58 protein-coding genes (2 of these 58 cut by a window edge) are annotated in these 56,166 nt (G+C 56.9%); 5 read left to right on the top strand and 53 right to left on the bottom strand.

Translation table 11 applies throughout. The features are described 5' to 3' along the window. Positions 1 to 23: the beginning of a hypothetical protein gene (locus NFU03_RS08425; protein ID WP_251637794.1), read on the bottom strand. The gene continues 334 nt to the left of window position 1, outside the view; only the first 23 of its 357 coding nucleotides appear in the window; the start codon lies at positions 21 to 23; its stop codon lies off the left edge, out of view. A gap of 227 nt (positions 24 to 250) precedes the next feature. On the opposite strand from NFU03_RS08425, the gene NFU03_RS08420 reads away from it, so the two are divergent. The 3 genes from NFU03_RS08420 to NFU03_RS08410 all read left to right on the top strand — a co-directional run bounded on the left by NFU03_RS08420 (position 251) and on the right by NFU03_RS08410 (position 5,160). After that, positions 251 to 745: a helix-turn-helix domain-containing protein gene (locus NFU03_RS08420; protein ID WP_251637793.1), complete on the top strand. Its 495-nt coding sequence runs from the start codon at positions 251 to 253 to the stop codon at positions 743 to 745. Between the two features lie 90 nt (positions 746 to 835). Continuing rightward, positions 836 to 2,419, top strand: a complete 1,584-nt coding sequence (locus NFU03_RS08415; RefSeq protein ID WP_251637791.1) for a hypothetical protein — start codon at positions 836 to 838, stop codon at positions 2,417 to 2,419. Next, a complete protein-coding gene (locus NFU03_RS08410) occupies positions 2,416 to 5,160 on the top strand; it encodes a DEAD/DEAH box helicase (protein ID WP_251637790.1) in 2,745 nt (914 codons plus the stop codon). Before NFU03_RS08415 ends, NFU03_RS08410 begins: the two co-directional genes overlap by 4 nt. A gap of 68 nt (positions 5,161 to 5,228) precedes the next feature. On the opposite strand, the gene NFU03_RS08405 is transcribed toward NFU03_RS08410, so the two are convergent. Continuing rightward, complete coding sequence (locus tag NFU03_RS08405; protein ID WP_251637788.1) at positions 5,229 to 5,387, bottom strand: hypothetical protein; 159 nt, start codon at positions 5,385 to 5,387, stop codon at positions 5,229 to 5,231. A gap of 355 nt (positions 5,388 to 5,742) precedes the next feature. Then, the gene (locus NFU03_RS08400; protein WP_251637786.1) at positions 5,743 to 6,198 is read right to left on the bottom strand and encodes a single-stranded DNA-binding protein; all 456 of its coding nucleotides are present in this window, start codon (positions 6,196 to 6,198) and stop codon (positions 5,743 to 5,745) included. A gap of 259 nt (positions 6,199 to 6,457) precedes the next feature. On the opposite strand from NFU03_RS08400, the gene NFU03_RS08395 reads away from it, so the two are divergent. Then, positions 6,458 to 6,883: a YwpF-like family protein gene (locus tag NFU03_RS08395; RefSeq protein ID WP_251637784.1), complete on the top strand. Its 426-nt coding sequence runs from the start codon at positions 6,458 to 6,460 to the stop codon at positions 6,881 to 6,883. Positions 6,884 to 6,983: 100 nt separating this feature from the next. Here NFU03_RS08395 and NFU03_RS08390 read toward each other — a convergent pair whose 3' ends face one another. The 41 genes from NFU03_RS08390 to NFU03_RS08190 all read right to left on the bottom strand — a co-directional run bounded on the left by NFU03_RS08390 (position 6,984) and on the right by NFU03_RS08190 (position 42,682). Beyond that, complete coding sequence (locus NFU03_RS08390; RefSeq protein ID WP_251637782.1) at positions 6,984 to 7,415, bottom strand: hypothetical protein; 432 nt, start codon at positions 7,413 to 7,415, stop codon at positions 6,984 to 6,986. A 72-nt stretch (positions 7,416 to 7,487) separates the two neighbouring features. Next, positions 7,488 to 7,874 (bottom strand): hypothetical protein, encoded by a 387-nt coding sequence (locus NFU03_RS08385; protein ID WP_251637780.1) that lies wholly within the window; start codon positions 7,872 to 7,874, stop codon positions 7,488 to 7,490. Positions 7,875 to 8,020: 146 nt separating this feature from the next. After that, positions 8,021 to 8,455: a 3-hydroxyacyl-ACP dehydratase FabZ gene (gene fabZ, locus NFU03_RS08380; protein ID WP_251637779.1), complete on the bottom strand. Its 435-nt coding sequence runs from the start codon at positions 8,453 to 8,455 to the stop codon at positions 8,021 to 8,023. Positions 8,456 to 8,480: 25 nt separating this feature from the next. Further along, positions 8,481 to 8,918, bottom strand: coding sequence for a DNA-directed RNA polymerase subunit beta (locus NFU03_RS08375; protein WP_251637778.1), 438 nt, complete (start codon positions 8,916 to 8,918; stop codon positions 8,481 to 8,483). Positions 8,919 to 8,938: 20 nt separating this feature from the next. Then, positions 8,939 to 9,772, bottom strand: coding sequence for a flagellar hook-basal body protein (locus NFU03_RS08370; protein WP_251637777.1), 834 nt, complete (start codon positions 9,770 to 9,772; stop codon positions 8,939 to 8,941). A gap of 36 nt (positions 9,773 to 9,808) precedes the next feature. After that, positions 9,809 to 10,648 (bottom strand): flagellar hook-basal body protein, encoded by an 840-nt coding sequence (locus NFU03_RS08365; RefSeq protein WP_251637776.1) that lies wholly within the window; start codon positions 10,646 to 10,648, stop codon positions 9,809 to 9,811. A gap of 44 nt (positions 10,649 to 10,692) precedes the next feature. Next, a complete protein-coding gene (gene mreB, locus NFU03_RS08360) occupies positions 10,693 to 11,694 on the bottom strand; it encodes a rod shape-determining protein MreB (RefSeq protein ID WP_251637775.1) in 1,002 nt (333 codons plus the stop codon). 183 nt (positions 11,695 to 11,877) lie between these two features. Beyond that, positions 11,878 to 12,162 carry a sporulation transcriptional regulator SpoIIID gene (locus NFU03_RS08355; protein ID WP_251637774.1) on the bottom strand — a complete coding sequence of 95 codons (285 nt, stop codon included), beginning with the start codon at positions 12,160 to 12,162 and terminating at the stop codon, positions 11,878 to 11,880. A gap of 617 nt (positions 12,163 to 12,779) precedes the next feature. After that, on the bottom strand, positions 12,780 to 13,442 hold the full coding sequence (locus tag NFU03_RS08350; RefSeq protein ID WP_251637771.1) for a M23 family metallopeptidase: 663 nt from the start codon (positions 13,440 to 13,442) through the stop codon (positions 12,780 to 12,782). 31 nt (positions 13,443 to 13,473) lie between these two features. Continuing rightward, positions 13,474 to 14,430 (bottom strand): stage II sporulation protein D, encoded by a 957-nt coding sequence (gene spoIID, locus NFU03_RS08345; protein ID WP_251637769.1) that lies wholly within the window; start codon positions 14,428 to 14,430, stop codon positions 13,474 to 13,476. Positions 14,431 to 14,551: 121 nt separating this feature from the next. Then, positions 14,552 to 15,853 (bottom strand): UDP-N-acetylglucosamine 1-carboxyvinyltransferase, encoded by a 1,302-nt coding sequence (gene murA, locus NFU03_RS08340; RefSeq protein WP_251637768.1) that lies wholly within the window; start codon positions 15,851 to 15,853, stop codon positions 14,552 to 14,554. A 363-nt stretch (positions 15,854 to 16,216) separates the two neighbouring features. Beyond that, positions 16,217 to 16,450 (bottom strand): DUF1146 family protein, encoded by a 234-nt coding sequence (locus tag NFU03_RS08335; RefSeq protein WP_251637766.1) that lies wholly within the window; start codon positions 16,448 to 16,450, stop codon positions 16,217 to 16,219. 105 nt (positions 16,451 to 16,555) lie between these two features. Next, complete coding sequence (locus NFU03_RS08330) at positions 16,556 to 16,951, bottom strand: F0F1 ATP synthase subunit epsilon (protein ID WP_251637764.1); 396 nt, start codon at positions 16,949 to 16,951, stop codon at positions 16,556 to 16,558. 24 nt (positions 16,952 to 16,975) lie between these two features. Next, positions 16,976 to 18,391 (bottom strand): F0F1 ATP synthase subunit beta, encoded by a 1,416-nt coding sequence (gene atpD / locus NFU03_RS08325; protein ID WP_251637762.1) that lies wholly within the window; start codon positions 18,389 to 18,391, stop codon positions 16,976 to 16,978. A gap of 43 nt (positions 18,392 to 18,434) precedes the next feature. Next, positions 18,435 to 19,292: an ATP synthase F1 subunit gamma gene (atpG, locus tag NFU03_RS08320; protein WP_251637760.1), complete on the bottom strand. Its 858-nt coding sequence runs from the start codon at positions 19,290 to 19,292 to the stop codon at positions 18,435 to 18,437. Between the two features lie 49 nt (positions 19,293 to 19,341). Beyond that, a complete protein-coding gene (gene atpA, locus NFU03_RS08315) occupies positions 19,342 to 20,853 on the bottom strand; it encodes a F0F1 ATP synthase subunit alpha (RefSeq protein ID WP_251637758.1) in 1,512 nt (503 codons plus the stop codon). A gap of 27 nt (positions 20,854 to 20,880) precedes the next feature. Next, on the bottom strand, positions 20,881 to 21,417 hold the full coding sequence (locus NFU03_RS08310; protein WP_251637756.1) for a F0F1 ATP synthase subunit delta: 537 nt from the start codon (positions 21,415 to 21,417) through the stop codon (positions 20,881 to 20,883). Continuing rightward, positions 21,414 to 21,965, bottom strand: coding sequence for a F0F1 ATP synthase subunit B (atpF, locus tag NFU03_RS08305; RefSeq protein ID WP_398290041.1), 552 nt, complete (start codon positions 21,963 to 21,965; stop codon positions 21,414 to 21,416). The genes NFU03_RS08310 and atpF overlap by 4 nt, the downstream gene beginning before the upstream one ends. Positions 21,966 to 22,215: 250 nt before the next feature. After that, positions 22,216 to 22,440 (bottom strand): F0F1 ATP synthase subunit C, encoded by a 225-nt coding sequence (gene atpE / locus NFU03_RS08300; RefSeq protein WP_116019578.1) that lies wholly within the window; start codon positions 22,438 to 22,440, stop codon positions 22,216 to 22,218. 66 nt (positions 22,441 to 22,506) lie between these two features. Next, positions 22,507 to 23,217: a F0F1 ATP synthase subunit A gene (gene atpB, locus NFU03_RS08295; protein ID WP_285835433.1), complete on the bottom strand. Its 711-nt coding sequence runs from the start codon at positions 23,215 to 23,217 to the stop codon at positions 22,507 to 22,509. Positions 23,218 to 23,246: 29 nt separating this feature from the next. Continuing rightward, positions 23,247 to 23,618: an ATP synthase subunit I gene (locus NFU03_RS08290; RefSeq protein ID WP_251637754.1), complete on the bottom strand. Its 372-nt coding sequence runs from the start codon at positions 23,616 to 23,618 to the stop codon at positions 23,247 to 23,249. Positions 23,619 to 24,377: 759 nt separating this feature from the next. Next, entirely contained in the window at positions 24,378 to 25,478 is a 1,101-nt protein-coding gene (gene wecB / locus NFU03_RS08285; protein ID WP_398290068.1) for a non-hydrolyzing UDP-N-acetylglucosamine 2-epimerase, read from the bottom strand. A 73-nt stretch (positions 25,479 to 25,551) separates the two neighbouring features. Continuing rightward, the gene (gene upp / locus NFU03_RS08280; protein WP_251637750.1) at positions 25,552 to 26,181 is read right to left on the bottom strand and encodes a uracil phosphoribosyltransferase; all 630 of its coding nucleotides are present in this window, start codon (positions 26,179 to 26,181) and stop codon (positions 25,552 to 25,554) included. Between the two features lie 572 nt (positions 26,182 to 26,753). Next, on the bottom strand, positions 26,754 to 28,007 hold the full coding sequence (gene glyA, locus NFU03_RS08275) for a serine hydroxymethyltransferase (protein WP_285835432.1): 1,254 nt from the start codon (positions 28,005 to 28,007) through the stop codon (positions 26,754 to 26,756). Positions 28,008 to 28,052: 45 nt separating this feature from the next. Further along, positions 28,053 to 28,610: a TIGR01440 family protein gene (locus NFU03_RS08270; RefSeq protein ID WP_251637748.1), complete on the bottom strand. Its 558-nt coding sequence runs from the start codon at positions 28,608 to 28,610 to the stop codon at positions 28,053 to 28,055. A 17-nt stretch (positions 28,611 to 28,627) separates the two neighbouring features. Beyond that, the gene (gene rpiB, locus NFU03_RS08265; protein WP_251637746.1) at positions 28,628 to 29,068 is read right to left on the bottom strand and encodes a ribose 5-phosphate isomerase B; all 441 of its coding nucleotides are present in this window, start codon (positions 29,066 to 29,068) and stop codon (positions 28,628 to 28,630) included. Positions 29,069 to 29,183: 115 nt separating this feature from the next. Next, complete coding sequence (locus NFU03_RS08260) at positions 29,184 to 30,476, bottom strand: methyl-accepting chemotaxis protein (protein WP_251637745.1); 1,293 nt, start codon at positions 30,474 to 30,476, stop codon at positions 29,184 to 29,186. Beyond that, positions 30,473 to 30,916, bottom strand: a complete 444-nt coding sequence (locus NFU03_RS08255; RefSeq protein WP_251637744.1) for a low molecular weight protein arginine phosphatase — start codon at positions 30,914 to 30,916, stop codon at positions 30,473 to 30,475. Before NFU03_RS08255 ends, NFU03_RS08260 begins: the two co-directional genes overlap by 4 nt. A gap of 54 nt (positions 30,917 to 30,970) precedes the next feature. Then, on the bottom strand, positions 30,971 to 31,471 hold the full coding sequence (locus NFU03_RS08250) for a manganese efflux pump MntP (protein WP_251637743.1): 501 nt from the start codon (positions 31,469 to 31,471) through the stop codon (positions 30,971 to 30,973). An 89-nt stretch (positions 31,472 to 31,560) separates the two neighbouring features. Then, positions 31,561 to 32,589 (bottom strand): L-threonylcarbamoyladenylate synthase, encoded by a 1,029-nt coding sequence (locus NFU03_RS08245; RefSeq protein WP_251637742.1) that lies wholly within the window; start codon positions 32,587 to 32,589, stop codon positions 31,561 to 31,563. Positions 32,590 to 32,648: 59 nt separating this feature from the next. Continuing rightward, positions 32,649 to 33,230 carry a stage II sporulation protein R gene (locus NFU03_RS08240; protein ID WP_251637741.1) on the bottom strand — a complete coding sequence of 194 codons (582 nt, stop codon included), beginning with the start codon at positions 33,228 to 33,230 and terminating at the stop codon, positions 32,649 to 32,651. A 46-nt stretch (positions 33,231 to 33,276) separates the two neighbouring features. Then, on the bottom strand, positions 33,277 to 34,128 hold the full coding sequence (prmC, locus tag NFU03_RS08235; protein WP_251637740.1) for a peptide chain release factor N(5)-glutamine methyltransferase: 852 nt from the start codon (positions 34,126 to 34,128) through the stop codon (positions 33,277 to 33,279). Further along, on the bottom strand, positions 34,121 to 35,194 hold the full coding sequence (prfA, locus tag NFU03_RS08230; RefSeq protein WP_251637739.1) for a peptide chain release factor 1: 1,074 nt from the start codon (positions 35,192 to 35,194) through the stop codon (positions 34,121 to 34,123). Before prfA ends, prmC begins: the two co-directional genes overlap by 8 nt. Positions 35,195 to 35,347: 153 nt before the next feature. Next, positions 35,348 to 35,950 carry a thymidine kinase gene (locus tag NFU03_RS08225; RefSeq protein WP_251637737.1) on the bottom strand — a complete coding sequence of 201 codons (603 nt, stop codon included), beginning with the start codon at positions 35,948 to 35,950 and terminating at the stop codon, positions 35,348 to 35,350. Positions 35,951 to 36,060: 110 nt separating this feature from the next. After that, entirely contained in the window at positions 36,061 to 36,273 is a 213-nt protein-coding gene (gene rpmE / locus NFU03_RS08220; protein ID WP_251637735.1) for a 50S ribosomal protein L31, read from the bottom strand. A gap of 532 nt (positions 36,274 to 36,805) precedes the next feature. Next, positions 36,806 to 38,089, bottom strand: coding sequence for a transcription termination factor Rho (gene rho, locus NFU03_RS08215; RefSeq protein WP_251637734.1), 1,284 nt, complete (start codon positions 38,087 to 38,089; stop codon positions 36,806 to 36,808). Positions 38,090 to 38,217: 128 nt separating this feature from the next. Beyond that, positions 38,218 to 39,183, bottom strand: a complete 966-nt coding sequence (glpX, locus tag NFU03_RS08210) for a class II fructose-bisphosphatase (protein WP_251637733.1) — start codon at positions 39,181 to 39,183, stop codon at positions 38,218 to 38,220. Between the two features lie 99 nt (positions 39,184 to 39,282). Next, positions 39,283 to 40,566, bottom strand: coding sequence for a UDP-N-acetylglucosamine 1-carboxyvinyltransferase (locus NFU03_RS08205; protein ID WP_251637732.1), 1,284 nt, complete (start codon positions 40,564 to 40,566; stop codon positions 39,283 to 39,285). A 19-nt stretch (positions 40,567 to 40,585) separates the two neighbouring features. Further along, positions 40,586 to 41,233 carry a fructose-6-phosphate aldolase gene (gene fsa / locus NFU03_RS08200; protein ID WP_251637731.1) on the bottom strand — a complete coding sequence of 216 codons (648 nt, stop codon included), beginning with the start codon at positions 41,231 to 41,233 and terminating at the stop codon, positions 40,586 to 40,588. A gap of 114 nt (positions 41,234 to 41,347) precedes the next feature. Further along, positions 41,348 to 42,205, bottom strand: a complete 858-nt coding sequence (locus tag NFU03_RS08195; protein ID WP_251637730.1) for a class II fructose-bisphosphate aldolase — start codon at positions 42,203 to 42,205, stop codon at positions 41,348 to 41,350. A 105-nt stretch (positions 42,206 to 42,310) separates the two neighbouring features. Further along, a complete protein-coding gene (locus NFU03_RS08190) occupies positions 42,311 to 42,682 on the bottom strand; it encodes a response regulator (protein WP_251637729.1) in 372 nt (123 codons plus the stop codon). Between the two features lie 139 nt (positions 42,683 to 42,821). Between NFU03_RS08190 and NFU03_RS08185 the strand changes: the two genes are divergently transcribed. Then, positions 42,822 to 43,337, top strand: coding sequence for a DUF2529 family protein (locus tag NFU03_RS08185; protein WP_251637728.1), 516 nt, complete (start codon positions 42,822 to 42,824; stop codon positions 43,335 to 43,337). Positions 43,338 to 43,668: 331 nt separating this feature from the next. Here the strand turns inward: NFU03_RS08185 and NFU03_RS08180 are convergent, their stop codons facing one another. The 9 genes from NFU03_RS08180 to NFU03_RS08140 all read right to left on the bottom strand — a co-directional run. Beyond that, complete coding sequence (locus NFU03_RS08180) at positions 43,669 to 45,270, bottom strand: CTP synthase (RefSeq protein ID WP_251637727.1); 1,602 nt, start codon at positions 45,268 to 45,270, stop codon at positions 43,669 to 43,671. Between the two features lie 179 nt (positions 45,271 to 45,449). Next, entirely contained in the window at positions 45,450 to 46,004 is a 555-nt protein-coding gene (gene rpoE, locus NFU03_RS08175; RefSeq protein ID WP_251637726.1) for a DNA-directed RNA polymerase subunit delta, read from the bottom strand. Between the two features lie 352 nt (positions 46,005 to 46,356). Beyond that, entirely contained in the window at positions 46,357 to 49,626 is a 3,270-nt protein-coding gene (gene icmF / locus NFU03_RS08170) for a fused isobutyryl-CoA mutase/GTPase IcmF (RefSeq protein ID WP_251637725.1), read from the bottom strand. 31 nt (positions 49,627 to 49,657) lie between these two features. Beyond that, entirely contained in the window at positions 49,658 to 50,290 is a 633-nt protein-coding gene (locus tag NFU03_RS08165; protein ID WP_251637724.1) for a TetR/AcrR family transcriptional regulator, read from the bottom strand. A gap of 16 nt (positions 50,291 to 50,306) precedes the next feature. Further along, a complete protein-coding gene (locus NFU03_RS08160; RefSeq protein WP_251637723.1) occupies positions 50,307 to 51,446 on the bottom strand; it encodes an acyl-CoA dehydrogenase in 1,140 nt (379 codons plus the stop codon). Between the two features lie 265 nt (positions 51,447 to 51,711). Then, a complete protein-coding gene (locus NFU03_RS08155) occupies positions 51,712 to 52,848 on the bottom strand; it encodes an acyl-CoA dehydrogenase (RefSeq protein WP_251637722.1) in 1,137 nt (378 codons plus the stop codon). 13 nt (positions 52,849 to 52,861) lie between these two features. Then, positions 52,862 to 53,713, bottom strand: coding sequence for a 3-hydroxybutyryl-CoA dehydrogenase (locus NFU03_RS08150; RefSeq protein ID WP_251637721.1), 852 nt, complete (start codon positions 53,711 to 53,713; stop codon positions 52,862 to 52,864). Positions 53,714 to 54,022: 309 nt separating this feature from the next. Beyond that, a complete protein-coding gene (locus NFU03_RS08145) occupies positions 54,023 to 55,219 on the bottom strand; it encodes an acetyl-CoA C-acetyltransferase (RefSeq protein ID WP_251637720.1) in 1,197 nt (398 codons plus the stop codon). Positions 55,220 to 55,412: 193 nt separating this feature from the next. Beyond that, positions 55,413 to 56,166 carry the 3' portion of a (Fe-S)-binding protein gene (locus NFU03_RS08140; protein ID WP_251637719.1) on the bottom strand. The gene runs 1,397 nt beyond the window's last position, so only the last 754 of its 2,151 coding nucleotides appear in the window; the start codon falls outside the window, past its right edge; its stop codon occupies positions 55,413 to 55,415.

Raw genomic sequence — 56,166 nt, 5'->3', positions numbered from 1 at the left:
TAGACGACCATCGACTTCGGCATGTTCTCTTCTCCTTCCCTTCCCTATCCTATTCCAGAGCCTCGCAAAAGATTGATCATCCGGTGACAAATTCTTTTTTAGTTTGCTGCAGGCGGATTTCCGGGAAAAATAAGTTCATCCGACCTGCTGTGAAAACTCACATACTGTGAAAAACAACATCACGATTCGTGGGTTTTGACAAAATGGCCGGCCGGCTCCTTTACGGTATAACAAAAAGTGGAGGACCGCCATGAAACGAAAAATCCGGCACTTCGGGAAACAGTTCAAAGAATACCGTGAAGAATACTTGGGCATCAAACAGCTGGAAGCCGCCGAGCAGCTTTCCATCTCCTCTTCCGCCCTGTCGAACTACGAGCGGGCCGATCGGGACGTGACAGCTGAGATGCTTGCCGAATTCAAGGAGACGTTCGATATACCGGACGATTATTTCGTCGCCATGGTGACCGGACAGCCGCTCCGTGAAGTGCGCGCCGTGCGCTCCGATACGGCCGGGAAGACGACGGAAGTCCAGGAACGCTACCGGGATCATTTCGTCGAGCGCCACCGACAGCTGATCGAAGAGACCGATGAGCTGCGCGAAATCATCGCACTCACCGCTGCGCTCAATAAGAAACAGCGCCGTCTGTATTTGAACTCCCTCAAAAATAACCTGACCGTCTTCCGGAGCCTCGCGGCGAAACACGGTGAAGCCGGCAGCCCCCTCCCCTCCCCTGCAAAGGAATGAGGCGGGGGTTTTCTTTTTGGATAGAGATGATTTACGCTCCCCCCGTCATGGGGTATAATAGAAAGAATGCTTTGTCGAGGGAGTGGGTATATGTTGCGCGTTGCTGCAGAACGTATTTCGTATTTGCATGAACGAGAAATCGAAAAGATGATGAATGATCTCCATAATAGATTCCGTCCGGATGAACCGGATCAGGCCGACGTCGTACGGCGTGCCATCCTCATGGTGCGCCGCGGCGCGATTTCGTCCTACCGGTATTCCCAGGAGGACGGGGAAATCCTGGCCCAGCTCAATGACCGTGCGTCCGAATTCGTGCGGTTTTCGTTCAATGATCAGGCGCTCAGCTGTACATGCGGAGCAAACAACCACTGTGTGCATCAGCTCGCTGTCGTATTCGACCTGTATTCCCAGTTCCATTCACTTACGGAGTGGGTCCAGGATTGGCGTACGTCGGACAATGAAGAGCTTGCTCTGAAGATCACCGCGCGTACGCCGGATGCCTGGGATACCGTTCTCGCGAAAGTGACGGCACCCCTGCGCAAGCTGACGCCATCCGTCAATTCCTCCGTGTTCACATACGAATGCACGGAGATCGAGAACCGGGTCCAGCCGCTCATGCCGTTCGAGTATGAATGGAAGCCGCTGTTCGACCTGTATTACCGTCTCCATCTGCTTGACGCCGCCTGGGAGTATGCGGCGTCCTTGCTCGATGCGAGCCATTCCCAGCATGCCTACGGTACGTGGCAGCTGACGACGTGGCTGAATGATCAGATCGGCGACGTCGAGAAATTAGCCGGTACGTTCGGCAGCAAACCGAAACTGTTCGAGACCGATGCGTTCCTGAAACGGCTGAAAGAGCTCGTCTACACGGTCTGTGTCGGACACACCGGCCAGTTCCCGTACCGTTTCCGGCTGTACGAAGCCGTTTGGGGGCAGCTGTTCGCCGACAGCAAGGACCGCGAACAGGAAAAGAGCAGGCTTGCTGCGGATCCGTCGGACGAAGCGAAGCTGTTCGAGATGTATTTCGCCATCATCGAAGGGCGCGGGGATCTTCTCGAGGAGACACTTGCCGCAGAGACATCACCCGACTTCAGCAGCTGGATGACGCTCGCGAAGTTCGCACGTTCCGAAGCGCTGCAGCCGACTGCCGCGTCTATCGCGCGCGGACTGTATCCGTCCGTCGCCGGCTACTTCAGCCGGATGACGAACCGGAGCGAGCAGCTCGCCGCTGCCCAGGAGATCGATGCGCTGCTGTCGAGCGGGGAGTTTACAGACGAGGAATATGAACGTGTCTACGCCGTCTATGGCAAGATCGGGATTCCGCGGTACTCGCTGTTCCTCATCGAGCGCGAGCGTTTCGAAGAGTGGGCAGCTCTGCTCCACCGTTTCAGCGTGCCATATGACAGCATCGAGTCGTGGGAGCTGAAGGAAGTGCTCACCCGCCAGCCGTCTGCGGCACTCCCGCTGCTGCATGACTATGCCCAGCAGTTCATAGCCGAGAAGAACCGGATGAGCTACCGCCGTGCGGTCAAGCTGTTCAAGCGGATGCGGACCGCCTGCAAGAAAAGCGGGCAGACGGAGTTCTGGAACCGCTACATCGGCACTGTGCGTGAAAAACACCGCCGGCTGCGCGCGCTCGTCGAAGAAATGGAAAGGGGGAACCTCGAATTATGACTTCTGCCAACCCGCTCGTCCGCACGCTCTATTTGACGATCCAGCAGACAGACCATGGACGGATCGCCCTGTCTGCGGCGGATGACTATGGAACACGGATCCCTGCCGACCGTCTCGTCTCGTTCTTCTTCTTCGCGGATGAGGCGTCGCTGTTCGGCCTGTCCGTGCCGGTCGAAGAGAACACCGTCATCCTGCAGCCGTATGAATGGGTGCAGGTGCTCGGCAGCCGCCGCCATCCGTTCGTCTCCTACATCGGCGCGACCGAAGGCGACGGACGGCATCTGGAAGCGGCCGAGGAAGCCGCTACCCTGTGGCAGTCCCCTGACTTGTGGAAATACGTGGAGCCGGATGCCGAACAGGTCATCCATCTTGCTGGCGACGCAGCCGGCCTGTCCGAAGAAGCCGCTGCCCTGACGACACAGGCGGTCATCAGCAAGTTCCGTTCACTCGGCGTCGGCGGGGAATCCGCCGCTGCGCTGCTGCCCCATCTGAAGGTGTACGGCTGGCCGGGCGAGGCGAAGTCCGATCTGCCTGTCCGCTGTGCAATCCGCCTGACGGAGCCCGACGCGGACCGTTCCGAAGACTGGCTTCTTGAGACCGTACTGCTGAATGAACGCGGCACGCAGTGGGTGCCCTCGAAGACGAAACGGAATGCGCCTGTCGAAGACGCACTCCCCGCGAAATGGAAGCCGTATGCGGACCAGCTGCGGGAGCAGCAGTCCGAGATGGTTTCGTTCCTGCGGTCTGTCGGTACGGAGCCCGAGGACCGCTTCCTCCATATCCCGATGAGCGATCCGGAAGTCCGGATGTTCATCCAGCATGATCTGCCGCTGTTCCAGTCGTTCGGGTTTGCGGTCCTGCTGCCGGCCTGGCTGAAGACGGTGACCGAGACGAAGCTGAAGATCCGGACGGACGCGGGCATCCAGTCGTACCGCTCCGCTGCGGGCCTGGACGAAGTGCTTTCCTTCAATTGGAACTTCTCCCTCGGCGGCCAGACGATCGACCGGGATGCGTTCCAGCGGATGGTCGACGAAAACCGCGAGTTCATCCGCACAGGGGACGAGTGGTTCCATATCGATCCCGCCTGGCTGAAGCGCATCAAAGAACTGATGGAGCAGGCGGATGAAGGCGAGTGGACCGTGAAGGACCTGCTGTTCCAGGAACTTCCTGAAGAGATTGTGCCGATGGAAGAGGACTCGGCAGAAGAGGACCCGCTCCTCGCGTTTTCGATGCAGCAGTCTCTCCGCGATTACGTGGACCAGGTCATGGATAAGAAAGGGCTGCCGGAAGTGCAAGTGCCGGCAGGGCTGCAGACAGAGCTGCGCCCGTACCAGCAGGAAGGGTTCAACTGGCTCATGTTCATGCGCCAGAACAAGTTCGGTGCGTGCCTTGCTGACGATATGGGGCTCGGGAAGACCGTCCAGCTCATCAGCTACCTGCTAGCAGTGCACGGCAAGGAAGAGAAAGTGGCCCCGTCGCTCATCATCTGTCCGACGAGCGTGCTCGGCAACTGGCAGAAGGAGCTCGAGCGGTTCGCGCCTTCCTTGAAAGCTTCCGTCCATTACGGACCCGGACGGCTGAAGGAAGAGCAGTTCAGTACGGTGATGGCAGCGGAACAGCCTGACGTCGTCCTGACGACGTACGGGACGGCGACACAGGACAGCGAGTTCCTGACGGAGTTCCCGTTCGCGAGCATCACGCTCGACGAAGCTCAGAATATCAAGAACATGCAGACGAAACAGTCGCGGGCGATCCGTAAACTGCAGGGCGGCCACCATATCGCCCTCACCGGGACGCCGATCGAGAACCGTCTGGCGGAACTGTGGGCGATCTTCGACTTCATCCACCGCGGGTATTTCGGGAGTTTCCGCCGGTTCACGGATGACTACATCATCCCGATCGAACGGGATGATGATGAACGGACGAAACGCAAGCTCCGTTCGAAGATCCACCCGTTCCTGCTGCGGCGGACGAAGAGCGATCCCGACCTGCAGCTGAATCTGCCGAAAAAGCTCGAACAGAACGAATATGTACCATTGACGGCGGAACAGGCCGCGCTCTACGAAAGTTTCATCGAAGAGACGAAGTTCAAGCTCCAGACATTGTCGGGCTTTGAACGCAAAGGGCTCATCCTGAAGATGCTGAGCCGGCTGAAACAGCTGTGCAACCATCCCGCGCTGTTCCTGAAGGAGCCGTTCACGGCAGCGGACCGGATGCTGACGCGTTCCGACAAACTGGAACGCCTCGTCAAACTGGCGGCGGAGATCGCCCAGAATGGCGAGCAGTGCCTGATTTTCACTCAATACATCGGCATGGGGCAGCTGATCCGTCAGTGCCTGTCCGAACTGTATGGGTTCGAAGTGCCGTTCCTGACAGGCAGTATGCCGAAGGGCCAGAGGGATTCACTCGTGGATGCGTTCCAGCAGGGAGAGTTCCCGATCTTCATCCTGTCGCTGAAAGCGGGTGGTACGGGGCTGAACTTGACGGCTGCGAACCATGTGCTGCACGCGGATCGCTGGTGGAATCCAGCGGTCGAGAACCAGGCGACCGACCGTGCCTACCGGATCGGCCAGGAGAAATTCGTCCACGTCCATAAATTCGTAACGATCGGTACGATTGAAGAGAAGATCGATAAGATGCTCGAGGAAAAGGCGGCCTTGTCCGCTGACCTGATCCAGTCGAGCCAGTGGCTGACGGAGCTGTCCGACACCGAACTCGATGACCTGCTGTCATTCGGCTGATCGGGATACGGCACCGTTTCCCTGTCATGAACGCAAATCGCTCCGGCGGTTTGCGTTTTTCCGTCTGTCTACACCCGGCTCAGCCGTTTCATGTGCAGTACGCGGAGCGTTTTGGTGCGTTCGAGCCTTTCCAGCGCTTCCACGCGTTCGTTCAGGTTGGCGACCATCCTGATCAACTGGCCGATCTGCAGTTCCATCCGTACGACAGCTTGTTCCTGTCCATTCATCCTTCTCACCCTCCTTCAGTTAAGCAAATACTGCCGCAGGTCCGCGGGAAGCGGTCTCCCGCTGTGCTGCAGCAGTTCTGCTGTTGTGTGATGGCTAGGACAGCCGCTCACTCCTCTTGGATCGTGCCGGCTGCTGTATCCAGGCTCCTGAGATGGATTTGTCTGGCATGTCAGCCGTTCTTGCAAACCCGTCGGCCCCCCCGGGCTCCCGGGCTGTCCATCATCCCCGCTACAATCTTTGATATACTGCTTTTCTCCGTTTTCCGTTATCCTTTACTCCCCGCCGGATTGCCGTCCGGCCTGCTGTCCCCCCCTTCCTTCCGCGACCTTCCGCCCTATGTATCGCGTGTCAGGTTCAGAAGATCGGCAATGATTCGATTTCCGGTTTTTCCGGTGTCTCCGGTATGTGCGCCGGCAAGTCGAAATGCGCTTCGGCTTCGGTGCGCTCTGTGGCAGCTGCGGACGTTTCCGCCACCCGACCGGCGGAAGACGGCTTTTTCGTCACGAGGAAGCGTACATCCTCCCCGATGATCTCCGTCACATAGGCGCGGCTGCGGTCGTCTTTTTCGTAGGAGCGCGTCTGGATGCGCCCGCTGACGCCGATGAGCGAGCCTTTGCCGCAATGCTTGACGGTGTTCTCCGCAGTCTTGCCCCAGATCGAACAGAGGATGAAGTCCGCTTCGATTTCACCCCGCTGGTTCTTGAAGCCCCTGTTCACGGCGAGCGTGAAGCTCGCCTGTGTCCTGCGGTCCCCGATCACCCGGAGTTCCGGATCTTTGGTCAGCCGTCCGACGAGTGCTACGTGATTCACCTGTTTCCCCTCCTCTCAATGGATTGCCTTGACTATACGGGGTCCCGTCCGTTTGTACAAACCGCGGTTTCGGGGTTTTGACGCCCTATTTCAGGACGAACTCGGTGTTTGGGGATGCCGCCTGGGAGGAAGAGGGCGGAAGAGGCAGCAGACGCCGGGTTCCCTAATTGTCTATGATTCGTGATAATTCGACTTTGCCCTGATTGCAAAGAAAATTTCCGGCTGTGGTATACTGGTTGGAAAAGGGGGCTGCAGTGGGATGAAAACGTTCAAGATGATCTCGTTTGCGCTGTTGTCAGGGGACGAGACCGAGAATCTGCCGATGCTCGACGGCATTATCATTAATCAGGAGAACAGCCACAGGATGTGGATTCTCGAGCTGTTCCTCGATGCGTCCTATAAAGAACGGTTCGAACAGCTGCAGGCCGGCGAGGAACTGATCGAAGCGAAAGTCGTCATTTCTTATCCGGAGAACGAGCCGGCGGCGTTCGTGCTCGCGATCGACGCTGTCCAGCAGATCGGCAGCCGGCTGTCAGTGCTTTTGAAAGGGCGACTGAAACGGCAGCGTACGGAGTATGCCGAGCAGCTGCTGGGCGAGCTCATGGACAGCGGGCTGGAAGGTCCTGAACTGCTGGCACGGTTCGAACACGATATGCGTTCGCGCCCCCGCCTCAAGAAACAGTGAAGAACGACAAAAAAAGGACTGCCCCCGCGTGTCAGACAACTGACATCGGGGCAGCCCTTTTTTGTGTTTCCGAATTTCCATAAGTGCGGAGGTCCGATCGTTATCGTGTACCGTTCCCGTCACCCTTTGTCGGGGAGCCGCCGTTGCTGCCCGTGCCGGCTGTGTTCCCGCCGTCTTCCGTGCTGTTTGCGCCGAAGTCATCGCCTTCCGCATTGCCGTTGCCTTCAAGCGTACCGCCGCCCATGCCGGTGCCGTCCGTGCCGTCCGTGTTCGTTCCGGTGCCGTCCATCTGGTCCCGGTCAAGCAGGCCGTTCCCGTTGTTGTCCGGGTGTGCATCTTCCACCCCGTCCAAGTTCGGGCCGGCTGTGCCGTCCGGATTGTCGGCGTCCATTTCCGGTGTCCAGTCGTCCATCCGTTGGTCCGTGTCTTCCATCGGCGTTTCGTTCTTGCCCGGGATTGCGTCATTGTTGTTGCTGCCGCACGCAGTAAGCAGGAATCCTGCCGCTGCCAAAGGCAAAGCCTTCTTCCACATAAAAAGTTCCCTCCTTTCCAAGTAGCCATCTGTCATAGCTTGGCTCGAAAAGGGGGAACTATCCGTACGTTTTCAGGCGTTCATGCGCTTCTTCAGTTCAGCTTCCACGAATGCCGCTTCCGCCTTGCATTCGTAGATGTATTCCGTGTTCAGATCTTCCTGCATCTGCTCGATGGAGGCGATCTGGTCCTCGGAAGCCGGTTCGCTCAGCACTTTTCGGATCACTTCGTTGATGCGCGATGCGACGTCTTCATGGAATTCCGCCGAGTGTTTCACGTCGTCCGGGATTTTTGAATACCAGAGCGCTTTCTTCGTGATGTATTCGCTCCACCGCTTCATGAAGTCGTTCATGTCGTAGCGTTCGGGATCCCATTCGATTTCCGTCATGTATTGTTCAAAGGTCTGCGTGATCGACCTCGTGATGCTGCTCTTCAAGTTAGGTGAAAGACTTTTGAACATTCTCGTTTCGTACCTCCCACAATGTACACATGCCGCTTCCGGTCATGTGTGTTTGGCTTTTTGTGCAGGACTGCACCTGCCAACGATTGGTGACACACTAGTGAAAATTTTATCGGATTCCGTTTCCGGATGCAACTGCCAGCCGGTCAGGCCTCTTTTGCACCGAGTGCGAACGTGATATCCGCCTCGCATGCGATTTCGCCTTCGACCGTCGCGACAGCATGTCCTTTGCCGATCGAACCGCGCATCCGCGTGATCTCAACTTCCAGCTGAAGGACGTCACCCGGGACAACCTGGCGCTTGAAACGGCAGTTGTCGATGCCGGCGAAGAACGCGAGACGGCCTTTGTTCTCTTCCTTTTGCAAAATGGCGACTGCGCCGACCTGCGCCAGTGCTTCGACGATCAGGACGCCCGGCATGACCGGATAGCCGGGAAAGTGCCCGTTGAAATAATTTTCGTTGATGCTTACGTTTTTCAATCCTTTGGCGCGGACGCCCTCTTCGACTTCGGTGATGCGGTCGACGAGCAGGAATGGATAGCGGTGCGGGATGATTGCTTGGATCTGTTCTGCTGTCAGCATGGGACTCCCCCTTTTACCAGTTGGTTCATTCTTTACCGTTCATAATATCGAAAATGTGTGTCCATGTCTCTTTGTGGAACACGTCGCCTGCGGAACCGTCGCCGAGGATGCTGTAGCCGATCATGGCGCCTGCCACGACAGCCACCGCGAGGAGGACGAGGACGATCAGTACGCGGACGTAGATCGGCAGGATGCGGATCTGCACCCAGCGGACCGGTTTCGCCCCGGCTGCGTCGTCGCCGGCTTCTGCCTGCTGCTCGCTGCGCTTTGTCCGGACTTTCGGTTCAGGCACCTCTTCCGTGCGCCGCCTGCTGCGGGTCGGGCGCTCCTGTCCAGCTGCCGCCTCCGCTGCTGTAGCGGCATGTGCTTTGCGGGCTTCCGTCCGGCTTACGGGCGCGGCTTTTTCCGGCTTATCGATCGGCGGCTCGGCCGGGTTCGGTGTCAATCGTTTTTCATCAGTCATATCTATACTCCCCATTCGGCTCACCGGATGTTGTTGACCAGGCCGAGCATCTGGTCAGCGATGGAGACCGTACGTGAGTTGAACTGATACGATCGCTGGACGTTGATGAGGTCTGTCATTTCTTTCTGGTAGTCCACATTGGACCCTTCGAGTGCACCTTGGCGGATGGCCGGCTGTGCGCCGCCCGCTCCGGTGAGTTCCGTTAAGATATCCGCTTCCGTGACGTTGAGTTCATCCAGATTATCCGGCACTTTGAAGTGTGTCGACGACAGGCGGGTCATGAGGTTCGGCCGCTCCATCCGCGTCACGGCGAGCTGTGCGGTCTGTTCTGTCCCGTCCGCCCGTTTTGCGATGAGTGTCCCGCCGTCCCGCAGTTCGAAGTCATCGACAGGGCCTGCGAACGTGATCGGATTGCCGCCGCGGCCGGCCACTGCGTTGCCTTCCGAGTCGACGAGAGCGACCCGGTTGCCTTCAGGGGACAGGTAGAAGTTGCCCTGGCGCGTATAGACGGTTTCCGGTCCTTGAGGTCCCTGGACGATGACGTTGAAGTACTGTTTAGGCTCAGTCAGCGCGAAGTCGAGGTTGCGGTCCGTCGGCTGCAGGACGCCCGTTTTCCAGTTCATCTGCGTTTGGGCGAGCATGGCGCCGACGCCGTAGCGGATGCCTGCAGGCGTTTCACGCGGGGCCTTGTCGGCTTTGTCGTTGTTGAACTGCTGGTACAGCATCTCCTGGAAGCTCGCCTGGTTCGATTTGTAGCCATGCGTCGTCAGGTTGGATAGATTGTTGCCGATGATATCGATATTGTTCTGCAGCTGGTTCATGGTGTTGACAGCTGTCGTCATCGTACGGATCATCTGGAAAGACTCCTTTCGCTAGTGCGGAATGCGCGGTCAGCCATTGACTCGTCCTACTTCGGAGACGGATTTCTCCATGCTGCGGTCGTATGCCTGCAGCACTTTCTGGTTCGCTTCGAACGCACGGTAGGCGGTCATCATGTCAGTCATCGTGCGGGTGGCGTCGACGTTCGACTGCTCGACGTACCCCTGCTGGAACGAATAGGTGACGCCGTCAGCGTTACTTGCGTCGGGCAGGTCCTGTGCTGCGTAAAATAGGCCGTTATCCCGTTTCTCGAGTGCTTCAGGCTGAGCTGCAAAGCCGATGCCGAGCCGGATGCCCTGTCCGAGGCCGCCGTAGGAGATGACACCGTCCGGGGAAACCTGGAAGTCGTCGTCCGGCAGCTGGATGCGCTGTCCGTTATCGTCGAGCACGTAGTTGCCGGAGGCGTTCGTCAGGTAGCCTTCCGCGTTCAGCGCGAAGTTGCCGTTTTTCGTATAGGCCCGTTCGCCGCCCGGTCCTTCAAGTGTGAAGAAGACGGCACCGGGGCGCCCTGTCTCTTCATCGATCGGCAGGGAACCGTCCATCATGGCGATGTCCGTCGTCAGTCCGGTCTCGCGGAGCTGGCCCTGCGTGAAGAGCGGGGCCGTCTCCTGCATATACGTGCCGGTGGACAGCTGTCCGACCGGGCGCAGGCCATTCATCTGGAACCGGTTCTGCACGGGTATTTTCGCCGTCTCGAGGCTCGACAGGAGCATGTCCGGAAACGAGCGGATGGACGACTGTTCGGCTTTGAACCCAGGCGTGTTGGCGTTCGCCATATTGTTGGAAAGCATTTCGGTTCTGCGCTGCTGCGCGATCATGCCGGAACCGGCAGTATAAAATCCACGGAACATCAGCTCCGCCTCCTTTTTGCTGTTGCGCGAATGACCAGTGGCTGTTACCGTTGCGTTTTGCTGCGTTTCTTGTCCAGGCTTTCCAGCATGATGCCTGTCCCTTTCGCCACACAGGCGAGCGGGTCGTCCGCGACGAAGACGGGGACTTTCAGTTCTTCGGCGAGCAGCTGATCGAGCCCTTTCAGGAGCGCGCCGCCGCCTGTCAGGATGATACCGCGGTCGATGATGTCCGCCGACAGTTCCGGCGGGGTCTTCTCGAGCACATTCTTCGCCGTATGGAGGATCCAGGCGATGGACTCTTCCATCGCTCCGGTGACTTCCTCCGAAGTGATGGTGACGATGCGCGGAAGGCCCGTGACGACGTCGCGTCCGCGGATGTCCATCGTTTCGGAAAGGCCATCCGGGAACAGCGACGTGACAGTCATCTTGACTTCTTCCGCCGTCCGTTCCCCGATCAGCAATTTATGGTTTTTCTTGATGGATTGGATAATGTCCTGGTCGAGCGTATTCCCTGCGATCTTGATGGACTCGGACGTCACGATGTCCCCCATCGAGAGGACTGCGACGTCCGTCGTGCCGCCGCCGATGTCGATGACCATGTTGCCGCTCGGCTGGTAGATGTCCATGCCGGCGCCGATCGCAGCGACTTTCGGCTCCGCCTCGAGGAATACTTGACGGCCGCCCGATTTCTGGACGGCTTCTTTGATCGCTTTCTGTTCGACGCTTGTGACGTCGGTCGGGCAGCAGATGAGGATGCGCGGTTTCGAGAACCAGCCTTTGACTTTCAGCCGGTCGATGAACCCTTTCAGCATGGCTTCGGTGCTGTCGAAGTCGGCAATGACGCCGTCTTTCAAGGGGCGCATGACCTGGATATTGCCGGGGGTCCTGCCGATCATCCGGTGTGCCTCTTCCCCTACCGCAATCAGGCTGCGGGTTGTCGGGTTGACGGCGACGACGGATGGCTCATTGAGCTGGATCCCCTTTCCTTTTACATGTATTAACACATTTGCTGTTCCCAGGTCAATGCCGATATCTTTCGCAAACATCTCATCCCTGCCCCTTCCGTTCGTTCGGCCGGTAAATTGGAAATTTACACGCTCTCCTAACTTAACATTTTAGCATAGTGCGGGCCAAATGAACATAATAAGTCCTGAAATTACCTATTTTTGCGGACGCTGAGGGGGAGACTTTCGGCGTGACAACAGGGAAAAAACAGACAAGCTGAGCCGCTAGTCCGTTTTTTCCGCAAGTTCATTCAGTTTCTGCTGTTCGAGTTTCCATTTCTGCCGGGTGGCTTCGCCTCCCCGCAAGTGACGGATCGATTTGTGATAGGCCAGGATTTTGGCAACGTCTTCCGATAGTGCCGCATCGATGTTGGGCAGCCGTTCTGTCAGGTCCTTGTGGATGGTGCTTTTCGAGTAGCCTGTCGCTTTTGCGAGCGCCCGTACGGTGAGCCCGGTTTCGATGAGCAAGTTGCCGAGGCGGACACTGCGCCTCCGGATTTGTTCGTGCACACCCTCTTCCTTTCTCGTCGTCCATTTGTTCTTTCACTGTATGCGGCAGAGGGGGCGGCTATTCATTGGGGGTGGATGGGAGGGGTGGGCTTGAGCGGTTATTGTGGTGGCTTGAGCGGTTATGGGGTCGGCTTGAGCGCTTTTGGGGCTTGCTTGAGCGGTTCGCATGGGGACTTGAGCGCTTTTGGGGCTGGCTTGAGCGGGTCGCATGGGGGCTTGAGCGCTTTTGGGGCTGGCTTGAGCGGTTCTCGCGTAGGTTCCAGGTGACATGGGGGGGCAACTGGGCCGGCACGACACGAACAGAAAATGCGGAGCGCAGCGGAGCTGACCATTCAATCTTGGTTTTGAAGTTCGGGCTGTGCTGAATTGTCGCGACTACCGGAAATCGGTGGGAATGGGGCCGGTGACCGCGGGAATGGAGCGGTTAGCGGCGGCAATTGAGCGGTTATGGAGACGTATTGAGCGGTTATGCACAATTGATCGATTAGCCGCCGGAATGGAGCGGTTAGCTGCCACAATGGAGCGGTTAGCGGCATTAATTGAGCGCTTCACACGCTTCCCCGCCTTGATCCCACGCAAAAAGCCTGCCGGGGAGGCAGGCGGGGTGGATGATTGCGTTAGAATGCCAGGAACGAGCGCGGGTTGACGGCGACGTTGTCTTTCTGGACTTCGAAGTGCAGGTGGACGCCGGCTTGCGGGTTCCAGTCGTTCTCGGCTGTCGTCGCGAGCACTTCGCCCTGCTGGATCTCGTCGCCTTCTTTGACGAGGATGCCTGTGACGGAGCGGTAGTACGTTTTCAGTCCGTCTTTGTGGGACAGGACGATCTCGTCACCTTTGAACGGGTCGGCAATGATCTTGTCGACTTTCCCGCTCATCGCTGCGACCACTTCGAACGGCTTGCCGTCGACGGACAGGGTGAGTCCCTGGTTCGTTACGTATGTCTGTTTGAAGACGAGCAGTGCGTTTTCACGGCTTGAATCATCGGCTTTCGCGTCGTAGAAGTCTTGCAGGATTGCGACTTGGTCAAGCAGGTCTTCCTTGAATGGGTACTTCAGGTTTTCGGCGGCTGCGTTCGTCTCGACGGTTACATTGTCTTTGCCTGTTTCTGCTTTGTCGACGGCGGCTTGCTGCGGGGCTTCGGATTTGTTCAGTGCGTTATAACCCCAAACCATTCCAACGAACAACACGGCGAAACTTGCATAGACGGCGGGCCAGAACCAGTTGCTTTTTTTGCTCTTGTTTTTCTGAGAAGGGGCTTTCGGTTTTTTTTCTTCTCCCATTATGATCACCTCACTCGCTATTCTCCGCAAGTTAAGGTGTTTTTAAACATTGTGATTCTGACTTCTCGAATTTTTTTACTTCTGCGCCTGTATAGTAGTGGCTGACGATCTTTTCGGCGGTCCAGCCTTTCTTGGCATACGCTTCGGCGCCGTTCTGGCTCATGCCGACGCCGTGGCCGTAGCCTTTCGTCGTGATATGGACGACTTTGTTCGCGACGTCGAAGCCGATATTGAAGTCGGTCGAGGCCAGTCCGAGTTTCTCCCGGATGTCCCGTCCGCTGAATTCCGTGCTGCCCGACAATACTTGCTGGACGCGCCCGGTTTCGTTGCGGACGAGCTGGAGGGCGCGGAAATCGGCTTCCTTCCATGAGACACCGAGTTTCTGATTCCAGTCACGGAGCGGCATGTCGACGGAGCGCTCGACCTGTTCGGAGACGGTCTGCTCGTCCGGGCTATCGACGCTCTGCAAATATGGCACGGGATTGCCGGTGAAGTTCTCGGCGGTTTCCGTCTGGCCGTTCGATGTGGAGAAGAACATCGCGGTGATCATGCCGCCCTCATGGACGAGGATGTCGCCCGCCGTCGCATCGACCGCTGCGCGGATCTTCTTTTCGTTCTCCTTGAAAGCCTTCCCCCAGCGCTCCTTCCGTTCCTTTTTGTTGGCGTACACTTGGGCGCCAGTGCCGCGGCCGATCGGTTTCGTCCCTTCCGCCGTCTCTTTCAGTGCATACGTGCGGGCGGCGATCGCCTGGGCTTTCAGCGCCTCGGACGAGTAGGTCACGGGCATTTCCGAAGCCACGACACCGACGATGTACTCTTCGAGCGGCAGCGGCTTGTCCTCTCCTTCCACGGTGATTTCGGTTTCGCATGCGGCGACTGCCGGGTCTTTCCGGATGCTGGGGCCGTCCGGCGGTTTGAATGCCTTGTTCAGCACAATCGGTATGAAAAACAGGAGGATGATGAATACTGCTAATAGTCGTTTGTCCATGCCGCATTGTATGCGCGGCGCGGACGGAGTATTCAGGGGAGCGTCTGGCGGAGCCGGCCGGATGCGGTTTAATCCCAAAACAAAAACTGCCCCTCCGCATAGGAAGGGACAGTCAGCGTTATTATGAATGCACGATTTCAGTATCGGCTGTTTCGGATTCGGACGAGACGCGTGTGATGTCTGCGCCGAGTGCTTTCAGTTTCTCATGGAAGTTGACGTAGCCGCGGTCCAAGTGGACGAGTTCCGTGACGCGTGTGACACCATCGGCAACGAGTCCGGCCAAGATGAGGGCTGCAGCGGCACGGAGGTCGGTTGCTGCGACTTCGGCACCTTGCAGTTTCGACGGTCCGTTCATGATGACGGAGCGCCCTTCGATCTTGATGTCCGCGTTCATGCGGCGGAATTCCTCGACGTGCATGAAACGGTTTTCGAAGACCGTTTCTGTCAGGACGCCGGTTCCTTCGGCTTTCAGCATGAGTGCCATCATCTGGGACTGCATGTCGGTCGGGAAGCCAGGGTGCGGCATGGTCTTCAGGTCAACCGATTTCAGCGGATGTTCAGCGGTGATGCGCATGCCTTCGTCGAGTTCCGTGATGATGACGCCCATTTCCTGCAGTTTCGAAATCAGTGCAGCATTGTGTTCAGGAAGCGCGTTCTCGATCGTCACGTCGCCGCCTGTAATCGCAGCTGCGACCATGAACGTACCTGTTTCGATGCGGTCCGGGATGATGTGGTGGACAGCGCCTTTCAATGTGCGGACGCCTTCGATCCGGATGACATCCGTACCGGCACCGATCACGCGGCCGCCCATTTCGTTGATGAAGTTCGCGAGGTCCACGATCTCCGGTTCTTTCGCAGCGTTCTCGATCGTTGTCGTCCCTTTCGCTAGGGCCGCTGCTGTCATGATGTTCTCAGTCGCGCCGACGCTCGGGAAGTCCAAGTAGATCTTGGCACCTTGCAGACCGCCTTTTGCGCGTGCTTCGACAAATCCGTGGCCGAACGAGATATCCGCGCCCATCGCTTCGAAGCCTTTCAAGTGCTGGTCAATTGGACGGGAACCGATTGCACAGCCGCCTGGCATCGCAACACGTGCGAAGCCATTGCGCGCAAGCAAAGGACCCATTACTAAGATGGATGCACGCATTTTCCGGACGTATTCGAATTGTGCTTCACTTGTCAGTGTCTCCGTCGAGTCGATGATGAGCTCGCCTTCCTCAGGCTTATACTCCGTCTTTGCATATAAGCTCTTGAGCACTTCGTTAATTGTACGGACGTCTGACAGATTCGGCACTTCCCGAATGACATTGACACCTTCCGTCGCCAGCAGCGCAGCCGCAAGTATCGGGAGCACTGCGTTCTTAGCCCCTTCCACTCTCACAGTACCGTGCAGCTGACGCCCACCATTAATAATAATTTTATCCAAAACAAGCCCCTCCGACTCAAAGTTATAATACGTTCTATTTGTTCTCAGTGCACCTATTCAAAAGTCAATTAGGAATCTAGTAGAAAAATCAACCAAACTCAGTCCATTGTACAACGACAAGCGACGGTTCACAAGCGCCATTGTGACTGTTTCCGACAAAAGATCGCCTCAGTCTAAGTTATGTATGCCTAAGAAGATCTGTGTAGGTGAATGGCTTACTGTTTCTGCCACCAATATTACAAACGAGTTACAATCTTTTCCGTTCCCGAGAGCACGGAGATGTAAACCTTTCTCATCGAATTCTAATGGGCGTTTCGTCGGATGGCCCCGGAGGCATCGATGCCTGCGCGGCCATCCGACGAATCAGCCGAAGAATGCCGGCAGCCTTCCTGACCAATAGGATATGTCCAAAAAGAAGTTCGATACGGCCGAACCGATGGCAATGCTCAGTAAAATATACAGGAGCTGGGTTTGGAAGACCCGGTTCTTCCGGATGATCGCCTGGGGCATGATCGCCTGCAGCGCGAAGAAGGAGATGCCGATGAAAAAGATGTGCGACCCGATCGCGAGAAGCGGATTGACACCGTAGAGGTCCATAACATTCAACTCCCTAGGCTCCCCGGATCGACGGGAGAGCTTTTTTTATACGCTAAAAAACCGGACAGAAGGGTTGCCCCTCTGCCCGATTTGTACATATCCGCCTTACATGCCGGAAACTTTGATGCGGTTGATGGCCCTGCGCAGGCTCAGTTCAGCCATTTGCGCCTCCACTTTGTTCGTCTGCTGCTGGAGGGCGACCTCTGCCTTTTTGCGCGCAAGTTCTGCACGGGCTACGTCGATGTGGGAAGCGAGTTCCGCACTTTGGGCAAGGACGGTCACGACGTCAGGACGGACTTCGAGGAAGCCGCCGTTGACAGCTACGTGATCCGTGTCAGTGCCGTTTTTAAGACGCAGTGCGCCGATGTCAAGCGGTGCCACCATCGCGATGTGACCCGGCAGGACGCCGAGTTCACCCGTTTCGGTGACCGCAATCACCATATCTGCTTCAGTTTCCATGACAGGGCCGTCGGGAGTGACGATATTCACTTTTATCTTCATTACTTTCCCTCCTGGTCCCTTGTATTAGACTGTTGCGCCCATTTCTTTCGCTTTTGCCACGACTTCCTCGATGCGTCCGACGAGACGGAATGCATCTTCCGGAAGGTGGTCGTATTTGCCTTCAAGGATGGCCTTGAAGCCTGCAACGGTTTCAGCAACCGGTACATACGAACCTTTTTGGCCGGTGAACTGCTCAGCCACGTGGAAGTTCTGCGACAGGAAGAATTGGATACGGCGCGCACGGTCCACGACCTGCTTGTCGTCTTCACTCAATTCGTCCATACCGAGGATCGCGATGATATCCTGGAGCTCACGGTAGCGCTGGAGCGTTTCCTGCACTTGTGTCGCAACGTCATAGTGCTCTTTGCCGACGATGTCGGAGCTCAGTGCACGGGAAGTCGATGCGAGCGGGTCAACCGCAGGGTAGATTCCCATCTCGGACAATTTACGTTCGAGGTTCGTCGTTGCGTCAAGGTGGGCAAACGTCGTAGCCGGTGCCGGGTCAGTATAGTCATCGGCTGGTACGTAGATCGCCTGGATCGATGTAACGGAACCTTTGTTTGTGGAAGTGATACGCTCTTGAAGCATACCCATCTCCGTAGCGAGTGTCGGCTGGTAACCAACCGCAGACGGCATACGGCCGAGAAGGGCGGAAACTTCAGAACCGGCTTGTGTGAACCGGTAGATGTTATCGATGAAGAGCAGAACGTCAGCGCCCTGTTCGTCACGGAAGTGTTCAGCCATTGTCAAACCTGTCAGGGCGACACGCATACGCGCACCCGGCGGCTCGTTCATCTGACCGAAGACCATCGCCGTTTTCTTGATAACGCCGGAGTCTGTCATTTCGTAGTACAAGTCGTTCCCTTCACGTGTACGCTCTCCAACGCCGGCGAATACGGAAATACCGCCGTGCTCTTGAGCGATGTTGTTGATCAGTTCCTGGATAAGTACGGTTTTACCTACACCCGCACCTCCGAAGAGACCGATCTTCCCGCCCTTGATGTACGGGGCGAGCAGGTCGACGACTTTAATGCCGGTTTCCAGGATTTCAACTTTTGTGGAAAGGTGTTCGAATGTCGGTGCCTGGCGGTGGATCGGATCGCGCGGTGTGTCCGCTGGTACGGGCTCCCGCAAGTCGATCTCCTCACCCAGCACGTTAAATACCCGTCCGAGAGTCATGTCTCCGACCGGAACTGTGATCGGCGCACCCATATCGGTGACTTCTTCGCCGCGTCTCAGGCCGTCTGTCGAGGACATCGCAATCGTACGTACGGAATCGTCTCCAAGGTGCAAAGCCACTTCCAATGTCAGTGTTTCGCTTTCCGCACCTGGGCGATTGATCTGGACTTTCAATGAGTTATAGATCGCAGGAAGCTGGCCATCCGGAAAACGGACGTCAACGACCGGACCCATAACCTGAAGAACTTGTCCTTTGCTCATGCTATTCCCTCCTGTCGTACTGGTTCGTTCTTACCTTGCGCTGTTATTCGAGCGCTGCGACGCCTGCGACGATCTCCGTGATTTCCTGAGTGATCGCTGCCTGGCGGGCACGGTTGAATACAAGCGTCAAATCGTCTATCAAGTCTGTTGCATTATCTGTAGCAGTTTTCATCGCTGTCATACTGGAAGCATGTTCGCTCGCTTTCCCGTCGAGGACCGCTCCGTAGATGAGGCTCTCCGCATATTGCGGCAATAGCGATTCGAGGATGACTTCCGCAGAAGGCTCGAATTCGTATGAAGAGCTCACGCCGGACGAGTCCAGGTCGGTAAGCGGAAGCAATTTCCGTTCCGTCGGTTCGTTGGAGATGGCGGAGACGAAATGATTGTAGTATAAGTACAATTCATCGTAATTGCCTTCCGTGAACATGCCAACAGCTTTATTCGCGATGTCTTTCACTTCTTCGAACGAAGGATGATCGGAGACGCCGATAAGGCTCTCTTCCACCGTGAATCCGAGGCGCTTGAAGAAATCAGTCCCTTTGCTCCCGATGATGAACAGTGAAATTTCGTCTTTCGACGCATGACGCTGTTCGATCGCACGCTTCGCTTTCCGCAGGACGTGGGAGTTGTAGCCCCCTACCAATCCGCGGTCGGACGTCACGATCAGGTATCCCGTCTTTTTGACCGGACGGGAGACGAGCATCGGATGACTGGATCCTTGAGTCGCCGATGCGATGGAGCCGACCACTTCTTCGATCTTGTCCATGTAAGGAACGAATTGTTTTGCATTCGCTTCCGCACGGCTGAGCTTCGAAGCGGAGACCATCTGCATCGCTTTCGTGATCTGACGGGTGTTCTTCGTCGATTTGATCCGCTGTTCTACCTCGCGTAATGAGGCCATTGGCTATTCACCACCTTTTTTTAGTCCGTTATCCGTCAAACACCGGTTCTTACGCTTCAGAAACCGCGAAGTTCTTTTTGAACTCGTTCAGGGCTGCTGCAAATGCATCATCTGCAGGAAGACCTTTCGTTGTACGGATGGTTTCCAAAATGTCAGTGTGGTTGTTTTCGAGCCAGATGTTGATTTCGCTTTCGAAGCGCTGGATGTCCTTGACCGGGATATCATCGAGGAATCCGCGTGTCAGTGCATACAGGATGACGACTTGGTACTCGACCTTAAGCGGCTTGTGCAAGTCCTGTTTCAGCACTTCGACCGTACGGTATCCGCGCTGAAGTTTGCCGGCTGTGATCGGGTCCAGATCGGAACCGAATGCAGCGAAGGCTTCGAGCTCACGGAATGCAGCCAAGTCAAGACGCAGTGTACCTGCAACCTTTTTCATGGCTTTGATCTGCGCGGATCCGCCTACACGGGATACGGAAAGTCCGGCGTTGATCGCCGGGCGCACGCCCGAAAAGAACAGGTCGGATTGCAGGAAGATCTGACCGTCTGTAATGGAAATGACGTTCGTCGGAATGTATGCAGAGATGTCGCCTGCCTGTGTTTCGACGAATGGCAGTGCCGTGATGGAACCGCCGCCGAGCGTGTCGTTCAGTTTCGCAGCACGCTCAAGGAGACGCGAGTGCAGGTAGAAGACGTCACCAGGGTATGCTTCACGGCCTGGAGGACGGCGAAGCAGCAAGGAAAGTTCACGGTACGCCGCAGCTTGTTTCGAGAGATCATCGTACACGATCAGGACGTGCTTGCCCTGGAACATGAACTCTTCACCCATCGTGATTCCTGCGTACGGAGCTAAGTACAGCAATGGAGCTGGCTGTGAAGCCGATGCTGTCACGACGATCGTGTAGTCAAGTGCGCCGTGTTCGCGGAGCGTTTCAACAACCGAGCGGACGGTCGATTCTTTCTGTCCGATGGCTACATAGATACAGATCATGTCCTGATCTGCCTGGTTCAAAATCGTATCGATTGCGACAGTGGTCTTCCCTGTCTGACGGTCACCGATGATCAGCTCACGCTGTCCTCGGCCGATCGGCACGAGTGCGTCGATCGCTTTGATACCTGTTTGAAGCGGTTCGTCGACCGATTTACGAGCCATGACGCCTTGCGCCGGGCTTTCGATCGGACGTGATTTCGTTGTGTGGATCGGGCCGAGCCCGTCCACTGGCTGACCGAGTGAATTGACGACGCGTCCGATCAATTCCTCTCCAACCGGAACTTCCATGATACGGCCTGTACGACGTACTTCATCGCCTTCTTTGATGTCTGTGTATGGTCCGAGGATAACGATACCTACATTGTTCGCTTCCAAGTTCTGTGCCATACCGAGCACACCTGTGGAGAACTCAAGGAGTTCGCCGGCCATGACATTGTCGAGACCATGAGCACGGGCGATACCGTCACCTACTGTGAGGACGGTACCTACTTCGCTAACTTCCATCTCAGACTGATAGCCCTCGATCTGCTGCTTGATCAGTGTGCTGATTTCTTCAGCTTTGATGCCCATGTATGTCACCCCTCATCTTTCAAAATTTTACCCGATCAACGTACGGCGCAGTGAAGCCAGTTTGTTGCTGAGACTGCTGTCGAAGATTCGGTTGCCGATCTGAAGGCGGATGCCGCCGATCAGGGTCGGGTCAATGATCGTTGTAATGTGAAGCGTCTGTTTGCCGACTCTGTGGGCAAACGCGCTGGAAATTCGGGTCCGTTCCTGTTCTGTCAGTTCACGGGTCGCGTACACTGTCGCTTCGGCAATGCCGGCTGCGTCGTTCGCGAGCTCGTGGAACTCTTCAAGAACACTTGGCAGTTCTTCCATACGGTCTGCGTCAAGCATGACGTACAGCGCATTCAGCAATAGCTGGTTAGCGCCGGGAAGGATGGCTGCGATCAGTGCATGTTTTTTCTGCAGGGACAGCTGCGGCAGGCTCATCAGTTCCAGGAAGCCGCGGTCGTTTTGAATCGCCTTCAGCAATTCAAGGACGTCTGCGTGGACTTCCGGCAGAGCGCCGTTATCCTGTGCCGCTTTGAAAAGGCCGGCTGCGTAACGTTCCGATACGATCGAACGGCTCATCGGCCTTCCCCTGCCTTCACAATCGTCTGTTCGATCAAGTCGCGGTTATCCTCCTCGGAAACTTCTTTGCCGAGTACTTTGGACGCTGCCATGATGGAAAGCGAGACGAATTCTTCGCGTACGGCTGCAATCGCTTTTTCTTTTTCAGTGACGATTTCAAGCGCTGCGTTCTCTTTCATGCGGCTCACTTCAGCACGAGCTGCCTGTACGAGGTCTTCGCGTGTCGCTTCGCCTTGTTTCTTCGCGTTTTCAATGATCGATTGTGCATCAGTGTGGGCTTCTTTCAAAAGAGCGCGCTGCTCTTCCAGCACTTTCTGTGACTCGGCACGGCTTTTCTCAGCCGTTTCGATTTCGTTTGCAATCATTTCAGCACGCTGATTCATGACGCCCATCAGCGGACCCCATGCGAACTTCTTCAGGAGGAGCATCAGGATCGTGAAGAACACGACGGTTGCAATGATGTCCCCGAGATTCAGCCGCTGGTTCAAGCTTGCCAAAAATCCTGAGTCAGCGTTTGCCGACAAAAGGACGAAGGTATCCAAAAACACGATTGTTTCACTCCCTTCAAAAACTTACGTTTGCGGTCCAAACGGTTTGGTGATGCCCCGGCCGGCTGCTTGCGCCTGCCGCTTACATAAACGAATGGCGAAGGATCGTACTGTTCCCGTTCTCCGCCATTGTTTACCTGCTCTATAAAGTGGTTAGATAACAGAGGGAGTCAAACGGGCTGGCAGGACCGATAGTCATCAGTCCTGGCCCTATCCACTTCTGCCGATCTGCCGATAAGTTCCGTGACGATTACTTGTTCATGACGATGAAAGCGATAACTGTTGCGATGATCGGCAATGCCTCAACCAATGCAACCCCGATGAACATTGTTGTTTGAAGAACGCCGCGTGCTTCTGGCTGGCGAGCGATCCCTTCAACTGTTTTCGAAACGATAAGACCGTTACCGATACCAGCGCCGAGTGCGCCAAGACCAACTGCGATAGCTGCTGCTAATAGACCAAGTGAACCTGTCATAGTGTTATTTCCTCCTAGTATTGTTTAGTTTGGTAGTGCGTATTCACCCGCGGACGGGCTTTATGTTTAGTGATCTACAGAGACTTTGTGAGCCATGTAAACCATCGTCAACATAACAAAGATGAATGCCTGGATCGCCCCGATGAAGATCGAGAACCCTTGCCAAGCGAGTGCAGGAATGATGGCTCCGACGAACCCCCCGATACTGCCTGCCGCAAGTGTTGCGAGCAAACCGATCAGGATCTCCCCTGCGAAGATGTTACCGTAAAGACGCAGACCGAGTGTCAGCGTATTTGCAAATTCCTCAATGACTTTCAGCGGCGCCAGGAACGGCATTGGCTGGAAATAAGTCTTGAAGTACCCTTTGGCTCCGAGCATCTTCACCCCGTAGAAATGCGTCAGGATGACGACGGTCGCCGCGAGCGTCATAGTGATGACCGGATCGGCTGTCGGTGATTTCCACCAGAGTTCGTGATCCCAGCTGATAGAGAATGGCAGACCGAGCATGTTAGCGACGAACACGAACATGATCAGCGTGATGCCGAGTACGTGGAAACGGCCGCCTGTTTGCCAGTCCATGTTGTTCTTGATGATCCCTTTGACGAAGTCCATGACCCATTCCATGAAGTTCTGCATGCCCGTCGGTTTCATCTGCATTTTGCGTGTGGCCAACACTGCGATGATGAAGACGATGAGACAGGTGACGAACAGCATCATGATATTGGCCGGGTTGTAGCTGATACCGAACAAGATACGCTCCGGATTTGTGTGTTCCACGTTTCGTTCACCTCCCTTTTGTGATCAGGTTAAGATTGATGCTTCACATGGTAGAAGATCCTATCGATGAGCAATAGGGCATATGGAATCATCAAACCGATCACAGTACTGATCAGATTGAAGTATTCTGGCATCGACATCGCGATGGCAGCCGCAGCCACTCCGGAAGCGAAACGCAGTCCCGAACCAAGCGAAGCCTTTTTGCCCTGATCCAATTTCCTGTCGAATTGTTCCATTCTACGGATAAGTATCCAGAAATTATACAACCCGAAGATAATTCCGAGCAAAAGCCCGGCAAAAATCTCTTTGGCTCCCATAACAGCCCAGCCTATTATGAGCAATGCGAGCAAAAAAAATAGAGCCCTCTTTTGCCTGTGGAAAATTTCCTGCATTGTCTGCATGGTAGGTGAGTCTCCTATTACGTAAAGTTTAGTTGGAAATCGGATCTTGTCCTTTTCGGGAAGCGGAGTTCCTTTCAAAGGGCGGACGGATTCGCAGTCCGATACGTTCGGCGTCCCCCGAGTTGTACGGCTGTCTGACTTCCTGATCAGCGGTTGCGGGAGACCCGCGGCTGAATGCAGTAAGCGACTTGCCGCCTGCTTGGCGTTCACCAGGACACGTTGTCCAACGTACCGCACAAATGCCCAAATTCCTTGCGTGCGATAGGCTGCGAGCGGATGATAGAACTTAGCCGAAAATCAAGCGGAAAATGCTGATTTATCTATGTATAAACCCTATCATTATTACCCTCTGTTAGCATACAATAGGGGTATTTTGATGTCAATTGATTCCCGTGAAATTCTTCACATACTTAGGACAGTGTCAAATTATCGTCACACTTTCTTGTTTAAATTGGTGAAAGTTGAGAAATAGGGATTTCCCTTAAGGGGGGTAGGGGGAGAAACAGGGTTGATCTGCGCTGCGAGCGGGCGCTTTCCGGGGGGCTTGCCCTCAGCCTCCTCAGTCGCTTTGCTCCTTGCGGGGTCTTCGGGCTGCGCTGGTCCCCCAGGAGTCGCCGCTCTCCGCTTCGATCAACGGTCGCCATATGAGATGGGAACGTCATTGCGACAGCAGAGTGGTGACAGGGACATAACTAAAGTTCGGTGACAGGGACATAACTTATGGAATTTGAAAAGCAGAGGCTTTGGGGCCTCTGCTTTTTATTGGTCTTTATTCAAATAGTTGAGCAATGCTTCGACGATGCGTTCGGAGGCGTGGCCGTCGCCGTATGGGTTGGAGGCTTTTGCCATTGCTTCGTATGCGTTCTGGTCGGACAGGAGTTCGTCGGCCAGGGTGAAGATGGTGTCTTCGTCGGTGCCGGCGAGTTTGAGTGTGCCGGCGTCGATGCCTTCCGGGCGTTCGGTCGTGTCGCGGAGGACGATGACCGGTTTCGCGAGGGACGGCGCTTCTTCCTGGATGCCGCCGGAGTCGGTCAGGATGATGTGCGACCGGGCTGCGAAGTTGTGGAAGTCGACCACTTCGAGCGGTTCGATCAGATGGATACGCTCGTTATTGCCGAGCAGTTCGTCCGCCACTTCGCGGACGGCCGGGTTCATGTGCACGGGATAGATGACCTGGATGTCATCGTGTTTGTCGAGCAGCCGGTTGATGGCCCGGAACATGTTGCGCATCGGGTCGCCGAGGTTCTCGCGGCGGTGTGCCGTGAGCAGGACGAGACGGTCGTCACCGAGCTTTTCGAAGATTGGGTGCGTATACGTGTCGTCAACCGTCGTCTGCAGCGCGTCGATGGCGGTGTTGCCAGTGATGAAGATCCGGTCTTTCGGTTTGCCTTCGTCGAGCAGGTTCTGTGCGGATTTCTCGGTCGGCGAGAAATGCAGGTCGGCGAGGACGCCGGTGAGCTGGCGGTTCATCTCCTCCGGATACGGTGAGTACTTGTCCCACGTGCGCAGGCCCGCTTCGACGTGGCCGATGGCGATCTGGTTGTAGAACGCCGCCAGGCTGCCGACGAAAGTGGTCGACGTGTCGCCGTGGACGAGCACGATGTCAGGCTTTGCTTCTTTCATGATCCGGTCGAGCCCTTCGAGGCCGCGTGTGGCGACGTCGATGAGCGTCTGCCGGCTCTTCATGATGTTGAGGTCGAAGTCGGGTGTGATGCCGAATGTGCTGAGCACTTGGTCGAGCATTTCACGGTGCTGCGCGGTGACGGTCACAATCGATTCGATGTCTTCCTCGTGTTTTTGCAGTTCGAGAACGAGCGGTGCCATTTTGATGGCTTCCGGCCGCGTTCCGAAGATCGTCATTACTTTCCATTTGCGTTTCACACTAGTCACGCCTTCCCCATTTTTTCGTGCGGATGATTCAGTTGGTTCCGCCTTACTTGGTTCCGAACAGACGGTCGCCGGCGTCGCCGAGTCCCGGTACGATGTAGCCATGGTCGTTCAGCTTTTCGTCGAGTGCTGCGATATAGACGTCGACGTCCGGGTGGGCTTCCGTCAGCACTTCGACACCCTCCGGTGCAGCGACGAGACACATGAACTTGATGTGCTTCGCGCCGCGTTTCTTGAGCGAATTGATGGCTTCGACAGCGGTCCCGCCTGTCGCAAGCATCGGATCCACGACGATCAATTCACGTTCGGAGACGTCCGACGGCAGTTTCACGAAGTATTCGTGCGGCTCCAGCGTTTCCGGATCCCGGAACAGGCCGACGTGGCCGACGCGGGCGGCCGGAATGAGTTTGAGCATGCCGTCGACCATGCCGATGCCGGCGCGGAGGATCGGTACGATGCCAAGTTTCTTCCCTGCCAGCACTTGCGATTTCGCGTTGCTGACCGGTGTCTGGACGTCCACTTCCTGCAGCGGAAGGTCGCGGGTAATTTCGTACGCCATCAATGTGGCGACTTCATCCACCAATTCGCGGAATTCCTTCGTGCCGGTGTTGACGTCCCGGATGAATGTCAGTTTGTGCTGGATGAGCGGGTGATCGAATACGTGTACTTTTGCCATTGGAATCGCTCCTTTTACGTTGTCTCAATCAGTATAACAGAATGGGGACACGTTAGGTTGCATCGGCTGAAGTTTGGAATTCGCGGAAGATTTGCGCGGGGGGGGGATTGCGGCTGGTGCGGGGTGATTCTTGGGGAGATCGGGTGGGAATTGGCCAAATGGTGCGGCTTATCGGCCAAATGGCGTACGGAATCGGCCAAATCGGCGCATGAATCGGCCAGATGGAGAGAGTTATCGGCCAGGTGAGCAAGTTAATCGGCAAATGGACACAACTCGCAACCGTGGAGGGCTTGAAGTGTGCTCGCTGCGCTCGTTTCTGTTCGGCTTCCCCATTCGCCTGGGAATCGGCCAAATCCGAGGGCTTATCGGCCAAATGGCGTACGGAATCGGCCAAATCGGCGCATGAATCGGCCAGATGGAGCGCACAATCGGCCAAACGGGCAAGTTAATCGGCAGATGGACACTATTCTGAATCGTTTCCGAATTGTGCGACGCACAGGTACCGCGAAAAAAAGTTTCGGAGCAGCAAAAAACCGCCGTCCTGAGAGGATGGCGGTTTTTTGCAATGCGTCTTATGCATAGAGGGCGTGGCTGCCGGTGAGGGCCTGGACGCGCTGTTTCGCTTCTTCTTTCACGGCATCGTCCTCGTGGTTCTTGAGGAGTTTGGCGATGATCAATCCGATTTCCTTCATGTCGTCTTCCTTGAAGCCGCGTGATGTGACGGCCGGTGTGCCGATACGGATGCCTGATGTGACGAACGGGCCTTCCTTGTCGAACGGAACCGTATTTTTGTTGACGGTGATGCCGCATTCATCGAGGACGTGCTCGGCGACTTTGCCTGTCAGGTTGAGGCTTGTCAGGTTGAGCAGCAGCAAGTGGTTGTCAGTGCCGCCGGAGACGATGTCGATGCCTTCACTGACGAGTGTTTCACCGAGGGCGACAGCGTTTTTCTTCACTTGCTGGATGTACGTCGTGAAGTCCGACTGCAGCGCTTCTCCGAAAGCGACGGCTTTGGCTGCGATGACGTGCATGAGCGGGCCGCCCTGAATGCCAGGGAAGACCGTTTTGTCGATCTTCTTGCCGTATTGTTCTGCGAATTCCTCGTTGATCAAAATGAGTCCGCCGCGCGGGCCGCGGAGCGTCTTGTGCGTCGTGGAGGTGATGAAATGTGCGTGCGGCACTGGGTTCGGATGTTCGCCGACTGCGACGAGTCCGGCGATGTGCGCCATGTCGACCATGAGGAAGGCACCGACTTCATCAGCGATCTCGCGGAATTTCTTGAAGTCGATCTCCCGTGGGTAGGCACTCGCTCCTGCGACGATCATCTTCGGCTTGTGCTCGAGCGCTTTCTGACGGACATCTTCGTAGTCGATGCGTTCGTCTGTTTCACTGACCCCGTATTCGACGAAGTTGTACAGGATGCCGGAGAAATTCACCGGGCTGCCGTGCGTCAAGTGTCCGCCGTGCGACAGGTTCATGCCGAGGACGGTGTCGCCCGGCTTCAGGACTGTGAAGTAGACGGCCATGTTGGCTTGTGCGCCAGAGTGTGCCTGGACGTTCGCGTATGCTGCGCCGAACAGTTCCTTGGCGCGGTCGCGTGCAATGTTTTCGACGACATCGACGTGTTCGCAGCCGCCGTAGTAGCGCTTGCCCGGGTAGCCTTCCGCATATTTGTTCGTCAAATAAGACCCTTGTGCTTCCATGACTGCTTCAGAGACAAAGTTTTCGGAGGCAATCAATTCAATATTGGCGTTCTGGCGGTTCTTTTCCGCCATGATCGCTTTGAATACTGCGCTGTCTTCGCGTTTCACATTGCTCAAATCCATGATCATTTCCCCTTTAGCGTCTTTTTGGTCGTACTGTCCCGAAGTTCAGGCTCCGGGATATTCGTACTGTGCGCGGGTCCCGCCGATCAGTTTCGGACGGGTCGTTGCACAGGTGACGACGGCTTCCCCTATTTGTTTCACAGATGTGCGGATCGGTACGGCGACCGGTTTCAGCTGCATGCCGATCAGCGTCTGGCCGATGTCGATGCCGGCATGCGCCCGCACCGATTCCACGACGACCGCGTCTTCCAAGTGCTCATACGCGTAGGCGGACATCGAGCCGCCCGCTGTCCGGACCGGCACGACGGATACACGGTCGAGTCCGAATTGTTTCGCGGCCGAACGTTCGATCGTCACGGCACGGTTGATGTGCTCACAGCCCTGGAAGGCGAGGTGCAGCTTGTGTTTTTCCGCGAATTGCGCGATCGGTCCGTACAGCGCCTCCGCGACTTCCAGAGCGCCGGCCGTGCCGATCCGTTTTCCGGCCACTTCCGATGTGGAACAGCCGATGACGAAGAACGTGTCCGGTTCAGGCGGGGCCTGTTCGGCGAACTCCGCCAGCGCCTGCTCGATCTGCAGTCTCCATAAGATGTTGGCGTCCATGCTGCTCCCCCCGTTTCTTAGTTGTTTTCGAGCGCCATCAGTTTTTCGATGCGGCGTTCGTGGCGTCCGCCTTCGAACGGAGTCTCGAGCCATGTCTGGACGATCTCGCGGGCCAGTCCCGGTCCGATGACGCGCTCGCCCATCGCGAGCACGTTCGTGTCATTATGGCCGCGGGTCGCCTTGGCGCTGAATACGTCATGGCAGAGCGCACAGCGGATGCCGTTCGTCTTATTCGCTGCGATCGACATGCCGATGCCCGTGCCGCAGATGAGGATCCCCCGGTCGAATTCGCCGGATGCGACACCGGACGTCACCGCTTTCGCGTAATCCGGATAATCGACGGACGTATCGGAGTCCGGCCCGAAGTCCGTGAAGTCGATATTGAGCTCAGTCAGCAAGTCTTTGATCTCCCGGCGGAGGTTGTTGCCGCCGTGGTCGGATGAAATTGCGAGTTTCACGTAGGTCCCTCTTTTCATAATATACTTACAATAGATTCTATCACTCTTGCGCTGAAAAACACAGTGGCAAGTTTTCTTCCGGACAATTGAAAAAACCGGCACGCGGCCGGCTTTCTCAGTGGGACGTATCGAATTGGCGGATGACGCTGTACAATGCCTGCGACTGGTCTTTCAGGTCGCTTGCGAGATTGCTTGTCTGCTCGATCGAGTGGGCCTGTTCGGCAGTCGCCGCCTGCACTTCCTCGGCGCCGGCTGACGTCTGTTCGGCGATCGCCGCCACTTCCTGCGACTGCATCGCCGTCTTTTCGATCTGTGCCAGCTGATGCTCGACGAGTTCCGTGATGCCGGTGATCGAGCCGGCCATCGTATTGACGGTTGCCGCCATCGCCGTGATGCTCTTGTTCGTTTCGTCCGCCCGGTCCGCTTCCTGACCGGCCGTCTTCACTTGCGCTTCGATCTCCTTGACGACTTTTGTGACGTCCGCCTGGATCGTGCTGACGAGTCCGCCGATCATCTGGACGGATTTCGCGCTTTCATCCGCAAGGACACGCACTTCCTCCGCGACGACGGCGAATCCTTTGCCGTGTTCACCGGCGCGGGCCGCTTCGATCGAGGCGTTCAGCGCGAGCAGGTTCGTCTGGTCGGCAATGCCGCCGACAAGCTCGACGATTTCGCCGATCTTCTGGGCGTTGCGGTCGAGGTCTCGGATCGTCGCGAGCGACTCTTCGCTCTGGGTGGACATGTCGCGGATGCCGCCGACGAGTGCCCGATATGCATCGGTCGTCTTCTTCAGATCGGCGAGCATCGCTTCCGACTGCGCGGACGACTGCTCCGCCCGGCTGCTGACGTCCGCTGCGATCGACCGGACATCTTCCATCGCTTCCGCCGTCTCCTGCACGGACACAGCCGTCGCTTCGGCCCCGGAGGAGATTTCCGCGATTGTCGAGGCAATGGCGTCCGCCTGACTTGCCGCCGAGCCGGTTTCGCTATGCAGCACATCGACGGACCGCGACGTCTTTTCGAAGTTCTCTTCGATCTGGCCGACGATGCTGCGCAGATTGAGGACGACTTGCTGGAATGCTTCCGCAACGGAGCGGATTTCATCGGATGAATCCGGCAGATCGATGTCCGTGCCGATCTTGCCGTCTGCGACCATGATCGCTTCCTGTTCCAGTTTCTGCAGCGGCTTCGTGAGCACGGTGCTGAACAGCGCGGCCAATATCGCCGACCAAAGGATGCCGAGCGCATACGTCAAGATCCCGAACCAGACCGGGTCGAATCCCGGGAAGAACCTAGGCTGCAGGAAGTTGATGAACACCGCACTGGTCGAATACGTCACGAGCGCCAAAACGGTGACGAATATGACCAGTTTCCATTTCAACCCGAATTTTCTCTTTGTCTCTGTCATGTCTGTTCCTCCTGTAACTTGCGCGCCAGTACATCGATCTGCCCTTCGAGTTCAGCGAGCGTCTGTTCATATACTTCGTAACTGCCGCCGAACGGGTCCATGACATCGAGCACTGCATCCCCCGTGAATTCCTTCAGTGTGAACACCTTGTCCGCGTACCCTTCATACATCCGCCGGATCGTGTCCCGGTGCGCCTCTGTCATTGTCAAAATCAGGTCTGCCCATTCGGCATCCTGTCCGGAGAACAGGCGGGCGGACGGTGTGTAAGGGTATCCTTTTCCTTCCAACAACCGCCTGGAATTCACTGAAATCGGCTGGCCGTCCGCCACATACAGTCCTGCCGACCGGACATTCACGCCCGGCAGCCGCCGGGACTTCAGGATCCCTTCAGCGAGCGGGCTTCTGCATGTATTTCCTGTGCAAATAAAACAAATATTCATGATGATCACCTATCTCCATCATACCTGATTCATCCTGAAACCGAAACAGTTATTTTACGAAATCCATGCCAATATCCCCATGCCGATCAAGACGAACCCTGCAAAACGTCTCAGGCATGAGCGGATCCTCGGCGACATGGTGAGATTCATCCGTAAAGCTACATACGAAAGCACGAGTGACAGGAAACCTGTCGCCGCAACGAACAGCACCATATTGAGCTGGATCAAGCCGAAAGACATGCTGATGGAAAAACCGTCCAGGCTGACAGCCACCGCCAGCAACAGCGGTCCGGTCAACTTCTGGGAGGCGGGATCCTCCTCCTGAAGCACCATATGTACACCAAGCAGGGTCAGCAGGACGCTCGACAGGATGCTGCTCCATTCCGAGAACAAATGCGCCGACCACTCCCCCATCAGGAAGCCGGCAAGCGGGAATAGGACGTTCAGGAATCCCGTCCACAGAGCGATGAGCCACTTCCGTTTCCGTACGTGCAGCAATGTATAGATGACGAGGATGTCAATCGTTGTCACCGCTGCCGCAATGAGTTCAACCAATAAAAGAACCTCCCCGAGTTTGCGCCAGTCCATCTTATGCGGCGCCCGGGGAGGCCATTCATGAATTGTATTCGATTGGAAAGTGCGTTCTATCGGATGAACCGTTTGCCGTCCGCCGCTTTTTTCAGGCGGTTTATGACGGCGAGCCCCATCCCTTCAAGCGGTGTTTCCACAGCGAGGATGACGGTCGCGGCGGTGTCATCGCACGCCCGGAGCGCTCCGTAGAGACGGGCTGCAAGACTGCCGGGATCCGCGTACGGGCCGGTTGCGAAATACCAGCCGGCTTCGTCCGTCCGCAGCTCATCCGGGCCGATGACGGCGACTTTGCCGCCGTCTTTTGAGAATACACGGATCGCCTGCCGGATTGTGTCCTCATCCGCCTCGACGAGCCAGACCGGCGCATCGGGCGAATAATGCATGTACTTCATGCCCGGTGCTTTCGGCGCTTCCTCTTCTGCGGCGCCCGTTTCGGTGCGGACAGGACCGATGACGTCTTCGATCATTTCAGCCGTAATACCGCCCGGCCGCAGGATCGCGGGCGGGACGGACGTCATGTCTAGGACGGTCGACTCGACGCCTACGCCAGTCGCACCGCCGTCGAGGATGAACGGAATCTTGCCGTCCAGATCGTGCAACACGTGCGCCGCCTCGGTCGGACTTGGTTTGCCGCTCCGGTTGGCGCTCGGTGCGGCGAGCGGCCCGCCGAGCATGCGCAGCAGCCTTAACGCAACGGGATGGTCCGGCATGCGCAGGCCGACCGTGCCGATGCCCACTGTCACGCTTTTTGCGATGACGCCCGGCCGCTCCTTGAAGATCAGTGTTAGCGGTCCCGGCCAGAAAGCGTCCATGAGACGGACGGCTGTTTCCGAGATTTCCGCCGCATAGCGCCCGGCTTCCTCTTTTGTTCCGATATGTACGATGAGCGGATTGTCGGAAGGACGGCCTTTCGCTTCAAAAATTTTGCGCGCCGCTTCCGGATCCGTCGCGAGCGCCCCGAGGCCGTAAACCGTTTCGGTCGGAAACGCAGCGACTTCCCCTTTCCGCAAACAATCCACAACTTGTTGGTAACTTTCGTCGTTATCCACATGGTTATCCACTTTCACAAGCTGAGTGTGCATCATTTCATCTCCTTCGTGCCGCTTTTCATTTAGTTATCCACAGTTGTCAGTGGACTTTCTCAGGCGAAGATGGAAGTTATCCACTCCCAGACGAAGAACTTGACCGGTTCTTCATCCTCTTCCTCCTTTTCGTCGTAGCAGACTTTCGGAAAGACCGAGCACCACCAGTTCGATCCCTTGCCGCTGCCGATCGTCATCACATAGGCATCGTACGTATCCTGCGGGCTGATCCAGAGGCCTGTCCGCTTCGCCGGGAACAGGGCGTTCTTCCGCTCGAGCGTGATCGTCCGGTCCGGCGACAGCTGGCGGGCCGCGGCGAGCATCTCGGCTTCAAGGCCGGTGAGCGCCGCGTCGATTTCGGCCGGCGTGACGGCGGTTGCGAGTGCTTTTGCGATCATCGGTTCGACTTGCTGCTGGATCCGCACTTTGACGGCCTGGTCGGCAGGCGCATCGGAATGTGCGAGGATCCGGTAGCGGACGGGTTCTTCCGCTTCGTGCGTCTGGAAGAGTGCGAGAACCGCCTGCAGCATCACTATGATGAGCAGGAACTCCGCGAGTGTGATGAACCGTTTCTTCCATATATGTGTTGAATCAGTGCGTGCAATCTGCGAGTCTGTGAACTGTGGATAATCTTGTAACATGTCATCCCCTCCTGACCTCATTGTGGACAAGGGGGTATGGATTTATTCACACAATCTCACAAAATATCATTCTGTCCTTGCCGTTGATGTCCTTGACGATGTCGACTGCCGCATCAGGAAACGCCTTTTGGAATAAATCGCGGACGGCGGGCCCTTGCAGATGACCGATCTCCAGGCCGATGAGCGCTCTGCTTTCGATCACGCCTGGAAGCGAGTCTGCAAGTCTGCGGTACAGCACGAGCCCTTCTTCCGGCGCGAACAGCGCGCTGTGCGGTTCGAATCCGGTGACGGTCGGCGACATGTCAGGTGCGTCGCTTTCGCTTATATACGGCGGGTTGGACAGGATGATATCGAATGTCTCTCCTGCGAGCGGCTCGGCGAGATCACCGGGACGGAACCCGACGTCTGCGCCGTGACGTCCGGCATTACTTTCAGCGACAGTGAGTGCAGCGGCGCTGATGTCCGTCGCCGTGACGTCCGAATCCGGGCGTTCGAGTTTGAACGTGACGGCGATCGCCCCGCTGCCCGTTCCGATATCCGCCAAACGGATCGGTTCATGGCCGAACAGTCTGTCCGCCCGCTGCAGCGCGTGCTGGACGAGCTCCTCCGTTTCCGGCCGCGGAATGAGGACGTCTTCCGAGACGATGAACGGCCGGCCGTAGAACCATTCTTCGCCGATGATATGCTGGACGGGGCGTCCCGTCAGCAGCTCGGCGCTCTCTTCTTCGAATTGCCGCAGTTCGCTGTCCGATAGCGGTTCCCGCATGTCCGCAAGCAGGGCGGCGCGGGATTTCCGTGTGACGTGTTCCATAAGCAGGACGGCAGCGTTTGCATCCAGGCCGCGGGCTTCGAGCTGTTTTTGCAGCCGGCGCAGCGCTTCGTGGATCCGTTCAGTCATTGGATTCCATGCTTTCCAGCCGGCGCGCCTGGTCTTCGAGCGTGAGGGCGTCGATGACGTCGTCCATTTTCCCTTCGATCACCTGGTCGAGCTTCTGGATCGTCAGCCCGATGCGGTGGTCGGTGACCCGGTTTTGCGGGAAGTTGTACGTGCGGATCCGTTCCGACCGGTCGCCGGTGCCGACGGCGGATTTCCGTTTTTCATCGTATTCCGCCTGGGCTTCCGATTGGAATTTGTCGTAGACACGGGCGCGCAGTACTTTCATCGCTTTTTCCTTGTTTTTGATCTGCGATTTTTCATCCTGGCAGGAGACGGTGATGCCTGTCGGCAGGTGGGTGAGCCGGACGGCGGACATCGTCGTGTTGACGGACTGACCGCCGGGACCGGATGACGCGAACGTGTCGGTCCGGATGTCTTTGTCGTGCAGCACGATCTCGACTTCTTCCGCTTCCGGGAGAACGGCGACGGTGGCGGTCGAAGTATGGATACGGCCGCCCGATTCGGTTTCCGGCACGCGCTGTACGCGGTGGGCGCCGTTTTCGAACTTCAGTTTCGAATAGGCGCCGGCGCCGCTCACCATGAAGATGATCTCCTTGAAGCCGCCGAGTTCAGTCGGTGCGGAATCCATGACGTCGATCTTCCAGTGGTTCAGTTCAGCGAACCGGCTGTACATCCGGTACAGTTTGGCGGCGAACAGCGCAGCTTCGTCGCCCCCTGCCGCTCCCCGTATTTCCATGATGACGTTCTTGCTGTCATTCGGGTCTTTCGGCACGAGCAGCAGTTTGAGCTTCTCTTCGAGCACGTCGATCTTCGTTTTCTGCTCATGCAGTTCGGCTTTGATGAGGTCTTCCATTTCGCCGTCCGCTTCGTCGAGCATTTCCTTCGCGTCCGCGACCGCCGAGCGGGCTTGTTTGTACTCACGGTACGCATCGACGGTCTCCTGGATGTCGGACTGCTCTTTCGAGTACGTGCGGAGTTTGTCCAAGTCGCTGACGACGTCAGGATCACTCAGCAGTTCGTTCAGTTTTTCGTAACGGTCTTCGACAGCTTGGAGCCGATCATACATAGCAGGTCACCTCGGGTTAGTTTGGTTGGTTGGGTCTGGCCGGAAGGGTCCATCTCCATCCGTGCTTGGATTTCGGCACGGCGTATGGTCCCACTGCCGGTCCGCGTGCACAAAGAGACAGTCTGCCGGGCAGCCTGTCTCTTCGTGGTGTCGTTATTCTGCGGGGATCTCGATGGAGACACCTGTTGGCACGTCGTGATGCATGCGGCACCGCGGTTCGTACGCTTCCGATGCACCGACGAGGATGATCGGATCGTCGACACCGGCGGGTTTGCCGTTGATGAGCCGCTGGGTGCGGCTCGACGGCGAACCGCAGACGGTGCAGACCGCCTGGAGCTTGGTCACCATTTCAGCAACCGCCATGAGGCGCGGCATCGGACCGAACGGCTCACCGCGGAAGTCCTGGTCGAGACCGGCGACGATGACACGGAAGCCGTGGTCGGCGAGTTCCATGACCGCGTCGACGATGCCTTCATCGAAAAACTGGGCTTCGTCGATGGCAATGACGTCGCAATCGTCGGTCACGCCGGCACGGATATCGGCCGCAGAGGCGACCGGGACCGCGAGCAGCGTCGTGCCGTTATGGCTGACGACCGCCTCTTCGCTGTAGCGGTTGTCGATCGCCGGCTTGAAGACGGCGATGTTCTGTTTGGCGAATTGGGCACGGCGGATCCGGCGGATGAGTTCTTCCGATTTACCGGAGAACATGCTGCCGCAGATGACTTCGATCCATCCGCCTTGCATGGATACGTACATGAGGAATCCCCTTTCGTGAATGAGAGATAGGAAGGAGTGCATGAATGATGCGGATAAAATAAAATTCCCGTCCGGCGCCATGCACCGGACGGGAACTTGAGAAGCCGTTCTTACTTGCCTTCTTCTTTGATGCCATATTTTTTGTTGAAGCGGTCGACACGGCCGTCCGCTGCAGCAAATTTCTGACGTCCAGTGTAGAATGGGTGGCATTCTGAACAAACTTCCACTTTAATGTCTTCTTTGACAGAACCTGTTTCGAATGTGTTGCCACATGAACAAGAAACAGTTGCAAGTTTGTAATCTGGATGAATTCCTGCTTTCATCGGTCTCTCTCCTCTCGCCCTGAACCATCTGGAACAGAGTTGTTATTCTGGTCGGCTCACGCCTTCCCAGTAGAAGACTGATGCCTTACACGGCCCGTATATGTCAGCCGTATATGCAGATATGGTGTGAACCATATGAGTTAATCTTAACAAAAACGGACGGACTGTGCAAGATTTTTGTTTGTAAAATGGAGGGTGGTGGATAGTTTTTTTCACGGAGGGGCGGAGTGATCGTAAAATGTGGAAGGCGATCATAAATGGTGGGAAACGCTCATAAATTTGTGAAAACGCTCATAAATCCTGAAAAACGCTCATAAATGGCGAAAAGCGCTCATAAATCACGGAAAGCGCTCATAAATCTTGAAAAGCGCTCATAACTCCCAAATACCGCTCATAAACCGCCTCCCTGCCGGCCAGACCCTCGGTCCGCGGCACGCTCCCCCACCCCCAAACCCCCCACTTCCACGCGCCAACTGCCCTTGACCATCCATCACTAAAAAAAGACTGCGGGAATCCGCAGTCTTTTACTAACTCACAACAGGCCTTTGCCGTTGCGCTGGTGCTTCATGTCGCCGTTCAGCTTTTCGAAGAACTCTGCGTTCGATTTTGTCTGGCGCAGTTTCTTCAGGAAGCGCTCGGCGAAGTCCGGGGCGTCGGAGAATGTCTTCCGGATTGCCCACAGTTTTTCGAGCTGGTCTTTCGGCACGAGCAGCTCCTCTTTCCGCGTGCCGGAGCGCCGTATGTCGATCGCCGGGAAAATCCGCCGTTCGGCGAGGGCGCGATCCAGATGGAGCTCCATGTTACCGGTGCCTTTGAATTCCTCGTAGATGACTTCGTCCATCCGGGAGCCGGTGTCGACGAGCGCCGTCGCGAGAATCGTCAGGCTGCCGCCTTCTTCCAGGTTCCGGGCTGCGCCGAAGAACCGTTTCGGCCGGTGGAACGCCGCCGGGTCGATTCCGCCCGATAATGTACGGCCGCTCGGCGGGATGATCAGGTTGTAGGCGCGCGCGAGACGGGTGATCGAGTCCATCAGGATGACGACGTCGCGTTTGTGTTCGACGAGGCGCATGGCGCGTTCGAGGACGAGTTCCGCGACTTTGACGTGGTTTTCAGGCACTTCGTCGAACGTCGAGCTGACGACGTCGGCCTGGACGGACCGTTCGATGTCGGTCACTTCTTCGGGCCGTTCGTCGATGAGCAGGACGATGAGTTCCGCTTCCGGGTGGTTCGTCGTGATGGCGTTCGCGATCTCCTTCAACAGCATCGTCTTCCCGGCTTTCGGCGGTGCGACGATGAGTCCGCGTTGGCCGAATCCGACCGGGGACACAAGGTCCATGATGCGTGTCGACAGGTTGCTCGGCTCGGTTTCGAGTTTGATGTGCCGTGTCGGGTAGAGCGGTGTCAGCGCCGGGAAGTGGACACGTTCGCGGGCGACTTCCGGGTTCTGTCCATTGACAGCTTCCACTTGAAGGAGGCCGTAGTAGCGTTCGTTCTCTTTCGGCGGCCGGACTTTGCCGGTCACTTTGTCCCCGTTCCGCAAGTCGAACCGGCGGATCTGGGACGCAGAGATGTAGATGTCTTCGGAGCTGGACGAGTAGTTGATCGGCCGGAGGAAACCGTAGCCTTCCGACTGGATGATCTCGAGCACCCCTTCCATGAAGAAGAAGCCTTCCTGTTCGGCGCGCGATTTCAGGATGGAGAAGATCAGTTCTTTTTTCGTCAGCTTGCTGTAATAGCTGATTTTGAATTCCTTGGCGAGCGCATAGAGCTCCTTGAGCGTCATGTTCTCCAAGTCAGCCAGTGTAATCATTGTCATTATCGGCACCACTCTTTAACATATAGTCACTAGATTCGGATGAAAATTCGTTGGGGTTGATCAGAATGAGCGTACGAAGTACAGAAGAATCGCCCGGCAGGAGTGCCGGGCAATTATTTTGAGGCCGTTCAGTCTTTCATCACAAGGTGAGGTTTTTTGTCCATGCTGTGCCGTCCCTCGACGAAGCGGATCGTGCCCGACTTCGAACGCATGACGAGAGAATGCGTCTTGGTATGGCCGCCCGTGAACTGGACACCGCGGAGCAGTTCGCCGTCCGTCACGCCTGTTGCGGCGAAGATGGCGTCGTCCCCTTTCACGAGGTCGTCCATGTACAATACTTTGTCCACATCGATGCCCATCTTTTCGCACCGTTCGCGTTCTGCATCGTTCATCGGGATCAGTCTTCCCTGGATCTCGCCGCCGAGGCATTTCAGGCCGACTGCTGCAATAACGCCTTCCGGTGCCCCACCGAGACCGAACAGGATGTCGACGCCTGTCCCTTCGAACGCGGTGTTGATGGCTGCGGCGACATCGCCGTCGTTGATGAGCTTGATGCGCGCGCCGGCTTCCCGGATTTCGTCGATGATCTTCTGATGTCTCTCACGATTGAGAACGGTTGCCGTCACTTCGTTGAGCTGCTTGTTTTTCGCTTTTGCAACAGCTATCAGGTTGTCCGTTACGGAAGCGTTGATGTCGATCTTGCCGACCGATTCCGGGCCGACCGCGATTTTGTCCATATACATATCCGGGGCATTCAGGAGATTTCCTTTGTCCGCGATTGCGAGGACTGCGAGTGCATTCCAGCCGCCGGATGCGACGATGTTGGTCCCTTCGAGCGGATCGACTGCGACGTCGACGAAAGGTCCGGAGCCAGTCCCGAGCTCTTCACCGATATAGAGCATCGGTGCTTCGTCCATTTCGCCTTCGCCGATAACGACGACGCCCTGCATCGGGATCGTATCGAAAACGGTCCGCATAGCCGTTGTTGCCGCGTCATCCGCTTCGTTTTTGAGCCCTCGTCCCATCCAATGCGATGCGGCCACTGCCGCTGCTTCTGTCACACGTACAAGTTCCATCGATAAACTGCGTTCCATCTCTAGAATTCCTCCCGTTTTCTGCCTCTTGCAGATTGTGTACCCGTGTTGCTCGTTCACTCAATTATAGCACAGGTCAAAACGCGCGCTGCACTGTTTTTACGGTTGGCCCGGCTCACCGTCGGCTTCCGGCACTTCGACTTTCTCGATGGTGGCACCGAGTCCGCGCAGTTTGCCGATCAGCCCGCCGTAGCCGCGCTCGATATGGGAGATGCCCTGGATTTCCGTCTCGCCTTCCGCGATCAGGCCGGCGATGACGAGGGATGCGCCTGCGCGCAGGTCGCTCGCCTTCACTTTCGCCGCGTGGAGCGGTGTCGGACCGTTGATGATCGCGGAGCGGCCTTCCACTTTGCTGTCGGCGTTCATGCGGCGGAGTTCGTCGATCTGCTTGAATCGTGCAGAATAGATCGTATCCGTCAGCATGGACGTCCCTTCCGCCTGGGTGGACAGGACGCAGAACGGCTGCTGCAGGTCAGTCGGGAATCCCGGATAGACGAGCGTTTTCACATCGACCGCCTGGAGTGCCTCCGTTTTCGGGATGAAGATCTGCTCTTCGCCCTCTTCCACGGTGACCCCCATTTCCCGCAGCTTCGCCGTGACGGCTTCCACGTGGAGCGGGATGACGTTGTCGATCGTAATCCCGTCCCCTGCAGCGGCCGCCATGATCATGAACGTCCCGGCTTCGATCCGATCCGGGATGATCGTATGGCGCGTACCGTTCAAGCTCTCCACGCCGTCGATCCGGATGACGTTCGTTCCGGCCCCTTTGATGTTCGCTCCCATGTTGGACAGCAGGGTGGCGACGTCGATGATCTCCGGCTCTTTCGCCGCGTTCTCGATCGTCGTGCGGCCTTTCGCAAGCACGGCCGCGAGCATGATGTTGATCGTCGCGCCGACGCTGACGATGTCGAGGTAGATCTTCGCGCCTATCAGTTCATCCGCACGCAGATAGATCGCTCCGTGTTCGTTCGTCACTTTGGCGCCGAGCGCTTCGAATCCTTTGATGTGCTGGTCGATCGGCCGCGGTCCGAGGTGGCAGCCGCCGGGCAGTCCGATGACGGCTTTTTTGAACTTGCCGAGCATCGCCCCCATCAGGTAATACGACGCCCGCAGTTTCTTGACGTTGCCGTTCGGCAGCGGCATGGAAACCATGTCGGACGGGTCGATCGTCATCGTGCCGTCACGGAAGCTGACCGTGCCGCCTATGTCTTCGAGGAGCGCCTGCAGTGTATGGACGTCGGAAATCTCGGGGAGCCCTTCGATCGTTACGGGGGTGTCCGCGAGAATGGATGCCGGGATGAGTGCTACGGCGCTGTTTTTCGCTCCGCTTACTTTGATGCTGCCTTTAAGGGGAGTGCCGCCTTGTATTTTATATACTTCCATTTCAGTCTCCTTTACGCGATCACTTGTTGCTGCGGGCTTCCCAGTCTTTCAAGAATTGGTCGATCCCTTTTTCCGTCAGCGGGTGGCTGAACAGCTGCTGCAGCACTTTGAACGGCACCGTCGAGATGTGCGCACCGGCAAGGGCTCCATTCGTGATCTGCTGCGGGCTTCGGATAGAGGCCGCGATGATTTCCGTGTCGATGTTGTGGATCGTGAAGATGTCCGCGATCGTTTCGATGAGTGTCAGACCGTCCTGGCCGATGTCGTCGAGGCGTCCGATGAACGGTGACACATATGTAGCTCCCGCACGGGCTGCCATGAGTGCCTGATTGGCGCTGAAGATGAGCGTGACGTTCGTTTTGATGCCTTCGGATGCGAAGACGGAGCACGCTTTCAGGCCGTCCGGCGTCATCGGCAGTTTGACGGTGATGTTCGGAGCGATCGCTGCGAGTTCGCGTCCTTCTTTGATCATCCCTTCAGCGTCGAGGGCGATGACTTCCGCGCTGACCGATCCGGGCACGAGTGCCGTGATCTCTTTGAGACGGTCGTGGAACGAGATGTTCTCCTTCGCGACTAGTGATGGGTTCGTTGTCACGCCGGACAGGATGCCCCAGCTGTGTGCTTCTTTGATCTCTTCAAAGTTTGCTGTATCGATGAAAAATTTCATAATTCGTCAATTCCTCCTTTGGATTCGCGAAAAAGGAGAGCCATCCGGCCTGGCGGGATGGCTCTTCCCTGAGTTCGCGGGTACAGCTCATATTGTTTCGGATGGTGCCGATCGTCAGGCTTTTTGCGAGCTGCCGAATTCGCGCATCTTGCCGACGACCGTTTCCTGGATCGCTTCGCGCATCGGTGCGAGGAATTTCCGCGGATCGTAAACGTCCTGGTCGGCCGCGAGCACTTCGCGGACTTTCTTCGTACCCTGGATCTGGTTTTCTGTATTGACGTTGATCTTCGAGGTGCCTAGGGAAATGGCACGCTGGATATCTTTCGTCGGAATACCGGTACCGCCATGAAGGACGAGAGGCAGATCCGATTCAGTCGAGATCTGTTCCATTTCCTTGAATCCGAGGTTCGGCTCCCCTTTGTACGGCCCGTGGACCGAACCGAGGGCAGGAGCCAGGCAGTCGATGCCCGTTTCCTGGACGAGCCGTTTGCATTCCGCCGGATCCGCGTAGAGTACGCCTTCCGCGACCGTATCGTCTTCCTGGCCGCCGACGAGACCGAGTTCCGCTTCGACGGAGACGTTCTTCGGATGCGCATAGTCGACTACCTGCTTCGTGATCGCGATGTTCTCCTCGATCGGTTTCGCGGATGCGTCGATCATGACGGATGTGAAGCCTGCGTCGATCGCTTCCTTGCATTTATCGAAGCTTGAGCCGTGGTCGAGGTGGATGGCGACGGGGACGGTGATGCCGTAGTCATGGATGAGCCCTTTCACCATGCTGACGACGGTCGTGAAACCGCCCATGTAGCGCGCTGCCCCTTCGGAGACGCCGAGGATGACAGGTGACTGTTCAGCTTGTGCCGCTTTCAGGATCGCCTGTGTATATTCAAGATTGTTCAAGTTGAATTGACCGATTGCATAGCCTTCCCTTTTTCCCTTGATCATCATTTCTTTCATCGACTCGAGTGCCATGGATAGTTCCTCCTTCAGGTGATGGACCGGATTGTGCTGTTGTCATTTGTTTACCGCATCCATCATACCAAAAATCACCGTCCACTTCCACTTGGGGACAGGGTTTCAGGAGTCCTGCATCAGCTTGCTTATCGTGCGCCGCAAATCGTGGATGTCGAATGGCTTCGTGAAGTAGTGATCGGCCTGCACGTCGGAATCCGCCGCGGACGTTTCCGCTTTGTCGTATGCCGACATCAGGATGACCGGGAAGTCCGGGCAGCGGCTTTTGATTTCCTGCAGTATCTCTTCCCCGTTCAGTCCGGGCATCTTCATGTCGAGCAGGATGCAGTCCGGTTTACTCGTCTGCAGTTTTTGGACAGCCTCTTCCCCGTTGGATGCGAGGATTGTTTCGTACCCTTCGTTCTTGAACACTTCACTGAGCAGCATCCGTATGCCGGCTTGGTCATCCGCGATCAACAGCTTCTTCAATCCGTTCACTCCTCAAAGAAATTTTATAATTTCGGTATCGGTCTGAAACATGCGTGATACATCTATATTTGACATTGTTAGGGAAAACCCTTCCTTTCCTGCGAAACCTTTTGTTATTCTCTATACTGGTATCCATGGAGGTGGAATTATGAAAATGCTGACGACTCAGCTGGCGGGTGTCCTGCAGCGGATTGCCGGCGGCCAGGAAGAGGCGATCGAAGACACGGCACGTCTGCTGGCGCAGGCAGCGGCCGGGGAAGGCAGGGTGCTCGTACACGGGACGCGCGAGATGCGCGGAGCCGTGCTGAATGTGCTGGAAGGCGCCGAACCGCTTGCCGGTGCAGCTGCGCTGACGGAAGATGAACGACCAGGGACGATGGACCGGGTCTGGCTGTTCGCCCGTCATGCCGGAGAGGAAGACGTCCTGCGGCTCGCCCGGACGCTTGCGGAAAACGGCACGGCGTTCGCAGTGGTGGCCGACGTTCCGGCTTCCGCGGAGAACGAATTGTCGGAACTCGCGGATGTCTACGTAGCGACTGGGATTACGAAGGGGCTGCTGCCCGATGATACGGGTAACCGCGTCGTGCTGCCGTATTTGTTCGCTGCGTTGTTTGTCGCAGAGGCGGTCAAACTTTCTTATGATGAAATGTTGATGGATTTGTAACGTTCTGTCGGATTCCGCGAGTGATTCGGTGTGTTCGCGGGCGGCTGGAATTGAGCGGGTGGCTGCGGGAATTGAGCGGTTAGACGCGCTAAATGAGCGGTTAGCCGCGGGAATCGAGCGGTTAGCCGCATCAATCGAGCGGTTAGCCGCGGGAATCGAGCGGTTAGCCGCATCAATCGAGCGGTTAGCCGCGGGAATCGAGCGGTTAGCCGCGGGAATCGAGCGGTCAGCCGCACTAATCGAGCGGTCACCCGCGTTAATCGAGCGGTTCCCGCCGCTGCCGCCGCACACAAAAACCCCTTTCCGTCCGGAAAGGGGTTTTTTGGCGATCTTACTTCTGGTGCGCGAGCGCAGCTTCGAGGAATGCTTTGATGAGCGGCTGCGGGCGTGTCGGACGGGATACGAATTCCGGGTGGAACTGGCAGCCGATGAAGAAATCATGGCCCGGCAGTTCGATGATTTCGACGAGGCGTCCGTCCGGGCTGATGCCGGAGATCGCCATGCCGGCTTCTTCGAAACGGTCCTGGTACGCCGTGTTGAATTCGTAGCGGTGGCGGTGGCGCTCCTCGACGAGTTCCTTGCCGTACGCTTCATAGGCTTTGGAGCCTTCCTTCACTTCGCACGGATAGTTTCCGAGACGGAGTGCACTTTCGTCTTCGCGGCCGTTGCGGAAATCCGGGTGCAGCAAGAAGATCGGGTTCGGCGTGTGGGCATCGAATTCGACGGAATGTGCATTGCCGAGACCCATCACGTCACGGGCATATTCGACCATCGCAAGCTGCATGCCGAGACCCGTTCCGAGGAACGGAAGGCCGGCCTTGCGCGCATAAGCGATCGCATGGATCATGCCGTCGACGCCGCGTTCACCGAATCCAGCCGGTACGAGCAGGCCGTCGACGTCCGCTAGCAGTTCCGCTGCGTTATCCGCTGTCACTTCTTCGGAATTGATCCACTTGATGTCGATTGCTGTGTCGAATGCGTAGCCTGCGTGGTTCAGCGCTTCCACGAGGGAGATGTAGGCGTCCTGCAGCTCGACGTATTTGCCGACGAGGGCGACACGGACGGTTTTTGACAGGTTCTTCACGCGGCTGACGAGTTCCTTGATCTCTTCCATATCCGGCTGCGCCGCTTCGAGGCCGAGATAGTCGACGACGATGTCATCCATCTGCTGTTCGTGCAGGCGGAGCGGTACTTCGTACAGAGTTTCCGCGTCGGTCGCTTCAATGACTTCTTCGGGCTTGATGTTACAGAAGAGGGCGATCTTGTCTTTCATCTCCTGCGGGATCGCGTATTCGCTGCGCAGCACGATCATGTTCGGCTGGATGCCGAGGCTGCGGAGTTCCTTGACGCTGTGCTGGGTCGGTTTCGTTTTCATCTCACCGGCGGCTTTCAAATATGGCACGAGTGTGTTGTGGATGTACATGACGTCGTTTTTGCCGAGGTCGGTCTTCATCTGACGGATCGCTTCGAGGTATGGCAGCGATTCGAAATCGCCGACGCTTCCGCCGATTTCCGTGATGACGACATCCGCGTGCATTTCCTGTCCTGCGCGCTTGATGAGGGTCTTGATTTCGTTGGTGATGTGCGGGATGACCTGGACGGTTGCGCCGTTGTACTCACCATTCCGCTCTTTCTGAAGGACGAGGGAATACACTTTCCCCATCGTGATGTTGGAATATCGGTTCAGGTCGATGTCGATGAAGCGCTCGTAGTGGCCGACGTCGAGATCGGTTTCCGCGCCGTCCTGTGTGACAAAGACTTCGCCGTGCTGGAGCGGGCTCATCATCGTCGGGTCGATGTTGATATATGGGTCGAATTTCTGGATCGTCACCTGCAGGCCGCGATTTTTGAGCAAACGTCCGAGTGATGCGGCGTTGATGCCTTTCCCGAGTGATGAAACGACACCGCCAGTGATGAATATATATTTCGTCATGGTTGAATTCCTCCAGTATGTTGTAGTCAGGAGAGCTTGGCCAGAACCGAAGTAAAACGAAAAAACGCCCCTGCCGCAGAGTTATCTGCAGAAGGAGCGCTTTTACATCCGTTCGTTTGTCCTTTAAAAAGGAGCCCGATTGAATTGTATAGCGGATGGCTCCTGAAGTCAAGAAAGAATTACACTTCCTCTTCTTCCTCGTCGTCCTCTTCTTCCTCATCTTCTTCTTCATCGATATCGATTTCTTCATCAGGGATGATTTCAAGGCCTTCCGCGGGATCGTCGATTTCGTCTTCGTCCGGATCGGCTTCTTCCTCGTCGTCGTCCTCTTCCTCTTCGTCACCGAGTTCTTCGTAGTCCTCCTCGAAGAATTCCACGTCTTCGAGATCTTCCTCTTCGACTTCTTCGTCTTCATCGTCCGCCGCTTTTTTCTTCTTCTTGCGCGTTTTGACGACAGGCGCCGTCTCTTCTTCGATCTGATCGACCGGATACCATTCGCGCAGCGACCAGCGGCCGTCGTTCATGGCCATGAAGCGGCCGTCGACGTTGAGGTCCGTATAGAATTGCGGGAGACGCGACTTCATCTCGCTGTCGGACAGACCGGTGAGCTGCTGGAGTTCGTGCAGCAGGTCATTGAAAGAGATCGGGTTGCGGCTCTTTTCGAAAATAGCGAATGTGATGTCGATGAGTGATTCTTCGAGTAATTGTTCTTTTGTCATGGCAGTCAAGTCCATGGAATGCACGCCCTTTCGTTAACTTCGTTGCTGTAATCGGTGGTGGGGATGTTACGAAACCCTGCTTTTCCTGCGATACCGCCTGAACTCTTTCCAGGTGACCGCAAGCAGATAGGCGGCCGCGAGCAGGAAGGGGATTGCGCCGAGCCCTTGCCCGTAGAGAAGCCAGGTCAGTACGATTAGTGAGATTATGATAACAAGATGCACAGCCACCTTCAACTTCCCCACCTCATTTCGGCCATTCTTTATAGTATACTCGGGTTTTGGGGATAAAATCCACTGTCAATCGTTTTTCCCGCCGGGGTCCCAGCCAATTGGAAAGAGAGCGGGAATATTCCCGCTCTGCTCCGTGTTACATATTGCGCCGGTATTGGCCGCCGACTTCGTACAGGGCGTTCGTGATCTGGCCGAGGCTTGCGACTTTGACGGTGTCCATAAGCGCTTCGAAGATGTTGCCGCCGGTGATCGCCACCTGTTTCAAATTCGCAAGGGCTTCGTCCGTTTCGGAAGCGTGGGCAGACTGGAAGGCGCGCAGGTTCGTGATCTGCGTCTCTTTCTCTTCCTTCGTAGCACGCGCGAGCTCCATGCTGTCGATGTCCTCTTCGGACGGCGGATTCGGGTTCAAGTACGTGTTGACGCCGATGATCGGCAGTTCGCCGGAGTGTTTCTTCATTTCATACAGCATCGATTCTTCCTGGATCTTGCCGCGCTGGTACTGGGTCTCCATGGAGCCGAGCACGCCGCCGCGGTCGTTGAGCCGGTCGAATTCCTGCAGCACCGCCTCTTCGACGAGGTCCGTCAGTTCTTCTGCGATGAACGAGCCCTGGAGCGGGTTTTCGTTCTTCGACAGGCCGTGTTCCTTCGTGATGATCATCTGGATCGCCATCGCGCGGCGGACGGATTCTTCCGTAGGCGTCGTGATCGCTTCGTCGTAGGCGTTCGTGTGCAGCGAGTTGCAATTGTCCTGCAGCGCCATGAGCGCCTGCAGCGTCGTCCGGATGTCGTTGAAGTCGATCTCCTGCGCGTGCAGGGAGCGGCCCGACGTCTGGACGTGGTACTTCAGCTTCTGGCTGCGGTCGTTCGCGCCGTACTTCTCGCGCATTGCGACTGCCCAGATGCGGCGTGCGACGCGGCCGATGACGGTATATTCCGGATCGAGCCCGTTCGAGAAGAAGAACGATAAATTCGGTGCGAAGTCGTCGATCGCCATGCCGCGGCTCAAGTAATACTCGACGTACGTGAAGCCGTTCGCGAGCGTGAACGCGAGCTGCGAGATCGGATTCGCGCCGGCTTCCGCGATATGGTAGCCGGAAATCGAGACGGAGTAATAGTTGCGGACCTTTTTGTTGATGAAGTACTGCTGGATATCACCCATCATGCGGAGGGCGAATTCCGTCGAGAAGATACACGTGTTCTGCCCCTGGTCTTCTTTCAGGATGTCAGCCTGCACGGTACCGCGGACGACTTTCAGCGTGGCCTCGCGCACTTCGGTGAACTCGTCGACCGTCAGCGTGCGGCCGAGCTCTTCCTCCTGCTTTTTCACTTGCTGGTCGATCGCGGTGTTCATGAACATCGCGAGGATGATCGGCGCAGGCCCGTTGATCGTCATCGAGACGGACGTCGCCGGAGCGCACAGGTCAAAACCGGCGTACAGTTTCTTCATGTCTTCCAGCGTACAGATGCTGACGCCTGACTCGCCGACTTTGCCGTAGATATCCGGCCGCTCGTCAGGGTCTTCGCCGTACAGCGTCACCGAGTCGAACGCGGTGGACAGCCGTTTCGCATCGTCGTCTTTCGACAAGTAGTGGAAACGGCGGTTCGTCCGTTCCGGTGTCCCTTCTCCGGCGAACTGGCGTTTCGGATCTTCGCCTTCGCGTTTGAACGGGAAGACGCCTGCCGTGTATGGGTACGAGCCCGGGACGTTCTCCTTGTACACCCAGCGGACGATTTCGCCGTAATCCTTGAATTTCGGCAGCGCGACTTTCGGGATCTTCAATCCGGACAGGCTCGTCGTCGTGAGAGCCGTGCGCAGTTCCTTGTCGCGGATCTTCGTGACGAATTCGTCCTGGGAATACGCCTCTTTCATCGAATTCCAGTTGTCGAGGATGCGGCGCGTTTCCGCGGTCATTTCGTCCCGGACACTGTCATGCAGCGACTGGAGAGACTCGACGAGCGCATCATCAGGTGCGTTTTTGCGCACTTCGTCGATCGCCCCTTCGAGCTGGTACAGGCGGGTCGCGAGGTGCGCCTGCTGTTCCGCGTGCTTATGGTAGCTGCGGACGGTCATCGAGATTTCGCGCAAGTACTGCAGGCGGTCGTTCGGAATGATGACGTTCTGTTTCTGTGTTTTGACGAACTCGGTATACGACGTCGTCCAGTCCGTTCCGCATTTGCGGTTGAGCGTGTCGACGATTGCGGCGAACAGCGTGTTCGTCCCTTTGTCGTTGAACTGGCTCGCAATCGTGCCGTACACCGGCATCGATTCGGTCGGTTCGTCGAACAGCATGCGGCTGCGCTGGTACTGTTTCTGCACTTGCGACAGCGCGTCCTCCGAGCCTTTGCGCTCGAACTTGTTGATGGCGACGAGGTCGGCGAAGTCGATCATGTCGATCTTCTCGAGCTGTGTCGGTGCTCCGAATTCGCTCGTCATGACGTACATCGACACGTCGGACACTTCGTCGATTTCCGCGTCTCCCTGTCCGATACCGCTCGTCTCGACAATGATCAGGTCGTAGCCCGCCGTCTTGACGATATCGAGCACGTCTTTCAGCGCGCCCGACAGTTCCGTCCGGGAGCCGCGTGTCGCGAGGCTGCGCATGAAGACGCGCTTGTTGAAGATGGCGTTCATGCGGATCCGGTCGCCGAGCAGCGCGCCGCCCGTCTTCTGTTTCGTCGGGTCGATCGACAGGATGGCGACTTTCTTATCGGGCAGTTCGTGCAGGAACCGGCGGATGAGTTCGTCGGTCAGTGAACTTTTCCCGGCACCCCCTGTGCCTGTGATACCGAGGATCGGCGTGCCTTTCGACAGCTCGCGCGCGCGTGCCAGCAGCGTTTCGGCTTTTTTGTCTTCATCGTCGAAATGCTCTTCTGCATAGGTGATCAGGTTCGCGAGCTTTTCAGGTGTCTCCGTGCTGACCTCTTCCAAATACACCATTTCGTCCTTCACTTCGGTCGCGTAGTCACATTCTTCGACCATGCGGTTGATCATCCCCTGGAGGCCCATCTTGCGGCCGTCCTCCGGCGAGAAGATCCAGGCGATGCCGTAGTCGTGCAGTTCCTTGATTTCCTTCGGGATGATGACTCCCCCGCCGCCGCCGTAGATCTTAATATGGCCGGCGCCGCGCTCGTTCAGGAGGTCGTGCATGTATTTGAAGTATTCGACGTGCCCCCCCTGGTAGGATGAAATCGCGATGCCCTGGACGTCTTCCTGGATCGCCGCGTTGACGACTTCCTCGACGGAGCGGTTATGCCCGAGGTGGATCACTTCCGCGCCGGTCGACTGGAGGATGCGGCGCATGATGTTGATGCTCGCATCGTGTCCGTCGAACAGGCTCGACGCCGTCACGAAACGCACGTGATGGGTCGGCTTGTAGATTTCCTGCTGGGTTTCTGCTGTTGCCATTGGTCGTGCACCCCTTTTGCTTCTATTTTCTTCATTCACCTGCTGGTTTGACGAGGCCGTTCAGCAGCTGTTCCGTCTGGAATCCGATGTATTCGTCGAGCGTGTACAGCTTCTGCACCGCCCATCTGCGGAATGCCCACATCTGGCCCTGGATGACGATATGGTGCGCCGCGAGCGGGATCGCGGGGCCGGAAATCCGGAGTTCGCCGGCGTCTGCACAGGCGCGGACGAGCGTCTCGAACAGCCCGGTCATCGTACGCTCCTTTTCGAGCACGTATTCCAGCGCTTTCGGCGGCAGCGATTTCGACTCCTGATACATGACGACGAACTCGTCATTCAAGTCGTCGACGAGCCGGTAGTAGACATCGATGGCCCGCTTCAGCCCGTCGATCGTCGCCTCTTCATCCGCAATGCCGGACAGCCGGCTCTGCACCTGGTCGTAGATCGTGTCGCAGACGAGGTAGAGCACGTCCTCTTTCGTGCGGATGTATTCGTACAGCGTGCCGATGCTGAAGCCGGCCGCTTTCGCGATCTCCCGCGTCGTCGACCGGTGGAAGCCTTTCTCCTTGAACAGCCGGACGGCGCCTTCAATGATCTGGTCGCGCCGTTTTTCGATCAGTTCGCCGTCTTTGACCGATGATTTCACTTCGTGTTTCAGTTCCATTGGACGCTCCCCCTTTTTACTTTGTCAGCATGCGGGAGATGACGAGCCGCTGAACTTCCTGTGTTCCTTCATAGATTTGCGTGATCTTCGCGTCGCGCATGAAGCGCTCGACCGGATAGTCTTTCGTATATCCGTAACCGCCGTACACTTGCACCGCTTCTGTCGTCACTTTCATGGCCGTATCGCCCGCCATCAGTTTCGCCATCGCCGATGCTTTGCCGTACGGCAGGTTGTTCGACTCGAGCCAAGCTGCCTGGTATGTCAGCAGGCGGGAAGCTTCCGTCGCTGTCGCCATGTCGGCGAGCTTGAAGCCGATCCCCTGGTTCGCTGCGATCGGCTTGCCGAACTGGACACGCTCTTTCGCGTAGCCGGTCGCTGCGTCAAGCGCACCCTGCGCGATGCCGACTGCCTGTGCAGCAATGCCGTTCCGGCCGCCGTCGAGTGTTTTCATGGCGATGATGAACCCTTCGCCCTCTTCGCCGAGCATGTTCTCCTTCGGCACGCGGCAGTTGTCGAACATGATCTCCGTCGTCGGTGACGAGCGGATGCCGAGTTTCTTCTCTTTCTTGCCGACCGAGAAACCCGGGAAGTCGCTTTCGACGATGAACGCCGTCGTGCCTTTGTGCTTCGATTCCGGATCCGTCACCGCGAAGACGATGTAGATATCCGCGATGCCGCCATTCGTGATGAAGATCTTCGAGCCGTTGAGCACGTAGTCGTCGCCGTCAAGCTTCGCTGTCGTCTTCATGCCGCCCGCGTCGGAGCCCGATTGCGGTTCCGTCAGGCCGTACGCGCCGATCTTCGTCCCTTCTGCCATCGGACGGAGGTACTTCTGCTTCTGCTCTTCCGTACCGTACTTGAACACCGGCCAGCCGGCGAGTGACGTGTGCGCGGACAGTGTGACGCCGGTGGACGCACAGACGCGTGACAGTTCTTCCACGGCGATGACGTACGCGAGGTAGTCGCTGCCGATGCCGCCGTACTCTTCCGGCCACGGGATGCCCGTCAGGCCGAGCTCCGCCATCTTGTCGAACAGCTCGCAATCGAAGCGCTCCTCCTCATCGCGCTCCGCAGCTGTCGGTGCGACGTCTTTGACTGCGAAGTCGCGGACCATCTTGCGGATCATTTCATGTTCTTCGGACAGTTGGAAATTCATGGTGGGTTCCTCTTTTCTTGTTGGGTTTGGTGGGTGGTGCTTGGGTGGTTTCTGGGTGCTTTGAGCGCTTTTGGACAGTGCTTGAGCGTTTGCTGTGATGGCTTGAGCGCTTCGTGCCGCCGCTTGAGCGTTTGGCGCGGGGCTTGAGCGGTTCACGCTGGCGCTTGAGCGTTTTGCGTCGTTGCTTGAGCGGTTCATAGCGCGCTTGAGCGTTTCCGGCTAAACCTTGAGCGCTCACGGCACCCCGGAATTTATTTCAACAAAATCATTTTGTCAGGTGTTTGGAGATGACGATGCGCTGGATTTCACTTGTACCTTCGTAGATCTGGGTCACTTTGGCGTCGCGGAATAGGCGCTCGGCAGGATAGTCTTTCGTGTAGCCGTAGCCACCGAACACCTGGACGGCTTCGATGGCGTTGTCCATCGCGGCCTGGGAGGCGAACAGTTTCGCCATCGACGCTTCCTTCGCGCATGATTTGCCTTCGGCGCGCAGCTGGGCGGCGCGGTAGACGAGCAGTCGGGCGGCTTCTGCGGCGGTCGCCATGTCGGCGAGCTTGAAGCCGATGCCCTGGTTGGCGGCGATCGGTTTGCCGAACTGGACGCGTTCCTTTGCGTAATCCGTGGCCGCTTCGACGGCGGCTTCCGCGATGCCGAGCGCCTGGGCGGCGATGCCGATGCGGCCGACGTCGAGGTTCGCCATGGCGATCTTGAACCCTTCGCCTTCCGCGCCGAGCAGGTTTTCATCCGGGACGAACATGTCTTCGAACGTCAGCTGGACCGTACGCGAGCCGTGCATGCCCATCTTCTCTTCGTTTTTCCCGATGATTAGGCCCGGCGTGTCGCCATCGACGATGAACGCCGAGATGCCGTACGTCCCTTTCGACGGGTCGGTGGCAGCAAACACGATGTAGACGTCCGCTTCCCCTCCGTTTGTGATGAACACTTTCGAGCCACTGAGTGAGTAGCCGCCGTCTTTTTTGACGGCGCGCGTCTTCAATGAACCGGCGTCGGAGCCGGCGGACGGTTCGGTCAGGCAGAACGCGCCGAGCCATTCGCCCGCCGCCATCTTCGGCAAGTAGCGTTGTTTCTGCTCTTCGGTGCCGAAATAGAGGATCGGGTTCTGACCGACGGACGTATGGACGGACAAGATGACGCCGACCGTCGCGTGCACTTTGGACAGCTCATGGATGGCGCTTATGTAGGAGATGAAATCCATGCCGGCGCCGCCGTATTGTTCGGGCATCGTGATACCCATGAGACCGAGTTCGCCCATTTTCTTGAGGATTTCGGTCGGGAATTCATCCGCCTCGAGGTTCGGGATGAATGGCTCGATTTCGGCCTTGGCAAAGTCTTTGACGAGTTTCCGCATCATCTGCTGTTCTTCGGTGAACTGGAAATCCATTGTTTTGTCTCCTTTATTCGTACGAGTAGAAGCCCCGTCCAGATTTTTTGCCTAGCCAGCCGGCGTTGACGTATTTACGGAGCAGGGCGGCCGGACGGTATTTCGGATCGCCGTAGCCTTCCTGCAGCGTTTCCATGATGTACAGGCACGTGTCGAGACCGATGAAGTCGGCGAGTTGCAGCGGTCCCATCGGATGGTTCATGCCGAGTTTCATCACTTCGTCGATCGCTTCCTTTGTCGCGACCCCTTCCTGCAGGGTGAAGATCGCTTCGTTGATCATCGGCATGAGGACGCGGTTTGCGACGAATCCCGGGAAGTCGTTTACTTCGACCGGCACTTTGGACAACTTTTTCGTCATGTCCTCGACCGCCTGGTACACTTCGTCGGAAGTCGCGAGGCCGCGGATGATCTCGACGAGTTTCATGACCGGCACGGGGTTCATGTAGTGCATGCCGATGACTTGTTCAGGGCGTTTCGTGACTGCCGCGATTTCGGTGATCGGCAGCGAGGAGGTATTCGTCGCGAGGATGGCGTGGGCCGGCGCGATGCCGTCGAGCTGCTTGAAGATCGATTTCTTGATGTCCATGTTTTCGACTGCCGCTTCGATGATGATGTCGGCGTGCTTGGCGTCCTGGATGTCGAGTGATTTCGTCAGCCGGCCGAGGACCGCTGTCTTCTCGTCTTCGGTCATACGGCCTTTCTCGACGCTGCGGGCCAGATTCTTCTCGATGACGGCGATGCCTTTTGCGTATGATTCTTCCTTGACGTCGTTCAGGTACACCGTGAAACCTGCCTGCGCGCACACTTGCGCGATGCCGCCGCCCATCTGGCCGGCGCCGATCACCATTACGTTCTGAATGTTCATCTATTGTCATCCTTTCCGGTTAGGTAATGCTGATAAATCATGGGAAACGCTCATAAATTTGTGGAAACGCTCATAAACTCGCGGAATCGCTCATAAATCTCGGAAAACGCTCATAAACTCGCGGAATCGCTCATAAATCTCGGAAAGCGCTCATAAATCCTGAAAAACGCTCATAAACTCGCGGATACGCTCATAAACTCGTGGAAACGCTCATAAATCTCGGAAAGCGCTCATAAATCCTGAAAAACGCTCATAAACTCGCGGAACCGCTCATAAGTCTCAAAAAGCGCTCATAAACGCTCCGCCAGGTCAGCCCTGTTTCGGCACTTCGATCATGATGGCGTCGCCCTGGCCGCCGCCGGAGCAGATCGCAGCGATTCCGATACCGCCGCCGCGGCGTTTCAGTTCGTAGGCCAATGTCAGGATAATGCGGGCGCCGCTTGCTCCGATCGGGTGTCCGAGGGCGACGGCGCCGCCGTGGACGTTCACTTTCTCGGGATCGAGTTTCGCGATGTCGGAGCTTGCGAGCGCGACGACCGCGAAGGCTTCATTGATCTCAAACAGGTCGATGTCTTCGACGCTCTTGCCGGTTTTCTTCAGGATTTCGTTGATGACGAGGCCTGGCGTCTGCGGGAAGTTTTCCGGCTCGATCGCCACTTCCGCGTGGCCGATGACTGTCGCGAGGACGTCTTTGCCTTCGTGTGCCGCCCGTTCGTCGCTCATCAATACCATCGCACATGCGCCGTCGTTGACGCCGGGTGCGTTGCCTGCCGTGACGGAGCCGTCTTTGCCGAATGCCGGGCGCAGTTTCGCGAGGACATCGAGTGACGTTTCCTTGCGCGGCGCTTCGTCCTGGTTCACGACAACCGCATCGCCTTTGCGCTGCGGAATCTCAACGGAGACGATCTCTTCCGCGAAAATGCCGTCCTCCATCGCTTTGACTGCGCGCTCGTGGCTGCGGAGCGCCCATTCGTCCTGGCGTTCGCGGGTGACGCTGAATTCATCGGCCGTCTTGTTTCCGAACGTCCCCATGTGTGCGTGGCCCGGCGCGAAGGAATCGGAAAGGCCGTCGTGGATCATACCGTCGATGAGCTGCGCATCCCCCATACGGAGTCCTTGGCGTGCTTTCGGCAAGTAATACGGCGCGTTCGACATCGATTCCATGCCGCCTGCGACGATCACTTCCTCGTCTCCGAGGCGGATGAGCTGGTCGGCGAGCGTCACGCTGCGCATGCCCGATGCGCATACTTTGTTGACCGTTTCCGTCTTGACGCTCCACGGAATTCCGCCTTTGACCGCTGCCTGGCGCGACGGGATCTGACCCTGGCCGCCCTGCAGAACGGTGCCCATGATGACTTCATCTACTTGTTCAGCAGCGATGCCCGCACGCTTCAGTGCTTCCCCGATCGCGATTCCGCCGAGGTCGCTCGCTGTCAGCGACTGCAGCGATCCGCCCATTTTTCCGAAAGGCGTCCGTGCGCCGTCGATCAATACTGTTTTCGTCATATCATTCATCCCCCAATGTTTTGATAGCGTTTTCATTTCCCGGATGAACGAGCGACTGAACGCTCGCTCGACACTCATTCGGCAGAAAGGGGAAGCACTGCTGCTCCCCCTCCGGCCTGTTGTTGTTCAACAATTCTGTTCTGTTCGACTGTCCTAATTGTAAAACAAGTCTTGGAAACTCGCAAATGTTATCTTACTGGAGGACCGGTTCCTGCTCGGTCTCCGCTTCGCTCTTCTGTTCTTCGCCGAATACGGAGCGTTCGAGCAGTTCAGCGATGTCGTACGTGCCGACACGGTCTTCGACTTCGATCGCTTTCGTGCCGTCCGACAGCATCGTCAGGCAGTACGGGCAGCCGGATGAAATGATGCCCGGCGACACTTCCATTGCCTGCTCGGTGCGGGCGACATTGATGCGATGGCCTGCGTCTTCTTCCATCCACATGAGCCCTCCGCCGGCGCCACAGCACATGCCGTCCTGGCGGTTCCGCTTCATCTCAACGAGGTTGACGCCCGGAATGGCTGTGAGTATTTCACGCGGTGCGTCGTATACATCGTTGTAGCGGCCGAGATAGCACGAATCGTGGAACGTGATCGTTTCGTCGATTGCGTGTTTCGGCTCCAGTTTCCCTTGTTTCACGAGCTTGTTCAGCAGTTCGGTATGGTGGAATACTTCCGCTTCGAAACCGAAGTCCGGGTATTCGTTCTTGAAGATGTTGAAGGCGTGCGGGTCGATTGTGACGATCTTTTTGACGCCCGCTTTCTCGAATTCTGCGATGTTGGCGGTCGCAAGCTCTTGGAATAAAAACTCGTTGCCGAGACGGCGCGGCGTATCGCCTGAGTTCTTCTCTTTGTTGCCGAGGATTGCAAAGGATACACCCGCTTCGTTCAATAAATGCGCGAAGGACAGCGCGATCTTCTGCGAACGGTTGTCAAACGCGCCCATCGAG

This window comes from Sporosarcina sp. NCCP-2716, assembly GCF_023707985.1.
Taxonomy (GTDB): domain Bacteria; phylum Bacillota; class Bacilli; order Bacillales_A; family Planococcaceae; genus Sporosarcina.
This window is presented reverse-complemented; position numbering and strand designations above follow the sequence as displayed.

What these genes read in the sequence shown, in the direction of transcription:
- fsa (WP_251637731.1), bottom strand. Translation starts at nt 41,233, where the DNA reads ATGAAATTTTTCATCGATACAGCAAACTTTGAAGAGATCAAAGAAGCA.
- NFU03_RS08350 (WP_251637771.1), bottom strand. Translation starts at nt 13,442, where the DNA reads ATGGGAGAAGAAAAAAAACCGAAAGCCCCTTCTCAGAAAAACAAGAGC.
- rpoE (WP_251637726.1), bottom strand. Translation starts at nt 46,004, where the DNA reads ATGGACTTGACTGCCATGACAAAAGAACAATTACTCGAAGAATCACTC.
- icmF (WP_251637725.1), bottom strand. Translation starts at nt 49,626, where the DNA reads ATGGCAACAGCAGAAACCCAGCAGGAAATCTACAAGCCGACCCATCAC.
- NFU03_RS08270 (WP_251637748.1), bottom strand. Translation starts at nt 28,610, where the DNA reads ATGGACGCCAACATCTTATGGAGACTGCAGATCGAGCAGGCGCTGGCG.
- prmC (WP_251637740.1), bottom strand. Translation starts at nt 34,128, where the DNA reads ATGACTGAACGGATCCACGAAGCGCTGCGCCGGCTGCAAAAACAGCTC.
- NFU03_RS08370 (WP_251637777.1), bottom strand. Translation starts at nt 9,772, where the DNA reads ATGATCCGTACGATGACGACAGCTGTCAACACCATGAACCAGCTGCAG.
- NFU03_RS08205 (WP_251637732.1), bottom strand. Translation starts at nt 40,566, where the DNA reads ATGGAAGTATATAAAATACAAGGCGGCACTCCCCTTAAAGGCAGCATC.
- NFU03_RS08330 (WP_251637764.1), bottom strand. Translation starts at nt 16,951, where the DNA reads ATGAAGATAAAAGTGAATATCGTCACTCCCGACGGCCCTGTCATGGAA.
- rho (WP_251637734.1), bottom strand. Translation starts at nt 38,089, where the DNA reads ATGACAATGATTACACTGGCTGACTTGGAGAACATGACGCTCAAGGAG.
- NFU03_RS08290 (WP_251637754.1), bottom strand. Translation starts at nt 23,618, where the DNA reads ATGCAGACAATGCAGGAAATTTTCCACAGGCAAAAGAGGGCTCTATTT.
- NFU03_RS08160 (WP_251637723.1), bottom strand. Translation starts at nt 51,446, where the DNA reads ATGAATTTCCAACTGTCCGAAGAACATGAAATGATCCGCAAGATGGTC.
- rpmE (WP_251637735.1), bottom strand. Translation starts at nt 36,273, where the DNA reads ATGAAAGCAGGAATTCATCCAGATTACAAACTTGCAACTGTTTCTTGT.
- NFU03_RS08165 (WP_251637724.1), bottom strand. Translation starts at nt 50,290, where the DNA reads ATGGAACTGAAACACGAAGTGAAATCATCGGTCAAAGACGGCGAACTG.
- NFU03_RS08335 (WP_251637766.1), bottom strand. Translation starts at nt 16,450, where the DNA reads ATGGACCTCTACGGTGTCAATCCGCTTCTCGCGATCGGGTCGCACATC.
- NFU03_RS08385 (WP_251637780.1), bottom strand. Translation starts at nt 7,874, where the DNA reads ATGTTCAAAAGTCTTTCACCTAACTTGAAGAGCAGCATCACGAGGTCG.
- wecB (WP_398290068.1), bottom strand. Translation starts at nt 25,478, where the DNA reads ATGACGATCTTCGGAACGCGGCCGGAAGCCATCAAAATGGCACCGCTC.
- atpD (WP_251637762.1), bottom strand. Translation starts at nt 18,391, where the DNA reads ATGAGCAAAGGACAAGTTCTTCAGGTTATGGGTCCGGTCGTTGACGTC.
- NFU03_RS08405 (WP_251637788.1), bottom strand. Translation starts at nt 5,387, where the DNA reads ATGAATGGACAGGAACAAGCTGTCGTACGGATGGAACTGCAGATCGGC.
- glyA (WP_285835432.1), bottom strand. Translation starts at nt 28,007, where the DNA reads ATGGATTTGAGCAATGTGAAACGCGAAGACAGCGCAGTATTCAAAGCG.
- NFU03_RS08260 (WP_251637745.1), bottom strand. Translation starts at nt 30,476, where the DNA reads ATGACAGAGACAAAGAGAAAATTCGGGTTGAAATGGAAACTGGTCATA.
- NFU03_RS08245 (WP_251637742.1), bottom strand. Translation starts at nt 32,589, where the DNA reads ATGCACACTCAGCTTGTGAAAGTGGATAACCATGTGGATAACGACGAA.
- NFU03_RS08240 (WP_251637741.1), bottom strand. Translation starts at nt 33,230, where the DNA reads ATGTTACAAGATTATCCACAGTTCACAGACTCGCAGATTGCACGCACT.
- NFU03_RS08375 (WP_251637778.1), bottom strand. Translation starts at nt 8,918, where the DNA reads ATGACTGATGAAAAACGATTGACACCGAACCCGGCCGAGCCGCCGATC.
- NFU03_RS08255 (WP_251637744.1), bottom strand. Translation starts at nt 30,916, where the DNA reads ATGAATATTTGTTTTATTTGCACAGGAAATACATGCAGAAGCCCGCTC.
- mreB (WP_251637775.1), bottom strand. Translation starts at nt 11,694, where the DNA reads ATGTTTGCGAAAGATATCGGCATTGACCTGGGAACAGCAAATGTGTTA.
- glpX (WP_251637733.1), bottom strand. Translation starts at nt 39,183, where the DNA reads ATGGAACGCAGTTTATCGATGGAACTTGTACGTGTGACAGAAGCAGCG.
- NFU03_RS08395 (WP_251637784.1), top strand. Translation starts at nt 6,458, where the DNA reads ATGAAAACGTTCAAGATGATCTCGTTTGCGCTGTTGTCAGGGGACGAG.
- NFU03_RS08310 (WP_251637756.1), bottom strand. Translation starts at nt 21,417, where the DNA reads ATGAGCCGTTCGATCGTATCGGAACGTTACGCAGCCGGCCTTTTCAAA.
- NFU03_RS08185 (WP_251637728.1), top strand. Translation starts at nt 42,822, where the DNA reads ATGAAAATGCTGACGACTCAGCTGGCGGGTGTCCTGCAGCGGATTGCC.
- NFU03_RS08390 (WP_251637782.1), bottom strand. Translation starts at nt 7,415, where the DNA reads ATGTGGAAGAAGGCTTTGCCTTTGGCAGCGGCAGGATTCCTGCTTACT.
- spoIID (WP_251637769.1), bottom strand. Translation starts at nt 14,430, where the DNA reads ATGGACAAACGACTATTAGCAGTATTCATCATCCTCCTGTTTTTCATA.
- prfA (WP_251637739.1), bottom strand. Translation starts at nt 35,194, where the DNA reads ATGTATGATCGGCTCCAAGCTGTCGAAGACCGTTACGAAAAACTGAAC.
- NFU03_RS08155 (WP_251637722.1), bottom strand. Translation starts at nt 52,848, where the DNA reads ATGGATTTCCAGTTCACCGAAGAACAGCAGATGATGCGGAAACTCGTC.
- atpA (WP_251637758.1), bottom strand. Translation starts at nt 20,853, where the DNA reads ATGGGCATCAAAGCTGAAGAAATCAGCACACTGATCAAGCAGCAGATC.
- NFU03_RS08410 (WP_251637790.1), top strand. Translation starts at nt 2,416, where the DNA reads ATGACTTCTGCCAACCCGCTCGTCCGCACGCTCTATTTGACGATCCAG.
- fabZ (WP_251637779.1), bottom strand. Translation starts at nt 8,455, where the DNA reads ATGCTGACAGCAGAACAGATCCAAGCAATCATCCCGCACCGCTATCCA.
- NFU03_RS08150 (WP_251637721.1), bottom strand. Translation starts at nt 53,713, where the DNA reads ATGAACATTCAGAACGTAATGGTGATCGGCGCCGGCCAGATGGGCGGC.
- NFU03_RS08225 (WP_251637737.1), bottom strand. Translation starts at nt 35,950, where the DNA reads ATGTACGTATCCATGCAAGGCGGATGGATCGAAGTCATCTGCGGCAGC.
- NFU03_RS08415 (WP_251637791.1), top strand. Translation starts at nt 836, where the DNA reads ATGTTGCGCGTTGCTGCAGAACGTATTTCGTATTTGCATGAACGAGAA.
- NFU03_RS08420 (WP_251637793.1), top strand. Translation starts at nt 251, where the DNA reads ATGAAACGAAAAATCCGGCACTTCGGGAAACAGTTCAAAGAATACCGT.
- NFU03_RS08145 (WP_251637720.1), bottom strand. Translation starts at nt 55,219, where the DNA reads ATGACGAAAACAGTATTGATCGACGGCGCACGGACGCCTTTCGGAAAA.
- atpE (WP_116019578.1), bottom strand. Translation starts at nt 22,440, where the DNA reads ATGACAGGTTCACTTGGTCTATTAGCAGCAGCTATCGCAGTTGGTCTT.
- atpG (WP_251637760.1), bottom strand. Translation starts at nt 19,292, where the DNA reads ATGGCCTCATTACGCGAGGTAGAACAGCGGATCAAATCGACGAAGAAC.
- upp (WP_251637750.1), bottom strand. Translation starts at nt 26,181, where the DNA reads ATGGCAAAAGTACACGTATTCGATCACCCGCTCATCCAGCACAAACTG.
- NFU03_RS08365 (WP_251637776.1), bottom strand. Translation starts at nt 10,648, where the DNA reads ATGTTCCGTGGATTTTATACTGCCGGTTCCGGCATGATCGCGCAGCAG.
- NFU03_RS08195 (WP_251637730.1), bottom strand. Translation starts at nt 42,205, where the DNA reads ATGGCACTCGAGTCGATGAAAGAAATGATGATCAAGGGAAAAAGGGAA.
- NFU03_RS08180 (WP_251637727.1), bottom strand. Translation starts at nt 45,270, where the DNA reads ATGACGAAATATATATTCATCACTGGCGGTGTCGTTTCATCACTCGGG.